The 57671-nt window shown below is 69.6% G+C and carries 38 protein-coding genes and 2 pseudogenes (2 of these 40 running past the window's edge); 18 read left to right on the plus strand and 22 right to left on the minus strand.

Annotated features, from left to right (window positions below):
* The 3 genes in view from ACIQRW_RS05340 to ACIQRW_RS05350 are tightly spaced (each overlapping or abutting the next) and all read left to right on the plus strand, a layout consistent with a single transcriptional unit that may run on beyond the window.
* Positions 1 to 114, plus strand: partial view of a DUF6895 family protein gene (locus ACIQRW_RS05340; protein ID WP_403754677.1) — the 3' end only. It extends 876 nt beyond the left edge of the window; only the last 114 of its 990 coding nucleotides appear in the window; the start codon falls outside the window, past its left edge; it ends in the stop codon at positions 112 to 114.
* A complete protein-coding gene (locus tag ACIQRW_RS05345) occupies positions 99 to 1544 on the plus strand; it encodes an MFS transporter (protein ID WP_403754679.1) in 1446 nt (481 codons plus the stop codon). The genes ACIQRW_RS05340 and ACIQRW_RS05345 overlap by 16 nt, the downstream gene beginning before the upstream one ends.
* Complete coding sequence (locus tag ACIQRW_RS05350) at positions 1541 to 3691, plus strand: prolyl oligopeptidase family protein (protein ID WP_403754681.1); 2151 nt, start codon at positions 1541 to 1543, stop codon at positions 3689 to 3691. Before ACIQRW_RS05345 ends, ACIQRW_RS05350 begins: the two co-directional genes overlap by 4 nt.
* A gap of 21 nt (positions 3692 to 3712) precedes the next feature.
* On the opposite strand, the gene ACIQRW_RS05355 is transcribed toward ACIQRW_RS05350, so the two are convergent.
* From ACIQRW_RS05355 to ngcE, 9 genes are all read right to left on the minus strand, one after another.
* A complete protein-coding gene (locus ACIQRW_RS05355) occupies positions 3713 to 5179 on the minus strand; it encodes an amino acid permease (protein ID WP_403755328.1) in 1467 nt (488 codons plus the stop codon).
* 189 nt (positions 5180 to 5368) lie between these two features.
* Positions 5369 to 7282: a 1-deoxy-D-xylulose-5-phosphate synthase gene (dxs, locus tag ACIQRW_RS05360; RefSeq protein ID WP_403754684.1), complete on the minus strand. Its 1914-nt coding sequence runs from the start codon at positions 7280 to 7282 to the stop codon at positions 5369 to 5371.
* 163 nt (positions 7283 to 7445) lie between these two features.
* Positions 7446 to 8759, minus strand: coding sequence for a sugar ABC transporter permease (locus tag ACIQRW_RS05365; protein WP_403754686.1), 1314 nt, complete (start codon positions 8757 to 8759; stop codon positions 7446 to 7448).
* On the minus strand, positions 8756 to 9544 hold the full coding sequence (locus tag ACIQRW_RS05370) for an ATP-binding cassette domain-containing protein (protein WP_215110527.1): 789 nt from the start codon (positions 9542 to 9544) through the stop codon (positions 8756 to 8758). Before ACIQRW_RS05370 ends, ACIQRW_RS05365 begins: the two co-directional genes overlap by 4 nt.
* A 282-nt stretch (positions 9545 to 9826) precedes the next feature.
* Positions 9827 to 10939: a sugar ABC transporter substrate-binding protein gene (locus ACIQRW_RS05375; protein WP_403754689.1), complete on the minus strand. Its 1113-nt coding sequence runs from the start codon at positions 10937 to 10939 to the stop codon at positions 9827 to 9829.
* 120 nt (positions 10940 to 11059) lie between these two features.
* Positions 11060 to 12259 (minus strand): ROK family protein, encoded by a 1200-nt coding sequence (locus ACIQRW_RS05380; protein WP_403754691.1) that lies wholly within the window; start codon positions 12257 to 12259, stop codon positions 11060 to 11062.
* Positions 12260 to 12472: 213 nt separating this feature from the next.
* Entirely contained in the window at positions 12473 to 13423 is a 951-nt protein-coding gene (locus ACIQRW_RS05385; RefSeq protein WP_403754694.1) for a carbohydrate ABC transporter permease, read from the minus strand.
* Positions 13423 to 14343: a carbohydrate ABC transporter permease gene (locus ACIQRW_RS05390; protein ID WP_403754697.1), complete on the minus strand. Its 921-nt coding sequence runs from the start codon at positions 14341 to 14343 to the stop codon at positions 13423 to 13425. Before ACIQRW_RS05390 ends, ACIQRW_RS05385 begins: the two co-directional genes overlap by 1 nt.
* Positions 14344 to 14392: 49 nt before the next feature.
* Positions 14393 to 15838: an N-acetylglucosamine/diacetylchitobiose ABC transporter substrate-binding protein gene (ngcE, locus tag ACIQRW_RS05395; RefSeq protein WP_403754700.1), complete on the minus strand. Its 1446-nt coding sequence runs from the start codon at positions 15836 to 15838 to the stop codon at positions 14393 to 14395.
* 504 nt (positions 15839 to 16342) lie between these two features.
* On the opposite strand from ngcE, the gene ACIQRW_RS05400 reads away from it, so the two are divergent.
* Positions 16343 to 20227, plus strand: coding sequence for a GH92 family glycosyl hydrolase (locus ACIQRW_RS05400; protein WP_403754703.1), 3885 nt, complete (start codon positions 16343 to 16345; stop codon positions 20225 to 20227).
* A gap of 143 nt (positions 20228 to 20370) precedes the next feature.
* Here the strand turns inward: ACIQRW_RS05400 and ACIQRW_RS05405 are convergent, their stop codons facing one another.
* Positions 20371 to 20988, minus strand: coding sequence for a histidine phosphatase family protein (locus tag ACIQRW_RS05405; RefSeq protein ID WP_403754706.1), 618 nt, complete (start codon positions 20986 to 20988; stop codon positions 20371 to 20373).
* A gap of 97 nt (positions 20989 to 21085) precedes the next feature.
* Between ACIQRW_RS05405 and ACIQRW_RS05410 the strand changes: the two genes are divergently transcribed.
* A complete protein-coding gene (locus tag ACIQRW_RS05410; protein WP_403754709.1) occupies positions 21086 to 21694 on the plus strand; it encodes an FxLYD domain-containing protein in 609 nt (202 codons plus the stop codon).
* 83 nt (positions 21695 to 21777) lie between these two features.
* Here the strand turns inward: ACIQRW_RS05410 and acnA are convergent, their stop codons facing one another.
* Complete coding sequence (gene acnA, locus ACIQRW_RS05415) at positions 21778 to 24495, minus strand: aconitate hydratase AcnA (RefSeq protein WP_403754712.1); 2718 nt, start codon at positions 24493 to 24495, stop codon at positions 21778 to 21780.
* A 305-nt stretch (positions 24496 to 24800) separates the two neighbouring features.
* Here acnA and ACIQRW_RS05420 point away from each other — a divergent pair, with 305 nt between their 5' ends.
* Positions 24801 to 25553 carry an alpha/beta fold hydrolase gene (locus ACIQRW_RS05420; RefSeq protein ID WP_403754715.1) on the plus strand — a complete coding sequence of 251 codons (753 nt, stop codon included), beginning with the start codon at positions 24801 to 24803 and terminating at the stop codon, positions 25551 to 25553.
* A 41-nt stretch (positions 25554 to 25594) separates the two neighbouring features.
* Here the strand turns inward: ACIQRW_RS05420 and ACIQRW_RS05425 are convergent, their stop codons facing one another.
* Entirely contained in the window at positions 25595 to 26497 is a 903-nt protein-coding gene (locus tag ACIQRW_RS05425) for an aminoglycoside phosphotransferase family protein (RefSeq protein ID WP_403754718.1), read from the minus strand.
* Between the two features lie 76 nt (positions 26498 to 26573).
* Positions 26574 to 27008, minus strand: a complete 435-nt coding sequence (locus tag ACIQRW_RS05430; protein ID WP_403754721.1) for a VOC family protein — start codon at positions 27006 to 27008, stop codon at positions 26574 to 26576.
* Between the two features lie 242 nt (positions 27009 to 27250).
* On the opposite strand from ACIQRW_RS05430, the gene ACIQRW_RS05435 reads away from it, so the two are divergent.
* Complete coding sequence (locus ACIQRW_RS05435; protein ID WP_403754724.1) at positions 27251 to 27703, plus strand: RidA family protein; 453 nt, start codon at positions 27251 to 27253, stop codon at positions 27701 to 27703.
* A gap of 216 nt (positions 27704 to 27919) precedes the next feature.
* On the plus strand, positions 27920 to 29449 hold the full coding sequence (locus tag ACIQRW_RS05440; RefSeq protein WP_403754727.1) for a helix-turn-helix domain-containing protein: 1530 nt from the start codon (positions 27920 to 27922) through the stop codon (positions 29447 to 29449).
* 143 nt (positions 29450 to 29592) lie between these two features.
* Here ACIQRW_RS05440 and ACIQRW_RS05445 read toward each other — a convergent pair whose 3' ends face one another.
* Complete coding sequence (locus ACIQRW_RS05445) at positions 29593 to 30021, minus strand: integrase (RefSeq protein ID WP_403754730.1); 429 nt, start codon at positions 30019 to 30021, stop codon at positions 29593 to 29595.
* Between the two features lie 207 nt (positions 30022 to 30228).
* Between ACIQRW_RS05445 and ACIQRW_RS05450 the strand changes: the two are divergent.
* From ACIQRW_RS05450 to ACIQRW_RS05460, 3 genes and pseudogenes are all read left to right on the plus strand, one after another.
* Positions 30229 to 31860, plus strand: a pseudogene (locus ACIQRW_RS05450) (DNA/RNA non-specific endonuclease); the annotation flags it as partial.
* A 72-nt stretch (positions 31861 to 31932) separates the two neighbouring features.
* The gene (locus tag ACIQRW_RS05455; protein ID WP_403754733.1) at positions 31933 to 32451 is read left to right on the plus strand and encodes a hypothetical protein; all 519 of its coding nucleotides are present in this window, start codon (positions 31933 to 31935) and stop codon (positions 32449 to 32451) included.
* Positions 32452 to 32547: 96 nt separating this feature from the next.
* Positions 32548 to 33270, plus strand: a complete 723-nt coding sequence (locus ACIQRW_RS05460) for a DUF4328 domain-containing protein (protein WP_403754735.1) — start codon at positions 32548 to 32550, stop codon at positions 33268 to 33270.
* Here the strand turns inward: ACIQRW_RS05460 and ACIQRW_RS05465 are convergent.
* From ACIQRW_RS05465 to ACIQRW_RS05475, 3 genes are all read right to left on the minus strand, one after another.
* Positions 33263 to 33655 (minus strand): hypothetical protein, encoded by a 393-nt coding sequence (locus tag ACIQRW_RS05465; protein WP_403754738.1) that lies wholly within the window; start codon positions 33653 to 33655, stop codon positions 33263 to 33265. The two genes, ACIQRW_RS05460 and ACIQRW_RS05465, sit on opposite strands and share 8 nt — an antisense overlap.
* Before the next feature lie 17 nt (positions 33656 to 33672).
* Entirely contained in the window at positions 33673 to 34173 is a 501-nt protein-coding gene (locus ACIQRW_RS05470; protein ID WP_403754741.1) for a transposase, read from the minus strand.
* 141 nt (positions 34174 to 34314) lie between these two features.
* Positions 34315 to 36738, minus strand: a complete 2424-nt coding sequence (locus ACIQRW_RS05475) for a FlgD immunoglobulin-like domain containing protein (protein ID WP_403754744.1) — start codon at positions 36736 to 36738, stop codon at positions 34315 to 34317.
* A gap of 914 nt (positions 36739 to 37652) precedes the next feature.
* Between ACIQRW_RS05475 and ACIQRW_RS05480 the strand changes: the two genes are divergently transcribed.
* From ACIQRW_RS05480 to ACIQRW_RS05490, 3 genes are all read left to right on the plus strand, one after another.
* Complete coding sequence (locus ACIQRW_RS05480; RefSeq protein ID WP_403754747.1) at positions 37653 to 37901, plus strand: phage holin family protein; 249 nt, start codon at positions 37653 to 37655, stop codon at positions 37899 to 37901.
* Positions 37877 to 38518, plus strand: coding sequence for a DUF3618 domain-containing protein (locus ACIQRW_RS05485; RefSeq protein ID WP_403754750.1), 642 nt, complete (start codon positions 37877 to 37879; stop codon positions 38516 to 38518). Before ACIQRW_RS05480 ends, ACIQRW_RS05485 begins: the two co-directional genes overlap by 25 nt.
* A 159-nt stretch (positions 38519 to 38677) precedes the next feature.
* Positions 38678 to 39742, plus strand: a complete 1065-nt coding sequence (locus ACIQRW_RS05490) for a YihY/virulence factor BrkB family protein (protein ID WP_403754753.1) — start codon at positions 38678 to 38680, stop codon at positions 39740 to 39742.
* 201 nt (positions 39743 to 39943) lie between these two features.
* Here ACIQRW_RS05490 and ACIQRW_RS05495 read toward each other — a convergent pair whose 3' ends face one another.
* Entirely contained in the window at positions 39944 to 40192 is a 249-nt protein-coding gene (locus tag ACIQRW_RS05495) for a glycosyltransferase family 2 protein (protein WP_403754756.1), read from the minus strand.
* A gap of 207 nt (positions 40193 to 40399) precedes the next feature.
* A pseudogene (locus tag ACIQRW_RS05500) lies at positions 40400 to 40713 on the minus strand (catalase); the annotation flags it as partial.
* A gap of 214 nt (positions 40714 to 40927) precedes the next feature.
* Here ACIQRW_RS05500 and ACIQRW_RS05505 point away from each other — a divergent pair.
* Positions 40928 to 42253 (plus strand): APC family permease, encoded by a 1326-nt coding sequence (locus ACIQRW_RS05505; protein ID WP_403754759.1) that lies wholly within the window; start codon positions 40928 to 40930, stop codon positions 42251 to 42253.
* A gap of 136 nt (positions 42254 to 42389) precedes the next feature.
* Here ACIQRW_RS05505 and ACIQRW_RS05510 read toward each other — a convergent pair whose 3' ends face one another.
* The 3 genes from ACIQRW_RS05510 to ACIQRW_RS05520 are packed head-to-tail and all read right to left on the minus strand — an operon-like array spanning position 42390 to position 45770.
* Positions 42390 to 43322: a hypothetical protein gene (locus ACIQRW_RS05510; protein WP_403754762.1), complete on the minus strand. Its 933-nt coding sequence runs from the start codon at positions 43320 to 43322 to the stop codon at positions 42390 to 42392.
* Positions 43323 to 43353: 31 nt separating this feature from the next.
* Positions 43354 to 44478 carry a DUF3696 domain-containing protein gene (locus tag ACIQRW_RS05515; RefSeq protein WP_403754765.1) on the minus strand — a complete coding sequence of 375 codons (1125 nt, stop codon included), beginning with the start codon at positions 44476 to 44478 and terminating at the stop codon, positions 43354 to 43356.
* 2 nt (positions 44479 to 44480) lie between these two features.
* Positions 44481 to 45770: a DUF262 domain-containing protein gene (locus tag ACIQRW_RS05520; protein ID WP_403754767.1), complete on the minus strand. Its 1290-nt coding sequence runs from the start codon at positions 45768 to 45770 to the stop codon at positions 44481 to 44483.
* A 305-nt stretch (positions 45771 to 46075) separates the two neighbouring features.
* On the opposite strand from ACIQRW_RS05520, the gene ACIQRW_RS05525 reads away from it, so the two are divergent.
* The 3 genes in view from ACIQRW_RS05525 to ACIQRW_RS05535 are tightly spaced (at most 45 nt apart) and all read left to right on the plus strand, a layout consistent with a single transcriptional unit that may run on beyond the window.
* Complete coding sequence (locus ACIQRW_RS05525; protein ID WP_403754770.1) at positions 46076 to 52516, plus strand: protein kinase; 6441 nt, start codon at positions 46076 to 46078, stop codon at positions 52514 to 52516.
* 45 nt (positions 52517 to 52561) lie between these two features.
* The gene (locus ACIQRW_RS05530) at positions 52562 to 55537 is read left to right on the plus strand and encodes a DEAD/DEAH box helicase (RefSeq protein ID WP_403754773.1); all 2976 of its coding nucleotides are present in this window, start codon (positions 52562 to 52564) and stop codon (positions 55535 to 55537) included.
* Positions 55537 to 57671: the 5' portion of an Eco57I restriction-modification methylase domain-containing protein gene (locus ACIQRW_RS05535; protein WP_403754776.1), read on the plus strand. The gene runs 1978 nt beyond the window's last position; only the first 2135 of its 4113 coding nucleotides appear in the window; the start codon lies at positions 55537 to 55539; the stop codon falls past the right edge of the window. The genes ACIQRW_RS05530 and ACIQRW_RS05535 overlap by 1 nt, the downstream gene beginning before the upstream one ends.

A 57671-nucleotide genomic window follows, 5' to 3' on the forward strand; every position in this document is an offset into this window, starting at 1 on the left:
CCCCGGTCGGCGCCGGCCGGGGAGTTCTTCCGGAAGGCGTACCACACGACCCTGGTGACCGCTCTCATGACCCTGGTCCTCTCCTCGGGGAGGCCGTCATGGCACCGCGACTGAACCTGATCAGCCCCGACTTCACCCGGCTCTGGATCGGACAGGCCGTCTCGTCCGTCGGGGACATGGTCTTCAGCACCACCCTGATGCTGTGGGTGGCCACCGTACTGGCGAAGGACGAGAGCTGGGCCCCGGCGGCGGTGAGCGGCGTCCTGGTGGCGGGCGGAACCGCCGTGCTCGTCGTGGGTCCGATCGCGGGCGTCTTCGTCGACCGCTGGGACAAACGCCGCACGATGCTCGGTACCGAAGTGCTGCGGGGCGGGCTGGTGGCCCTGCTGGCCGTCGTCTCCTTCCTGCCGGCCGACGCGCTGCCGGCCGGAGTGTGGCTCGCTCTCGTCTACGGCACCGTGCTGCTCCTGCACGCGGCCGCGCGGTTCTTCGCACCGGCCCGCTTCACGATCATCGCGGACCTGGTGACCGGTGATGCCGACCGCGCCAGGGCGGCCGGCATCACCCAGGCGACCAGTCAGACGGCACTGATCATCGGCCCGCCGCTCGCCGCGCCGCTGTTCTTCACGCTGGGCGTGCAATGGGCCATGCTCTTCAACGCGCTCTCCTACCTGGTGTCGTACGTCGCCATCAGTTCGGTCCGGGTGGCCCCGGCCGAGAAGGCTCCGGTCGACGGGAGCGGCAAGGGGAAGGCCGCCGGTCACCGGTCCGGCGTGCTGCGGGAGTTCGTGGCGGGCCTCCGATTCTTCGGGCGCAGCAGGTTCCTGGTCGCGCTGCTGGTCTTCGCCGTGATCGGCCAGCTCGGGGTCGGCGCGCTGAACACGCTCAACATCTTCTTCACGACCGAGAACCTGGGCATGTCGGCCAAGCTCTTCGGCTACGTCGGCATGGCCATCGGGGTGGGCGGCATCGTCGGCGCGCTGTGCGCCGGCCGGGTGGTGCAGTGGATCGGGGCGCGGCGGACGACGTGGGTCAGCCTGCTGGTGAGCGGCGCCCTGCTGGTCGCCTACTCCCGGCAGACCGGATTCGTCGGCGGCATCATCCTGCTCGTCCTGTTCACCATTCCCCTCACCGTGCTGAACACCGCGATGGCCCCGCTGCTGCTCTCGGCGGCGTCCGCCGAGTACCGCGGGCGGGTGGTCGCCGTGTTCCAGCCGATGACGCAGCTGGCGGCGATGGTCGCGGCGGCACTGTCCGGCTGGCTCGCCGGCACCCTGCTGCGGGACTTCGACGGCTCGGTGGCAGGCCTGCGGTTCGGCCCCATCGACACGATCATCGCCGTGGCCGGGCTGTGCATCCTGCTGTCCGGCCTCTACGCCCGCGGCGCCCTGCCCGACCCGGAGACCGCCGAGGACGGCGGGCCCGCCGGAGGACCGGCCGGGGACGAAGGTGCCGTCGAGCCCACCGGCCCGGCCGGGAAGACGGCCTCGCAGGCCGCCGCTGTCCGAAGCCCTGCCCCACCACGACGAGGGAGCACCGAGTGACCTCCGCCGCCCGACCGGCACCGCACGACTACCCCCGCACGGCCCGGCAGGACGTCGTGGACGAGGTGCACGGGGTGCCCGTCCCCGACCCGTACCGCTGGCTGGAGGACGCGAGGGCGGACGCGGTGATCCGCTGGGACGCCGAGCAGGAGGCCCTCTACACGGCGGCGCGGGCGACCTGGCCCGGCCGGGAGTGGTGGGAGGCGGAGGTCGCGGCGCTCACCGCCGTCGATCGCGCGACACCGCCCAGGGTCCGCGGCGGCAGGATCTTCTGGCTGCGGCAGGACGCGGGCCAGGAGCATCCCGTGCTCATGGTGGCGGAGCCCGGGACGGATACGGGGGCGGATACCGGGCGGGTGCTGCTGGACCCCCAGGTCCTCGACCCGTCCGGGCGCACCTCCCTCGACGCCTGGCAGCCGTCCCTGGAGGGCGATCTGCTGGCCTTTCAGGTCTCCCGGGACGGCACCGAGGACTCGCGGCTCCAGGTGATCGACGTGGCGACCGGGAAGGTCGTCGACGGGCCGGTGGACCGGGTGCGGAGGTCGTCGGTCGCCTGGCTGCCCGGCGCCGAGGCGTTCTACTACGTCCGGCGGCTGGACCCCCGGCTGAACCCCGGCGAGGAGCAGTACCACCGCCGGGTCTGGCTGCACCGGGTCGGGACCGCGCCCGGCACCGATGCCCTGGTCTTCGGCGAGGGCCGGGACAGGACCCAGTTCTACAGCGTCTCCGGGTCCGCCGACGGCCGCTGGCTCGGGATCAGGGCCACGCTCGGCACCGGCCGCCGCACCGACCTCTACCTGGCCGACCTGAGCGCGGGACCGCTGGAGAGGCCACTGCTGGTGCCGGTCCAGGAGAACATCCCGGCCGCCACCCATCTGCATGTGGCGCCCGGCACCGGTCCGCAGGACCCGGTGTGGCTGCGCACCGACCACGGCGCCGCTCGCGGCCACGTCGTCGCGTGCCCGCCGGACGCGCTCCACCGCGGCCCCGAGGCGTGGCGGGAGGTGGTCGCGGGACGTCCCGACGCGGTCCTCACCCACTTCACGGTGGTCTCGGGACCCGAGCTCGACCATCCGCTCGGCCTGGCCGCCTGGACCCGCCACACGGTGGCCGAAGTGACCGTGCACGATCTGACGGACGGCAGGCAGGTGGCCTCGGTACCCCTGCCGGGCAGCGGCACCGTCGGCGGTTTCGCGCCCGGGCCGGCCGGCAGCCACGAGGCCTGGTTCACCTACACCGACTTCGGGACGCCGACGCGCATCCTCCGCTTCGACGGGCGGACGTGCCGCGCGACGTGCTGGGAGCACGGCTCCCGGCACGCGCCCGGGGCCGAGGGGGCGGTCACCCGGCAGGTCGCCTTCCCGTCCCGGGACGGGACGACGGTACGGATGTTCGTGATCTCCCCCACCGGCCGCCCGGACGTGCCGCGCCCGACCCTGCTCACCGGATACGGCGGCTTCGGCCAGATCATGTCGCCCCGGTACCGGCCGCAGGTCCTCGCCTGGGTCAGGGCGGGCGGCGTCTTCGCCTGGGCGGGGCTGCGCGGCGGCGGCGAGGAGGGCGAGGAGTGGCACCTCGCCGGCAGCGGGACCAACAAGCAGAACACGTTCGACGACTTCGCCGCGGCCTCCGACCACCTGCTGGCGGCCGGCTGGGCCGCACCGGGCCGGGTCGCGGTGATGGGCTCCTCCAACGGCGGGCTGCTGGTCGGCGCGGCCCTGACCCAGGAGCCCGAGAAGTACGCCGCCGCGGTGTGCCGGGTCCCGCTCCTGGACATGGTCCGCTTCGAGTCGTCGGGGCTGGGGCCCAGCTGGGTGCCCGAGTACGGCAGTGTGCGCGACCCCGCACAGGCGCGGACGCTGCTGGGCTACTCCCCGTACCACCGCGTCACGCCCGGCGTCAGCTACCCGGCGGTGCTGCTGGCCGCCTCGGACGGTGACACCAGGACCGACCCGCTCCACGCGCGCAAGATGTGCGCCGCCCTGCAGCACGCCACGTCCGGGGCGGGGCCGGTCCTGCTGCGATTGGAACGCGGCGTCGGGCACGGCGCCCGCGCCGTCTCGCGCGTGGTGGCGCTGGAGGCCGAGTGCCTCGCGTTCCTGGCCGGGCAGGTGGGGCTGCGGGCGCCGGGCGGGGCCGCTCCGTGAGGCCCCGACCCGGCCCGGACGTCAGCGGCCCTCCTTGGCCATGCGGCTGTGGGAGCGCCCGTACACGAAGTAGATGATCACCCCGAGGACCATCCAGGCGCCGAAGCGGACCCAGGTCTCCACCGGCAGGTTGAGCATCAGCCAGACCGACGCGGCCACCGAGGCGATCGGGAGCACCGGCACCCACGGGGTACGGAACGCGCGGGGCAGGTTCGGCTGGGTGCGGCGCAGGACCAGGACGCCGAGGGCGACGATGACGAACGCGAAGAGCGTGCCGATGTTCACCAGGGTGGCCAGCTCCTCGATACTCGTGAACCCGGCGATGATCGCGATCAGCACGCCGAGCAGGATCGTCGGGCGGTAGGGCGTGCGGAAGCGCGGGTGCGTCTTGGAGAAGAAGCGCGGGAGCAGGCCGTCGCGGCTCATCGCGAAGAAGACCCGGGTCTGGCCGAGCAGCAGGATCATGCAGACCGTGGTGAGACCGACCGCCGCGCCGAAGCTGATCAGCCCGGCGTAGAAGGGGTGCCCGGTGGCCTTGAAGGCGTCGGCGAGCGGGGCGCTGACGGAGAGTTCGCGGTAGTTCTGCATGCCGGTGACCACGATCGAGACCGCCACGTAGAGCACCGTGCAGATGATGAGCGAGCCGAGGATGCCGCGCGGCATGTCGCGCTGGGGCAGCTTGGTCTCCTCGGCGGCGGTGGCCACCACGTCGAAGCCGATGAAGGCGAAGAAGACGATGGAGGCGGCGGTGAAGATGCCCATCACGCCGAAGTTCGTCGGTTCGTAGCCGAACAGCAGCTGCACGAGCGGCGCGTCCCAGCCCGAGCCGGCGGGCTGCTTCTCGGCCGGCGGGATGAAAGGCTTGTAGTTCTCGGCCTTGATGAAGAACAGGCCCGCGATGATCACCATGAGGACCACCGCGACCTTGATCGCCACCACGACCGAGGTGACCCGGGCGGACAGCTTCATGCCGACGACCAGGATGACGGTCAGGACCAGCACCAGGGCGAAGGCCAGGATGTCGAAGCCGAATCCTTCCGCCACGTCCGGTCCCGAGAGCGCCTCGGGCATCGTCCAGTCGACGTTGTCCATCAGCGAGCGGACGTAGCCGGACCAGCCGACCGCGACCACCGCGGTGCCCAGCGCGAACTCCAGTACCAGGTCCCAGCCGATGATCCAGGCCACCAGTTCGCCCAGCGCGGCGTACGCGAAGGTGTAGGCGGAGCCGGCCACGGGGACCGTGGAGGCGAACTCGGCGTAGCAGAGCGCGGCCAGCGCGCACACGACGCCCGCCACGGCGAACGCGATGGCGGTGGCGGGGCCCGCCGTCTCCTTGGCGACCTGTCCGGTGAGGACGAAGATGCCGGTGCCGATGATGACGCCGACGCCGAAGACCGTGAGGTCCAGGGCGGAGAGGGACTTCTTGAGCGCGTGTTCCGGCTCCTCGGTGTCCAGGATCGACTGTTCGACGGACTTGGTGCGGAACATGCCGTTTCCGCGGGGTGGTGTGACCTGCGCGCTCACCTGCGATACCTCCACGCATTCGTTGTGAACGCCATGATGGGGACCCTGTCGCACATGAACGCGCCATCTGGCCCGTTTCATGCGAAAGGGCCGGGAGAACCACCCGTACAGGGGCGGATCTCCCGGCCCATCGGCCGTACGGAGGCGAGCGCGTCAGTCGCGGGCGGGCTCCACGGCGCGGGTCTCGAAGCGGCCGTCGAGCTTGGCGACCAGGCCGGTGACCTGTCGGGCGATGTCCGGCGCGGTCAGTCCGATCTCGGCCATGACCTCGCCGCGCGAGGCGTGGTCGAGGAAGACCGGCGGGATGCCGAAGTCGCGCAGGGGTACGTCGACACCGGCGTCGCGCAGGGCCTGGGCGACGGCGGAGCCGACGCCTCCGGCGCGGCTGTTGTCCTCGACGGTGACGACGACGCGGTGGCGCTCCGCGAGCGGGGCGAGCGCCTCGTCGACGGGCTTGACCCAGCGGGGGTCGACGACGGTGCTGGAGATGCCCTGGGCGTCCAGCAGGTCGGCGATCTCCAGGCACATCGGGGCGAGCGCGCCGACCGAGACGATCAGGACGTCCGGGCGGGCGGCCTTCGGCTCGCGCAGGACATCCATGCCGCCGACCCTGCCGACCGCCTTGACGGCGGGGCCGACCGCGCCCTTGGAGAAGCGGACCACGGTGGGCGCGTCGTCGACGGCGACGGCCTCGCGCAGCTGGGCGCGGACCTGGTCGGCGTCGCGCGGGGCGGCGATCCGGAGCGTGGGCACGCACTGGAGGATCGACATGTCCCACATGCCGTTGTGCGAGGCGCCGTCCGTGCCGGTGATGCCGGCACGGTCCAGGACGAAGGTCACACCGCACTTGTGCAGGGCGACGTCCATCAGGACCTGGTCGAAGGCGCGGTTGAGGAAGGTGGCGTAGACCGCGAAGACCGGGTGGAGTCCGCCGGTGGCGAGGCCGGCCGCGGAGGCTGCGCCGTGCTGCTCGGCGATGCCGACGTCGTAGATCCGGTCCGGGAAGGCGGCCTCGAACTTGCCGAGGCCGACGGGCTGGAGCATGGCCGCGGTGATCGCGACGATGTCCTCGCGCTCCTCGCCGAGCTTGACCATCTCCTCGCCGAAGACGGAGGTCCAGTCGAGGCCGGAGGTGGAGATCGGCAGGCCGGTGTCCGGGTGGATCTTGCCCACGGCGTGGAAGCGGTCGGCCTCGTCCTGGAGGGCGGGGGTGTAGCCGCGGCCCTTCTCGGTGAGGCAGTGCACGATGACCGGGCCGCGGAAGCGTTTGGCGCGCTGGAGCGCGGATTCCAGGGCCTCGATGTCGTGGCCGTCGATCGGGCCGACGTACTTCAGGCCGAGGTCCTCGAACATGCCCTGCGGGGCGATGAAGTCCTTGAGGCCCTTCTTGGCGCCGTGCAGGGTCTCGTACAGCGGGCGGCCGACGACGGGCGTGCGCTCCAGGATGTCCTTGCCGCGGGCCAGGAACCGTTCGTAACCGTCGGTCGTACGGAGGGTGGCGAGGTGGTTGGCCAGGCCGCCGATGGTCGGGGCGTAGGAGCGCTCGTTGTCGTTGACGACGATGACGAGGGGGCGGTCCTTGGCGGCGGCGATGTTGTTCAGCGCCTCCCAGGCCATACCGCCGGTGAGGGCGCCGTCACCGATGACCGCGACGACGTGGTCGTCCTTGGCGAGGACCTCGTTGGCCTTGGCCAGGCCGTCGGCCCAGCCGAGGACCCCGGAGGCGTGGCTGTTCTCGATGACGTCGTGGTCGGACTCGGCGCGGGAGGGGTAGCCGGAGAGGCCGCCCTTGCTCTTGAGTCGGGAGAAGTCCTGGCGGCCGGTGAGCAGCTTGTGCACGTAGCTCTGGTGGCCGGTGTCCCAGAGCACCTTGTCCCGGGGCGACTCGAAGACCCGGTGCAGGGCGATGGTGAGCTCGACGACGCCCAGGTTGGGGCCGAGGTGTCCGCCGGTCTTGGACACCGCGTCCACGAGGAAGGTACGGATCTCCTCCGCGAGCTGGTCCAGCTCACCGAGGCTGAGCCGGTCCAGGTCGCGCGGTCCCTTGATGCGGGTCAGCAGATCCACCCGTGCCTCCTTGCGTTTGAGCTGATCGAGCGTGCCGATCCGATGAGTCTAATGTTCCGCTAGCGGCGGCGGGCATCGGGCGGCCCTGTTCGCATCCGGAATGCCGGAAACGCGCAGGTGCCCGGAGCCCCTGGGAGCACCGGGCACCTGCGCGGTTGTGCGGTCAGGCGCGGCCCGCGGTCTTCTGGGTCCTACGGGTGACGGAGTCGATGACGACCGTGGCGAGAAGCACGGCTCCCGTGACCATGTACTGGATCGGCGTGGCGATGCCCTCCAGCGACAGGCCGTACTGGATGGAGACGATCACCATGACGCCGAGCAGCGCGTTCCAGGTGCGTCCCCGGCCGCCGAAGAGGCTGGTGCCGCCGATGACGGCCGCCGCGATGACGTTCATCAGGAGGTCGCCGGTGCCGGAGCCCTGGTTGGCCGCCGCGATCTTGGAGGCCCAGAACAGGCCGCCGATCGCCGCGAAGGTCCCCGCGATGGAGAAGACGGAGACACGGATCGCGGTGACGTTGATGCCGGCGCGCCGGGAGGCCTCGACGCTGCCGCCGAGCGCGAAGATCTTCCGCCCGTAGGCCGTACGGCGGAGCAGGAAGTCCGTGCCGACCAGGACGATCAGGAAGAGGACCAGCGCGAGCGGCAGGCCGCGGTACTGGTTGAACATGTACGCGGCGGCGAAGCCGAACACGCCGATGACCGCGGTGCGCACGGCGATGTCGGCGAGCGGGCGGGCCGGGATACCGGCCGCCTCGCGGCGGCGGGTGTCCAGGAAGGCCGCGGCGAAGTAGCCGATGACCGCGATGGCGGCGAGCCCGTAGGCGGCGGCGACGTCGGTGAAGTAGTACGTGGTCAGCTTGCCGACCACCCCGTCGCCGTCCAGGTTGATCGTGCCGGAGTCGCCGAGCAGCTGGAGCATGAAGCCGAGCCAGAACAGCAGGCCCGCCAGGGTGACGGCGAAGGCGGGCGCCCCGACCCGGGCGAAGAAGAAGCCGTGGATCGCGCCCATCACCGCGCCGCTGACGATGGCGACGAGGATCGCCAGCCATTCGTTCATGCCCTGGGTGACGCTGAGCACCGCGACGAGGGCGCCGGAGACACCGGAGACCGAGCCGACCGAGAGGTCGATCTCGCCGAGCAGCAGGACGAAGATGATGCCCACGGCCATCATGCCGGTGGCGACCATCGTGGTGGCGATGTCGCTGATGTTCTTCGCGGAGAGGAACTCGGAGTTCATGCTCTGGAAGACGATGGCGATGATCGCGAGGCCGACGATCACCGGGATCGAGCCCAGGTCGCCACCGCTGATCTTGCGCTTGAACTCGGTGAGGTAGCCGCCGAAGCCCTGCTCGCGGATGAGCAGGCGGGGGTCGATCACCGTGGCGGCGCCCTCGGCCGCGTCCGGGTTGCCGACCGGCGGCGCGTCGGCCGGGGTGCCGGCCTTGTCCAGCGAGGTGGCGGACTTGTCGGTGGTCACTTGGAAACCTCCGCGTTGCGCGCCGCACGTCGGGTCACGGCGTTTTCCGTGGCGCCGGTGATGGCGGAGATGATCTCTTCCTGGGAGGTGGTCTTCACATCGAAGACACCGTTGTTCCGGCCCAGCCGGAGCACGGCGACCTTGTCGGCGACGGCCTTCACATCGGCCATGTTGTGGCTGATGAGGATGACCGCGTGGCCGCGCTCGCGCAGTCGCTCGACGAGGTCGAGGACCTGGGCGGTCTGCTCGACACCGAGGGCGGCGGTCGGCTCGTCGAGGATGACGAGCCGGGGCTCGCCGAGCATCGACCGGGCGATGGCCACGGTCTGGCGCTGGCCGCCGGAGAGCGAGGCGATCGGGATGCGGACGCTCGGGATGCGGATGGAGAGCGTGGACAGCAGCTCGCGGGAGCGGCGCTCCATCTCCACCTCGTCCAGGATGCCGAACCTGCGCAGCTCCCGGCCGAGGTAGAGGTTGCCGACGACATCGATGTTGTCGCACAGCGCGAGGTCTTGGTAGACGGTCGCGACGCCGAGGTTCTGGGCGTCGTGCGGCTTGGTGATCTGCACGGCCCTGCCCTCCCACTCGATGACGCCGTCATCGATGGGGTGCACTCCGGCGATCGTCTTGACCAGCGTTGATTTACCGGCGCCGTTGTCGCCCACCAGGGCGACCACCTCACCGGCGTGGACCTCAAGCTCTACATCGGTGAGTACCTGGACGGCACCGAAGCGCTTGGAGACCCCTCGCAACGCCAACACGGGCGTAGCGGACACATGAACCATCTCCTTCGCCGCCTGACCGGCGGGGATGCCGCGCCCGGGGGAAGGCGCGGCGGTGTCGAGCACAGAGGGAAATCGGGGGTGAAGCGTTCCGTCCGACGCCCCGCCCGGTAGCGGGACGGTTGGTGTGCGGGGCGCCGGACAGGCTTCGTGGCTCGCGCGTGCGGGCCGTGGTGCGGCGGGCGCGTGCGCGGGCGGTGGGACCGCCGGCGCCCTCGCGAAATCGCGGCGGGCGTCGCGGCGGGCGGGACCCGGCGGCTCGGGGGCGGGCCGGGTCCCGGGAGGCTACTTGAGACCGATCGTGTCGCAGGCGGCCTTGTACTTGGCCGAGCAGATCTCGTCCAGCGTCCAGATGCCGTCCTTGATGACGGTGTCCTTGATGTTGTCCTTGGTCAGCGAGACGACCGGGACGAGGACCGTCGGGATGCCCTTCGCGGTGGCACTGTCGACCTTCGAGGTGGCGATGGAGTCCAGCTTCTCGCCCTTGGCGAGGGCGACGGCCATCTCCGCGGCGACGATGCCCTCGGCGGGGTAGGACTTGTAGACGCTCATGAACTGCTCACCGGAGACGATGCGCTGCACGCCCGCCAGTTCGGCGTCCTGGCCGGTGACCGGCGGGAGCGGCGACAGACCGGCGCCCTTGAGGGCGGTGATGATGCCGCCCGCCATGCCGTCGTTGGCGGAGTAGACGCCGTCGATCTTGTCCTTGCCGAGTGCGGTGATCGCCGCTTCCATGTTGGCGTTGGCGTTCTCCGGCTTCCACTCCTTGGTGTCGTACTCCTTGCCGTACTTCACCTTGCCGTCGAGGACCGACTTGGCGCCCTTCTTGAAGAGGGCGGCGTTCGGGTCGGTGATCGCGCCGTTCATCATCACGATCGTGCCGCCGTCGGCCTTGTCGCCCAGGGCCTCCAGCAGGGCGGTGCCCTGTGCGCGGCCGACCTCTTCGTTGTCGAAGGAGGTGTAGGCGTCGATGGGGCCCTCGGCGAGGCGGTCGAAGGCGACGACCGGAATGCCCTCGTCCTTGGCCTTCTTGACGCTGTTCGCGATCGCCTTGGCGTCCACCGCGCCCAGGATGAGCGCGTCGACCTTGTTGGTGATCATGGTGTCGACCTGCTGCGACTGCGTGTTCGCATCCTGCTTGGCGTTGGCGTAGACGACCTCCGCCTTGCCGCCGGTGAGCTCGCTGATCTTCTTCTCGATGATCGGCCGGTCGAACTTCTCGTAACGGGCCGTCTGGTTCTCGGGGAGGAGCAGACCTATCTTCAGGTCGTCGCCCTTCTTCTCCGAGCCCTGTTCGGCCTTGTCGCCGGACTCCTTGGCACTCCCGCAAGCGGCCAGCGAGACCGCCATCGTGGTGGCGGCAACGGCAACGGCGGCACGACGCATACGCGTGTTCATTCTCGAACCTCCCTGACGAGGCCGCGACGTTGCGGCCGAGGTGGCTGGAAGTCAACTCGGCCCCAGCGCCAGCGTCAAGGAGTAAATCCTTAACGAGATGACAACGGTGCCATTCGTTATCTAAGTGAAGGCAGGAGTCGCCGCGGGGAGGGTGCTCTCCAAAAGGGTTGAATCCCCCATCTCGCTGAGCACCAGGGCGAGTGCGCCCAGTACCTCGGCGCGCCCGCCGAGCGCGCCGGGCAGCACCGAGAGCTGCCGGGCGGCGCTGGGGATCGCGTAACGCGACACGGAGTCCCGTATGGGCCCCAGGACCAGCTCCCCGGCCTCCGCCAGCGAGCCGCCGAGCACGACACGGCTCGGGTTGAGCAGGTTGCACAGGTTGGCCACGCCGCTGCCTATGTGGCGGCCCACGTCACCGATCACCCGGCGGCAGCCCGGGTCGCCCTCCCGGGCCAGCTGGACCACCCGTTCCATGGTGAGCCCGGGGCCGTGGCTGGGCTGGAGCAGCGGCAGGACGTACCGGGCGGCCGTGAAGGTCTCCAGGCAGCCGCGGTTGCCGCAGCGGCACACCGGGCCCGACTCGTCGAGCGTGATGTGCCCGATCTCGCCGGCCGTGCCGCCGGGCCCCCGGTAGATGGTCCCGTCGATCACCAGACCGGCCCCGACGCCGCTGGCCACCTTGATGTACGCGAGGTCCCTGACGCCCCGCCCGCTCCCCCAGACCAGCTCGCCCAGCGCCCCGAGATTGGCGTCGTTGTCGACGTACACGGGCACGCCGAGGCGGCCGGAGAGCTCCTCGCTGGGGTTGATGCCCGTCCAGCCCGGCAGGATCGAGGTGGAGCCCAGGGTGCCGGACTCGACGTCGATGGGGCCCGGTACGCCGAGACCGATGCCGATCACCTTGTCCGGGCCGATCCCCGTGGCCTCGATCAGCCGCTTGACCAGCACTTCCGCCCGGTCGAAGCCCTCGGCGGACGAGGCGTCGACGTCCAGCGGCTCGGACTCCTCGGCGAGCACCTGGTGGGCGAGGTTGCCGACGGCGACGCGCAGATGCGTATGGCCGAAGTCGACGCCGATGACGATGCCCGCGTCGCCGCTGAGCGAGACGCTGCGGGCCCGCCGGCCGCCCGCCGAGGTGGGAGTGACCTCGACCGTTCCGCCGTCCTTCAGCTCCCGGACGATATTGGAGACGGTGGCCGCGGAGAGCCCGGTGCTCCGGGCGATCTCCGCCTGGGTGAGCGATCCTGCCATCCGTACGGCGCGTACGACCCGCTCCAGATTGGCCCTGTGCAGCGATGTCTGCGACCCGGGAGTCTCCATCGACTCATCCACTCCTGCCCTTGGCGGGCGGTCCTGAAGACCGCCCCGGCCGGGGCCGCAGCGATGAGACCCCGGCTTCCTCCAACATGTGAACTCTAAGCTGACCGTTCGGGGGTGCCTCCCGTCAAGACCTGAGCACGCGCACACCCACAACGGCCCGGTGCCCCGGCGGAGGGATTCCGCCGGGGCACCGGGCCGTACGCGCGTCGCGGGCTACTTCAGGGCGCCCGCCGTCAGGCCGGAGACGACCTGGCGCTGGAAGATGATGTACGCCGCCAGCACGGGCAGCATCGCGATCACCAGACCGGCGAAGAGGCCGGAGTAGTCGCCCTTGTAGCCCTGGCTGGAGGCCAGCTCCACCAGGCCCTGGGCCAGTACCCGCTTGTCCGGGTCGGTGTTCAGCACCGTCGGCAGCATGTACTGGTTCCACTGCCCCAGGAAGTTGAAGATGCCGACGCTGATCAGGCCCGGCTTGGCCATCGGCAGCATGACCTGGAAGAACGTGCGGGTGTGCGAGGCCCCGTCGATGATCGACGCCTCCGCCACCGACGTCGGCAGCGTACGGAAGAACGAGGTCAGGAAGAACACGGTGAACGGCAGCGAGTACGCGATGTACACCAGGATCAGGCCGTGGATCGTGTTCAGCAGCCCCATGTTGTCCATGACGTAGAACAACGGGACCAGCGCCAGCATGACCGGGAAGCTCATGCCGCCGACGAACAAGAAGTAAATGAACCGGTTGCCCGGGAACTCGAAGCGGGCGAGCACATAGGCGGCCATGGACCCGAGGACCAGGGTGCCGGTGAGCGACCCGCCGACCACCAGGATCGTGTTCAGGAAGTACTCGCTCATGTGGGCCTGGCTCCAGGCCCGGCCCCAGCTGTCGAAGTTCAGCGAACTGGGCAGCGACCACGGGGTGTTGAAGATGTCCGCGTCGGTCTTGAACGAGGACATCACCGCCCAGAACAGCGGCAGGACGACCATGATCGCCCACAGGATCAGCATCCCGTGCGAGAAGACGTTGAGGACCTGGCCCTCGCTCTTCTTCGCGGGGGCCGACAGGCCCTTGCCCACCGGCCCGGTGCGCTGGGCCGGAACCTTCGCCGCTCCGGCGTCGGAGGGGGACCCGGAGGGCCCGGCGGGAGGGGTGTCAGTGGTCTTCATCAGAACTCCAGCCGCTCGCGCCGGCCCACCCGCATGACGATGGCGGCGAACGCCAGCGTCACGATGAGCAGGGCGACACCGATCGTGGTCGCGTAGCCCGCCTGTCCGTCACGGAACGCCGACTGGTACACGTACAGCGGCAGGACGGTGGTCGAGTAGTCGGGCCCGCCGGGACCGACACTCATGATGTGGACGATCGCGAAGCCCTCGGCTCCGAGCGCCAGGATGCCCATGTAGACCCAGCCGGACTGGACCGTGTCCCACAGCAGGGGCAGCGTGATCCGGAAGAAGGTCGTGAAGCGGCTCGCCCCGTCCAGCAGGGCGGCTTCGTAGAAGTCCTTGGGGATGGAGGCCATGCCCGCGGAGAACAGCACCACGAAGAAGCCGGTCGTGCACCAGACGAGGACCGCCATCACGACCCACAGGGCCAGCTGCGGATCGCCCAGCCAGGTCGGCACGTCGTCGAAGCCGACGGCCTTGAGCGTGCCGTTGATCATGCCCTGGGCCGGGTCGAAGGCGAACTGGAACAGGATGGCCACGATCGCGATCGAGAGCACCTGGGGGAAGAAGTACGCGATCTTGTAGAAGCCCGAGCCCCGTACGCCGGTGATGGCGGCGCCCTTACGACGCCGCCCACCCACGTTGAGCATGAAGGCGAAGAAGAGCGCGAGCCCCAGCGTCACCAGCGGCAGCAGAATGGCCAGCATCACGCTGTGCTGCAGCGATTTCCAGAAGATGTCGTCGTCGAGCATCTTGGTGTAGTTGTCGAACCCGACCATCTTGAAGTCGGGACTCAGCCCCGTCCAGTCCGTGAACGAGTAGTAGATGGACTGGATGAAGGGCCAGATGACGAAGATGACGTACAACGCCATCGGGACCACCAAGAACCCGATTATGAACCGGTATTTACCGTGTTGCATCGTTACCGACTCCGACCTTCCCGTGCTGCCCGCCGCTGGTGACGCGTGGTCACTGGTGCTTGAAGTGCTTGATGGACTGGTCCTTGGCGGTCGCGTCGGCGAAGGCCTGGATCTTCTTGATGGTCTCGGCCGGCTTGGCGCGGCCGGCCATCATCTCGCCGAGCGCGGCGACGCCGATCTGCTCCTTCTGGAGCTTCACGTACCAGTCCTGCAAGCGCGGGTTGACCACGTTGGTGCCGGCCTTCTCCAGCGCCGCGACACCCGACTTCAGGCCGTCGGACAGCTCGATGCCGTCCGTGCCGCCGTTGAAGGCGGAGAGCGACTTGGTGCTGGTGGTGAAGGACTTGGAGGAGGCCTCGCTGAGCATGATGCGCAGCTGCTCCATGCCGCCCTCGGGGTTCTTCGCCTTGCTCGGGACGATGAACGGCTCGCCGCCGGACGCCCAGAGGGTGCCGAAGGGCAGCTTGTCCGAGGAGTCGAGGCTGGAGGGAGCGCCCACGGACAGCTTGAAGTCCTTGGGGATGATCGCCGCTTCCTCGTTCTCGACCCAGGAGCCGTTCGGGATGAACAGCGCCTTGCCGCGGGCCCACGCGCCCTGGGAGCCACGGTGGTCCAGGCCCGGGGTGCCCTCAAGGATGTAGTCCTTGGCCACGAGCTCGTAGTAGGCCTCGAAGGCCGCCTTGACCGCCGGGTGCTCCCAGGCCTTCGGCTCCAGGTTGTCGATCGCGTCGAGGACCTCGACGCCGCCGATCTTGCCGATGAAGGGGTACAGCGAGAAGGGGATGTAGTAGGGGTGCTTGCCGGGGTAGGTCCAGCCGGCGATGCCCTCCTTCTTCGCCTTCTTGCAGAGCGCGAGCATCTCGTCCCAGGTCTCCGGGTACGCGGAGTCGAGCTTCTCCAGCGCGGTCTGCGAGTACCAGACGCCGTAGACCGTGTACGCGTAGTACATGATCCAGACCGGGTCGCCGTCGAACTGGCCCATCTCCACGATGCCCGGCCGCAGGGTGTCGCGGACCTTCTTGGCGGGGTCGTCGATGGAGGGGGCGTCGAGCAGCGGGGTCAGGTCGGTGAGCTGCTTCTTGCCGACCAGCACGCCCATGTCCATCTGCTGGGCACCGGAGTTGTCGATCAGGTCCGGCGGGGTACCACCGTTGAACCGCGGCTGAAGAACCGACTGGATCTTCTGCGTCGCGGAGAACTTGACCTTCGCCTCGGGATAGGTCTTCTCGTAGACGGCCTTGGCGTCCTCGGCGTACTTGGTGCCGAAGCCACCGTCGAAGATGACGATCTCCAGCGGTGCGCTGCCGTTGACGGCCAGCGGGTTCTTCTCGGTCTTTTCGCCCTTTTCGACCTTGTCGTCGCTGCTGCTGTCGCCGCTCGCGCAGGCGGACAGGAAGCTCATCGTCGGAACAGCGATCAGGCCGAGTGCGGCAGAACGCTTGATCAGATCGCGACGGCCAAGGCCCTCATTGTTGTGGGCGGAGGTGGATCCCATGCTCAAGTCCTCGCCTTCTCCAGGACTCAGGCGGTGTACCGGTCACCCGTCGAAATTCGCCTCAGGCGAAGGGCCCCGCCACCGCGGTCAGTTGCGCTTGGGTCATGCGGATATGCAGATGCACCGGACAGGCCGGTGCAGTGGGGATGCCGGAAGACCGTACAGCGAGGACACCACTGGCGTCCTCGCAACCGTCCCTGTTTCCCCCGCGCGCACGTCCGCGTGAAGCGGCCGTGCAGATGCCGACAGGTATAGTCCACTTGTCGCCAACTGAGCAAGATCGAACACAGGGTTGGGCGGCAGTCTTTCCCGAGTTGAGACCTCACGGACACCTCGGCACCCCGCGCCCTCTTCCCGCGGCGGCTATTTCCGCATTCCGGCCGATTCGCCGAGGGACCTCTCGGCAACACCCTTGACACGTCCCGCCACTTGGATCCCTACTGGACCTTGCATCCCGCTATGACAACGTTGTCCATGCATTTTCCCGGGGAGGAACGGCTCGGCATGCAGCCACCACGCGGCATCGATCACGGATCAGACAAGGCCCCTCACGCGGCCCCCCGCCCGGCTCACCGCCGGAGACGGACCCCCACAGCAGCCGCCCTGGCGGCTTCCCTCGCCCTGGTGGTGATCGCCCCCGCGGTCGCCACCGCCCAGCCCTCCTCGCCCGACCGGAAGCCGTCCGGCGACCGCACCTTCAGCACCTCGTTCGAGGCGGACGAGAAGCAGCCGGACTGGCGCAGCACCGTCGAGGAGGGCCCCGACGGCGAGAAGCGCTCCTCCGGCGTCGACGGGGGCTTCTCCTCCGGCATACCGGGCAATGTCACCGACCGGGTGACGGAGCTTCGCGCGAGCGCCGAGAACACCGCCGGCGGGGAGGTCAAGGAGAACCTCGTCGACGTCGAGCCGGGCTCCAAGTGGCTGACGTTCAAGCCCACCGGCTGGGTCGAGTTCGATCTGGACGAACCCGTCAAGGTCGTGACGTACGCCCTCACCTCGGCCAACGACCACGCCGAGCGCGACCCGAAGGACTGGACGCTCAAGGGCTCGGCGGACGGCAAGGAGTGGACCGACCTCGACACCCGCACCGGCGAGACCTTCGCCAAGCGGCACGAGACGAAGACGTACGACTTCTCGGGCGACACCGCCTACCGGCACTTCCGCCTGGAGATCACGAAGAACAACGGCGCGGCGGACGCCCTCCAGCTCGCCGACGTTCAGTTCTCGAACGGTGACACCTCCGCGCCGGTGCCCGACGACATGCGCAGCCAGGTCGATCGCGGCCCCTCCGGATCCCCCACCGCGAAGTCCGGCGCGGGATTCACCGGAAAGAAGGCACTGCGTTACGCGGGCACCCACACGCCCGAAGGACGCGCCTACTCGTACAACAAGATCTTCGACGTGAACACGGCCGTCACCAAGGACACCGAGCTGTCCTACCTGGTCTACCCGCAGATGGGCGAGACCGACCTGAACTATCCCGCCACGCACGTCGCGGTGGACCTGGCCTTCACCGACGGCACATACCTGAGCGAGCTGAAGGCCACCGACAGCCACGGCGGGCTGCTCACCCCGCAGGGCCAGGCGGACGCCAAGCGTCTCTACGTCAACCAGTGGAACAAGGTCGCCGCCCGCCTCGGCACGGTCGCCGCGGGCAAGACGGTCGACCGGATCCTGGTGGCGTACGACTCCCCCAAGGGGAAGGCGAAGTTCCAGGGCTGGATCGACGACATCACGATCGCCCCGAAGGCCCCCGAGAAGCGCAAGGCGCATCTGTCGGACTACGCGCTGACCACCCGCGGCACCAACTCCAGCGGCGGCTTCTCGCGCGGCAACAACATTCCGGCCACGGCCGTCCCGCACGGCTTCAACTTCTGGACGCCGGTCACCAACGCGGGCACCACCAGCTGGCTGTACGACTACCACCGGGGCAACAACGCGGACAACCTCCCGACGCTCCAGGCCTTCGCCGCCAGCCATGAGCCGAGCCCCTGGATGGGCGACCGGCAGACCTTCCAGCTGATGCCGTCGGCCGCGAGCGGCACCCCGGAGGCGTCCCGGACGGCCCGAGCGCTGCCGTTCCGGCACGAGAACGAGACGGCGAAGCCGCACTACTACGGCGTCACGTTCGAGAACGGCCTCAAGGCCGAGATGACGCCGACCGACCACGCGGCCCGGATGCGGTTCACCTACCCGGGCAAGGACGCGAGCCTGGTCTTCGACAACGTCACGAACGACGGCGGCATCACCCTTGACCCGAAGACCGGTTCCTTCTCCGGCTACTCGGACGTCAAGAGCGGACTGTCCACCGGGGCGACCCGGATGTTCGTGTACGGCGTCTTCGACGCGCCGGTCACCGACAGCGGCAAGCTGAAGGGCGGCGGGGGCGACGACGTCACCGGGTTCTTCCGCTTCGACGCGGGCAAGGACCGCACGGTCAACCTGCGACTGGCCACCTCGCTGATCGGCGTCGACCAGGCGAAGCAGAACCTGGCCATGGAGATCCCGGAGTCCACCTCCTTCGACCGGGTGCAGCGCAAGGCGCAGGGCGCCTGGGACGACATCCTGCGGACGGTCGAGGTCGAGGGCGCCAACGCGGACCAGCTGACCACCCTCTACTCCAGCCTGTACCGGCTCTACCTCTACCCGAACTCCGGCCACGAGAAGGTGAAGGGGAAGACCCAGTACGCCAGTCCCTTCTCCAAGGCGGTCGGTGAGAACACCCCGACGCGGACCGGCGCGAAGATCGTCGACGGCGAGGTGTACGTCAACAACGGATTCTGGGACACCTACCGCACGACGTGGCCCGCCTACTCCTTCTTCTCCCCGAAGAAGGCCGGCAAGCTGGTGGACGGCTTCGTCCAGCACTACAAGGACGGCGGCTGGACCTCGCGCTGGTCCTCCCCCGGCTACGCGGACCTGATGACCGGCACCAGCTCCGACGTGGCGTTCGCCGACGCGTACGTCAAGGGCGTGAAGTTCGACGCCGAGGCGGCGTACGACGCGGCGCTCAAGAACGCCACCGTGGCCCCGCCGTCCTCGGGTGTCGGCCGCAAGGGCCTTGCGACCTCGGTCTTCACCGGCTACGCGGACACCGAGACCCACGAGGGCCTGTCCTGGTCGCTGGAGGGTTACGTCAACGACTACGGCATCGCCCGCATGGGCCAGGAGCTGTACAAGAAGACGAAGAAGGCGCGGTACAAGGAAGAGTCCGAGTACTTCATGAACCGGGCGCAGAAGTACGTCAAGCTCTTCGACGACAAGGCCGGGTTCTTCCAGGGCAAGAAGCCGAACGGCGACTGGCGTCTGCCCTCCGGCAGTTACGACCCCCGCGTCTGGGGCTACGACTACACCGAGACCAACGGCTGGGGCTACGCCTTCACCGCCCCGCAGGACAGCCGGGGCCTGGCCAACCTGTACGGCGGCCGCGACGGTCTCGGCAAGAAGCTGGACACGTACTTCTCCACGCCGGAGACGGCGGGCCCGGAGTTCGTCGGCAGCTACGGCGGCGTCATCCACGAGATGACCGAGGCGCGTGACGTGCGGATGGGCCAGTACGGGCACAGCAACCAGGTCGCCCACCACGCCACGTACATGTACAACGCCGCCTCGCAGCCGTACAAGACGCAGGAGAAGGTCCGCGAGGTGCTGGGCCGGCTGTACGTCGGCAGCGAGATCGGGCAGGGCATCCACGGCGACGAGGACAACGGCGAGCAGTCGGCCTGGTTCCTCTTCTCCTCGCTCGGCTTCTACCCGCTGGTGATGGGCAGCGGGGAGTACGCGATCGGCTCGCCGCTCTTCAAGAAGGTCACCGTCCGCATGGACAACGGCCGCAAGCTGACCGTGAAGGCCCCGAAGAACAGCGACAAGAACATCTACGTGCAGGGCGTGAAGGTCAACGGCAAGAAGTGGACCTCCACGGCGCTCCCGCACGACGTCCTGGCCAAGGGCGGCACGCTGGAGTTCGACATGGGCCCGAAGCCGTCGGCGTGGGGCACGGGCAAGGACGCGGCCCCGGTCTCCGTCCAGAAGGACGACAAGGTACCGACGCCCAAGGGCGACGCGCTGAAGGGCGACGGCGCGCTCTTCGACGACACCTCCGCCACCTCGGCGACGGTGGAGTCGGTGGAGCTGCCGGTGTCCTCGGCGACGAAGGGCATCCAGTACACGCTGACCTCGGCGGCGGCCGACAAGGCCCCGACGGGCTGGACGCTCCAGGGGTCGGCGGACGGCGAGAAGTGGACGGACCTCGACCGCCGCTCCGGCCAGTCGTTCGCCTGGGACAAGCAGACCCGGGTGTTCTCGGTGGCGAAGCCCGGCTCGTACACGAAGTACCGGCTGGTGCTGACGGGTTCGGCGACGCTCGCGGAGGTGGAGCTGCTCTCCTGACCTGTACGCGACGGGCGTCGGCGGCCGGTACCCCCAAGGGCGGGGTGCCGGCCGTCGGCGTCTCGGCGGTGGTCCTGACGGGGCAGGTCCTGGCCCGGCAGTCCTGGCCCGGCAGTCCTGGAGGCTCTCGGGCGGGGCGAGGTTCAGTGCGGCTGGAGACTTTCGGGCAGGGCCAGGTTGAGCGCGGCGACGACCGGCCGGCCGTGTTCGGTGCCGAGCCGGGAGAGGGCGCCGGTGGCGAGCTGGAAGAGCCGCCCCTCGGCCGGGGTCAGGCCGAGGTAGCGGGCGGTGAGGACGCGCAGGAAGTGCGAGTGCGCGACGAGCGCGATGTCCGCGCTCCCGATTCCGTCGGCGGCGGACCGGACGCCCGCGAGGACCTGGTCGGCCCGCTGCCCGATCTGGGCCGGGCTCTCACCGGGGTGCTCCTCGGAGCCGGGGTCCACGCCGTCGGTCCACAGGTTCCAGAAGGGCCGGGTGCGGCGGATCGCCGGGGTGGTGATGCCCTCGTAGCCGCCGTAGTCCCACTCCCGCAGCTCGGGGGTGACCCGGGGATCGGGGAGTCCGGCCAGCTCGGCGGTGCGGCGGGCCCGGATCATCGGGCTGACGAGGGTGAGCCCGATGTTCCGGTCGGCCAGCAGCGGGACGAGCGCGCGGGCCTGGCGCTCCCCGGCGTCGGTGAGCGGGAGGTCGGTGTAGCTCGTGTGCTGTCCGGAACGGGACCACTCGGTCTCGCCGTGCCGGATGAGGATCAGCTCGCCCATGGGGTCCGTTCGCTTTCTGTACAGGTGGTGCCGGTGGTGCGGGTGGGGCCCCGTACCGTAAGTCCCTCACCTGATCCATTTCCCGTGGGGGGACCGCATGTCCGACTACTTCCCGCCTCCGCCGCCCGAACAGCCGCAGCCGGAGCACCGGGCTCCGGTGGGTGCGGCGCCGCCTTCGCCGTGGGCGGCCCCCGCGGCGCCGCCGGGCAAGCAGCGTACGGGGCTGATCGTGACGCTCGCCGTGGGCGGCGGGCTGGTCGTGGCGGGGGCGATGGTGGCGCTCGTCTACTCGTTGATGGACTCGGTCGCGGACTCCGTCGCACTGCCGCCCGCGCGGTCGGACGCGCCCTACTCCGAACCGTACGACGAGAAGCCGTACGAGGAGGAGCCGTACGAGGAGCCGGTGGAGCCCGTCGCGCCCGGGCCGGCCGCCGAGGGGGACGTCACGATCACGAAGTGCACGCGCGACTCCCTGATCGGCTGGCCGCACGCAGACCTGAAGATCGTGAACAGGTCCGGAAGTCCGGCGGCGTACATCGTGTCCATCACCTTCGTGAACGCGGACGGCGCTGTGGTGTCCGACGGCATCGCGACCACCGAGGAGGTCGCTCCCGGCGCGTCGGTCAAAGTAAGGGCCCAGGGGTCCGGCGAGGTGGCCGCGGGCACGAAGTGCCGGATCGGCGAAGTCGATCGGCATGCGCTGTGACGGTCCGGTAGCCCGACGGTACGCGAAAGGGCCGCACCCCGGGGGAACCCGGGGCGCGGCCCTCACTGCTCGGTCCGGCCCGCCTACTTGCGGATCAGGCTGCGGAGCACGTACTGCAGGATGCCGCCGTTGCGGTAGTAGTCCGCCTCGCCGGGGGTGTCGATGCGCACGACCCCGTCGAACTCCACGCCGGTGTCGGTGGTGACCTTGACCGTGCGCGGGGTGGTGCCGTTGTTCAGCTCGGTGACGCCGGTGAAGGAGAAGGTCTCCTCGCCGGTGAGGCCGAGGGTCTCGGCGGTCTGGCCCTCGGGGAACTGGAGCGGGAGGACGCCCATGCCGATGAGGTTCGAGCGGTGGATGCGCTCGTAGGACTCGGCGATGACGGCCTTGACGCCGAGGAGCGCGGTGCCCTTGGCGGCCCAGTCGCGGGACGAACCGGAGCCGTACTCCTTGCCCGCGAGGATCGCCAGCGGGGTGCCGGCGGCCTGGTAGTTCTGCGAGGCGTCGTAGATGAACGACACCGGGCCGTCACCCTGGGTGAAGTCGCGGGTGTAGCCGCCCTCGGTGCCCGGCGCGATCTGGTTGCGCAGGCGGATGTTGGCGAACGTGCCGCGGATCATGACCTCGTGGTTACCACGGCGCGAGCCGTAGGAGTTGAAGTCACGGCGCTCGATGCCGTGCTCCGTGAGGTACTTGCCGGCCGGGGTGTCGGCCTTGATGGCGCCGGCCGGGGAGATGTGGTCGGTGGTGACCGAGTCGCCGAGCTTGGCGAGCACCCGGGCGCCGGTGATGTCCTCGACCGGGGTCGTCTCCATCGTCATGCCCTCGAAGTACGGGGGCTTGCGCACGTAGGTGGACTGCGGGTCCCACTCGAAGGTGTTGCCGGTGGGGATCTCCAGCGCCTGCCACTGGGCGTCGCCCGCGAAGACGTCGGCGTAGGACTTGTTGAACATGTCCTCGCCGATGGAGTTCGCCACGACGTCGTTGACCTCGGCCTCGGAGGGCCAGATGTCGGTCAGGTAGACCGGCTTGCCGTCCTGGTCGACGCCGAGGGCGTCCTTGGTGATGTCGACCTTCATCGAACCGGCGATGGCGTACGCGACGACCAGCGGCGGGGACGCCAGGTAGTTCATCTTGACGTCGGGGTTGATCCGGCCCTCGAAGTTACGGTTGCCGGAGAGCACCGAGGTGACGGCGAGGTCGTTCTCGTTGACCGCCTTGGAGACCTCCTCCGGCAGCGGGCCGGAGTTGCCGATGCAGGTGGTGCAGCCGTAGCCGACGAGGTTGAAGCCGACCTTGTCGAGGTACGGGGTCAGACCCGCCTTGTCGAAGTAGTCGGTGACGACCTTCGAGCCCGGGGCGAGGGTGGTCTTGACCCACGGCTTGCGGGTCAGGCCCTTCTCGACCGCCTTCTTCGCCACGAGCGCGGCGGCGACCATGACGTAGGGGTTCGAGGTGTTGGTGCAGGAGGTGATCGCGGCGACGGTGACGGCGCCGTGGTCGATCTCGTACGTCGAGCCGTCGGGGGCCGTGACGGTGACCGGCTTGGACGGAGCGCCGTTCGGGGTGTTGGACGGGGCGTCGGAGGCCGGGAAGGACTCCTTGCTCGCCTCCATCTCGTCCGCGACGTAGTTGCGCACGTCCTGGGCGAACTGCTCCTTGGCGTTCGCGAGGACGATGCGGTCCTGCGGGCGCTTCGGCCCGGCGATGGAGGGGACGACCGTGGAGAGGTCGAGCTCCAGCTTCTCGGAGAAGTCCGGCTCGGCGGCCGGGTCCAGCCAGAGGCCCTGCTCCTTGGCGTACGCCTCGACGAGGGCGACCTGCTGCTCGTCGCGGCCGGTCAGGCGGAGGTACTTCAGCGTCTCGTCGTCGATCGGGAAGATCGCGGCGGTGGAGCCGAACTCCGGCGACATGTTGCCGATGGTGGCGCGGTTGGCGAGCGAGGTGGCGGCGACGCCCTCACCGTAGAACTCGACGAACTTGCCGACGACGCCGTGCTTGCGGAGCATCTCGGTGATGGTCAGCACGAGGTCGGTGGCGGTGGTGCCGGCCGGGAGCTCGCCGGTCAGCTTGAAGCCGACGACGCGCGGGATGAGCATGGAGACCGGCTGGCCGAGCATCGCGGCCTCGGCCTCGATGCCGCCGACGCCCCAGCCCAGCACGCCGAGGCCGTTGACCATGGTGGTGTGCGAGTCGGTGCCGACGAGGGTGTCGGGGTACGCCTGGCCGTTGCGGACCATGACGGTGCGGGCCAGGTGCTCGATGTTCACCTGGTGGACGATGCCGGTGCCCGGGGGGACGACCTTGAACTCGTCGAAGGCGGTCTGGCCCCAGCGCAGGAACTGGTAGCGCTCCTTGTTGCGGCCGTACTCCAGCTCGACGTTCTGGCCGAAGGCTTCCTTGGTGCCGAACTTGTCGGCGATGACGGAGTGGTCGATGACCAGCTCGGCCGGGGCCAGCGGGTTGATCTTCGCCGGGTCCCCGCCGAGCTCCTTGACGGCCTCACGCATGGTGGCGAGGTCCACGACACACGGCACGCCGGTGAAGTCCTGCATGATCACGCGGGCCGGCGTGAACTGGATCTCCTGGCTGGGCTGGGCCTGGGAGTCCCAGCCGCCGATGGCCCGGATGTGGTCGGCGGTGATGTTCGCGCCGTCCTCGGTACGGAGCAGGTTCTCCAGCAGGACCTTCAGGCTGTACGGGAGGCGCGCGGAGCCCTCTACCTTGTCCAGCTTGAAGATCTCGTACGACTCGTCGCCCACGCGCAGCGTGCTGCGGGCGTCGAAGCTGTTCGCCGACACGACAGTCTCCTTCTTCAATGTGCGCGTATCTCCGCGCCGCGCCTCATTGGCAGTCGGCGCCGCGTTTTGCCGTCTACTGCCCCGACCATCCGCTAAGATAAGGATTAGTTAGGTAACCCTTACCGGGCGGCGGCCGCGGTGCGCCTCGGCAGATATCTCGATGTCGAGATAACTCTAGTACATAGCCGCCGCTCGGTCATGCCCAGGTGCCCCACCGCACCGCCGGACGCGCCGGTACGCCGCGGTAGCGAGCGGGATCCCGCCGGGTAGAGTCCGGGTGAGGACGACATCACCTGGGGGGGCTGATGACGACAGCGGACGCGTCACCCATGGCCGCGGATGCGCTGCCCATGGTCTTCGTGCACGGCACACGCTTCAGCGCGGGCCAGTGGAGTAGCCAGCTCGCCGCGCTCCGGGGGGAATTCCCGGTGGCCGCCGTCGACCTGCCGGGCCACGGAGCGCGCGCGGAGCAGCCCTGGAGCCTGAGCGCCGCGACCGGGATCATCGCCTCCGCGGTGGACTCGCTCGGCCGCGGCCCGGCCCTGGTCGTGGGGCACTCACTCGGCGGATACGCCGCGCTGGAGTTCGCGCGACGCCACCCGGAGCGACTGCGCGGACTGGTCCTCACCGGTGCCAGCGCCTCCACCCGCGGTGCGTGGGCAACGCCGTACCGGTGGGTCGCCGGACTGGTGCCCCGTATACCGGCGGACCGCCTGACCCGGTGGAACGACTGGTTGCTGCTGCGGCACTATCCGCCGGAGGTGGTGGAGGCGACCATCCGCTCCGGCTACGCCTTCCACACCCTGCCCGCCGCCTGGGGTGAGGTACTGGGGCGCTTCGACGCGGGTGCGATGCGGCATGTGGCGGCACCGGCACTGATCCTCAACGGCGAGAAGGACAGCGTCTTCCGGTCCGGCGAGGCGGACTTCGCCCGCGCGCACCGGGACGCCCGTGTCGAACTGATCCCGCGGGCAGGGCACCTCGCGAACTTCGACGCGCCGGACGCCTTCACCGATGCCGTACGCCGCTTCGCGCGGCAGCTCACCGCGACCGGCTGAGCGCCGGGCCCACACCACGCCCGTACGGCGGGACGGGGCGTTCAGACCACGCTCGTACGCAGAACGCGGTCGAGTGCCGTCCGGCCCGCGGGCCCCCAGGTCGGCTTGCCGCCTGGAAGCCCCTGGTCCCCGTTCCGGCCCATGAGCATGAGGACCAGGCTCTTCATGGCGGCCAGCCCGCGGGCGCGCCGGATCATCGCCTCGTCCGCGCGCCCGTACGCGTCGAAGAACCGCGAGGCGGCACCCTCCGGGAGGATGACCCATGCGGCCGCGAGGTCCCACGCCGGGTCACCGGCGAACAGGTCACCGAAGTCGATCACGCCCGAGAGCGTCCCGTCCGACACGACGACGTTCGCGGGGTGGAGATCGCCGTGCACCCATACCGGCGGCCCCTCCCACTCCGGGGCCGCGACGGCATCGTCCCAGACGGCCCGGACCTCGTCGGCGATGCCGTCGGGGACGACGGCGTGGAAGAAGTGGTCGAATCCCTCCGTGTGCACCCGGGGATGACCGCCGCGGTCCGAACCGGCCGGCGCGTCGACGGGCGCCTCCATGTGAAGGGCCCGGAGGAAGTCCGCCAGAGCGCCGGCCGCATGGTCGCCGCGGCTGATCGAGGTGCGGTCCAGCGGCTCACCGGGGACCCACGTCATGATCGTCCAGGGCTTCGGGAAGCGTACGGACGGTTCGCCGGCCCGCACGGGGTTCGGGACGGGGAGCGGCAGGCGAGGAGCCAGGGCCGGCAGCCACCGGCGCTCCTTGAGCTGAAGTTCCGGGGCGCGTTCGGTACGCGGCATACGGACGGCCAGCTCGTCCCCGAGGCGCCACTGCTGGTTGTCCCATCCGCCCTCGACCTCGCGGACGGCCAGTCGCGCGAGGTCCGGATGCTGCTCCTGGAGCAGGCCGCGGACCAGGTCCGCCGTGATCTCGATCTCGAAGTCGGTCATGCGGAGCCACGGTAGTGCGGTGGACCCGCCGGACGGGCCCCGGGACCCGCCCCGCGGGGGGCGGGTCCCGGGGGTGTCAGTCGAGACAGAACTCGTTGCCCTCGATGTCCTGCATGTTGAGGCAGGACTCGTTCTCCTCGTCGGCGAGCAGCAGTTGTCCGCGCACCGCGCCGAGCGGGATCAGCCGCGCGCACTCGGCCTCCAGCGCGGCGAGGCGCTCCTCACCCACGAGCCCGGTGCCGACGCGCACGTCGAGATGGACCCGGTTCTTGGCGACCTTGCCTTCGGGAACGCGCTGGAAGTACAGCCGCGGGCCCGCACCCGAGGGGTCCTGGCAGGCGAAGCCCGCGTCCCGCTTCTCGGGCGGCAAAGAGAGGTCGTACTCGCCCCACGTGGCGAACCCCTCCGGCGGCGGCGGAACGACGTACCCCAACACCTCGCACCAGAAATACGCGACGCGCGAGGGTGACGCGCAGTCGAAGGTGATCTGTACCTGCCTGATCGGAGCCATCGGGCCACCCTAATTGCACATCCGTTCGTCGGCCTCCGAATTTCGCCGCCGCGGGAGTCGCGGTACGAATCGCCCGCCGGCGGACCGCCGAGCCGCTGACGCCCTCCGCGACGTGTTCCGCCCAAGTGGGCGGCGCGGGGCCTGCGTTCGGCTCGGAAGGATAATGAGGAAGCGGGACGCGGAGCCCGCTGAAAGGATGGTGTGCTCCAGGGCCGACCCCAGCACCAGGAGACGCACCCACCGTGACCCGCACCAGCGCCGTTTCACTGATCCGTTCCCGTTCCCTCTCCGACGTGGCCGAGTACGCCTATGCGGCCACCGCGCCCGCCGAGGCCCGGCTGATCTTCCTCGCCGGTTCGTGCCCGCTCGACGAGCACGGCGACACCGTGGCCGTGGGCGACTACGCGGGCCAGGCGGCGAAGGCCGTGGAGAACCTGCGGACGGCGCTCGCCGACGCGGGCGCCTCGGTCGAGGACGTCATCAACACCCGGGTCCTCGTGGCGTCGGCCCGGCAGGAGGATCTCGTGGCCGCGTGGGCAGTGGTCCGGGACGCCTTCGGCGACCACGACGTGCCCAGCACCCTGATGGGCGTCACCGTGCTCGGCTACGCGGACCAGCTCGTCGAGATCGAGGCCGTGGCCGCCGTCCTCGACGCCCCGACGCCCGGCGACCAGGTCGGCCCCCCGTCGGCGTAATGGCGGCGTGAACCTCCGCGCCCCCGCACGCCGAGGCGGGGGGCGGGGGCGCGGACGGGGTTGCCACGCAGCTCGTACGGCCGCGCCGGCCGCGCCCTTCGCTCCGGCGCGGGCCACGATGGGCAGAGGCCGCCTACGCGGAGCCGGTACACACCCGTCACTCGAACGGCACACCCCCACAGCAACCTCATCTCATATCTGAGATAACCTGCCGTCATGTCAGACGACTACCTCGTACGCATCGGCAAGCTCATCCGTGACGCCCGTCAGCACCGGGGCTGGACACAGACGCAGCTGGCCGAGGCGCTCGCCACCAGCCAGAGCGCCGTCAACCGCATCGAGCGCGGCAACCAGAACATCAGCCTTGAGATGATCGCCCGCATCGGTGAAGCCCTCGACAGCGAGATCGTGTCGCTCGGTTACGCCGGACCCATGCACCTGCGGGTCGTCGGCGGCCGCCGGCTCTCCGGGGCCATCGACGTCAAGACCAGCAAGAACGCCTGCGTCGCGCTGCTGTGCGCCTCGCTCCTCAACAAGGGGCGGACGGTCCTGCGCCGGGTGGCCCGGATCGAGGAGGTGTTCCGGCTCCTGGAGGTGCTGAACTCCATCGGGGTGCGCACCCGCTGGGTCAACGACGGCGTGGACCTGGAGATCGTGCCGCCCGCGCAGCTGGACCTGGAGGCGATCGACGCCGACGCCGCGCGCCGCACCCGCTCGATCATCATGTTCCTGGGTCCGCTGCTGCACCGGACGGAGCAGTTCACCCTGCCGTACGCGGGCGGCTGCGACCTCGGCACCCGCACGATCGAGCCGCACATGATCGCGCTGCGCCGGTTCGGCCTGGAGATCGCCGCCACGGAGGGCCTGTACCACGCGCAGGTCGACCGGACCGTCTCCCCGGACCGGCCCATCGTGCTGACCGAGCGCGGCGACACCGTGACCGAGAACGCCCTGCTGGCGGCGGCCCGCCACGACGGCACGACCGTCATCCGCAACGCCTCCTCCAACTACATGGTCCAGGACCTGTGCTTCTTCCTGGAGGCGCTGGGCGTACGGGTCGACGGCGTCGGCACGACGACGCTCACCGTGCACGGGGTCCCGCAGATCGACGTGGACGTGGACTACTCCCCCTCCGAGGACCCGGTCGAGGCGATGAGCCTGCTGGCCGCCGCGGTGGTGACCGAGTCCGAACTCACCATCCGCCGGGTGCCGATCGAGTTCCTGGAGATCGAACTCGCGGTCCTGGAGGAGATGGGCGTCGACTGCGACCGCACCCCGGAGTACGCCGCCGACAACGCGCGCACCCGCCTGGTGGACCTGACCGTGCGGCCCTCCAAGCTGGAGGCCCCGATCGACAAGATCCACCCGATGCCGTTCCCCGGTCTCAACATCGACAACGTCCCGTTCTTCGCGGCGATCGCCGCCGCCGCGCACGGCCAGACCCTGATCCACGACTGGGTCTACGACAACCGCGCGATCTACCTCACCGACCTCAACCGCCTCGGCGGCCGCCTCCAACTCCTCGACCCCCACCGGGTCCTGGTCGAGGGCCCGACCCGCTGGCGCGCCGCCGAGATGATGTGCCCGCCCGCCCTGCGGCCCGCCGTGGTGGTGCTGCTGGCGATGATGGCGGCGGAAGGCACCTCCGTACTCCGCAACGTCTATGTGATCAACCGCGGTTACGAGGAGCTGGCCGAGCGGCTCAACTCGGTGGGCGCGCAGATCGAGATCTTCCGGGACATCTGACACGACGATACCGCCGCAACCCATCTGACCTGCCATTTAGCGGGTCAGGGAGGGGGGCGGCGGCACGTCTGGGACTTCTCTGGGACTTTGGGCCTGCGGGGGGCTACGAGCCACACTCCACGGGCCCAGCGGGCCGGTCGCGGCTACGCGAAGATCGCGTCGATGGCGGCGCTACCTCGTGCGCGGGGCAGGAAGTGGGAGTACTTCCGCAGCGTGAACCCGGGGTCGGAGTGCCCCAGCCAGCGTGCCAGGGAGACGACCGATTCGCCAGCCTCCAGTTCCTCGGAGGCGAAGAAGTGGCGCAGGGCGTGGAAGCCGTGTTCCCGGGACGGTTCCCACACTCGGGCACCGTCTGCGCTGCCCTCGTCCAGCGCGGCGATCACACCTGCCGTGGCCAGAGCGGGCTTCCACACGTAGGAGTTGAAGTAGTTCCGGTTGATGGCCTTCCGCTCGCGTCCCGTCACCAGGAGGCGGTAGGTCCTGGGCCGTCGGTGTTTGGCCTCCACCGGCGTCTCGGCCGGAGTCGGGTCGTCCCAGGGCAGCGTGACCGGGATCGGCGCGAACTGCTCCATGTGCCGCTGAGAGTCCGAGCGCTTCCCCTTGGCGGAGCCCGAGACCTGCTCCGATCACGAGGAGTATCCGGTAGCGGTCCGGCAGGGCCTCCCGTACCGCCAGGACCCGTTCGGGCGGCCACGCCTCAACCCTGCCAGGGGCCGCGGGCGGAGGCCCGACCGTGCTGGACCGGCATGGATTGCGTCCCAGGCGACGGTCCTCGACCGCAGTCGGTCAAGACGGGCACGGGTGCGGGCACCGACACCTATGTCCACGACGACAACGCCAACGTCATCAGCCAGTCGGTCAAGGGCGTTTCCACGACGTTCGACTACGACCGCAACCGGCTGCTGACCGCCACCGTAGGAGGCTCGACCGCGAGCTACACCTACGACCCGTTCGGCCGTCAGGAGTCGGTCACCGCCGGCGGAAAGATCGTCGAGCGCAGCGTCTACGACGGCTTCGACCACATCGTCGAGTCCCAGAAGGCGGACGACACTGGCGCGCTGAAGTCGACAAAGTTCACGTTCGACCCGCTGGACCGCACCGCGTCGAAGACGGCGGACGGCAAGACGACCGACTTCAACTACCTCGGCATGTCCAGCGAGGTGCTGGGTGAGGAAGTCGCCGGCGAGCTCACCAAGTCCTACCAGTACAGCCCGTGGGGCGAGCGTCTCTCCCAGGTCAGCCATAACGCCGACGGAACCAGCGAGGACGGCTTCTACGGCTACAACTCGCACACCGACGTCGAGACGCTGACCGACAAGGAAGGCGACACCAAGGCGACCTACGGCTACACCGCCTACGGCTCCGACGACAAGGACGAGTTCACCGGCATCGACAAGCCGGAGGCGGCTGATCCGTCCAAGGAGGCCTACAACCCCTACCGTTTCAACGCCAAGCGCTGGGACGCGCAGACCGGCACCTACGACATGGGGTTCAGGGACTACAGCCCGGGACTCAACCGGTTCACCAGCCGGGACATGTACAACGGGGCCCTCTCGGACATGGGACTCGGGTCGGACCCCTTCACTGGGAACCGCTACGCCTTCACCGGTGGCAACCCCGTCAGCAATGTCGAACTGGACGGCCACATCTTCGGGTGTTCCGTCTGTGACGACGTCATCGACAAAGTCGGAGACCTCGTATCGGACGCCACCAAGAAGACGAAGGGCGGATGGCTGTCCATCGCCGACACGTTCCTCACCGGCATCGGCTGGTACGACGAGACGGCGCCCAACGGGTACGAGACGGAGCCCGGTGCCACGCCGGACTACGGCAAGGGTCTGCTCGTCAAACCGGACGACCAGAAGGAATGGACCGGCGGCGTCACCCGGTTCCCCTTCCAGGACCAGGGCTGCAAGGACAGTCGTCAGAGCATGATCTACTACATGCCGCTCGACGACGCGGGACGCGCTCAGGGGGCGATCGGCTGTCTGAACTGGCACGACACCAACAACGTGGACAAGGGGACCGGCGAGGTCTACGGGGACGGCGGGATCTTCGGCAGTGGAACGGTCTGGCCGACCGACGACCCCTTGTACATCCCCAAGGCGATGCAGAAGGGTGGTCCGCTCTATCGGAAGGGCCTGGAGCGAGGTCACCTGATCGCCAGCCGTTTCGGCGGCTCCGGTACGGACATCAGGAACCTGGCGCCGATCCACGGTGAAGTGAACCGGGGTGCGATGGCGAGGGTGGAGGACGCGGTGGCCGAGCAGATCAACAGCGGCAACACCGTCTTCTACCAGGTCATGGTGCACTACCCCAGTGCCACCGATCCGATGCCGGACCGGTTCGACATAACCTGGAACAGTTCGAGCGGCGCCAGCGGTTCGGTGCCGGTCTACAACACCCCATAGAGTGAGACCGGGGGGCGTGTCGTATATCTGACACGCCCCCCGGTCCAAGCCTTCGATCGGAATGTGAAGAGAATGTGGATCGAGCGAATCGCTGAGGTCACGCACTGGGAGCCGCTTCGGCTCGATATTCCCTGGAACAGCGTCGAGGAAGATCTTGGTACACCACTGCCCGAAGACTACAAGAAGCTTGCCGAGATGTTCGGCAAGGGCGAATTCTCGGAGTTCTTGCGCGTTTTCACCGTCGATGCCACGAACCAGTTCGACCTGGTCAGGATCTGGAAGAAGTTTCTCGACGGCGGCCCGGAGAGCGGCCCCGATCCCGCCTTCAAGCCCTACCGGATGTACCGGCCAGGTCAGCGCGGCCTCATTCCCTGGGCGTTCGGTGAGATGAAATGCAGCTACTTCTGGCTGGCGTCCGCGGATGAGGATCCGGCGAGCTGGCCCATCGTCACACAGGGAGATCCTTATCCCTGGCACGAAGTGAGCATGTCCACTTCCGAGTTCGTCTGCCGAGTGCTGACCGATCCCGATTTCGAGCCGTTCTCGATCGCGAGGCTGTTTCCGGAGCCCGACTTCTATCCCATGGACTGAGTGGCACACCGCCCCGCGCCCGACCTGAGTCCCCCGTGACGGCCCCGGGCGCGCATTGGGTGTGACGCCTGGAACGCCTGCGTCGCTGGTCGGAGTATGAACACGAACGCGACGCAGACCGCCGCGCCTTCACCCGCGTACCTCGCGGTGCTGCGCTCACCGGTCGGCCTGGGGCTGGCCACCTCCCTGCTGCTCGGTGCTGTGATCGCCACGGATGTGCTGTCCCTGGCCTCGGGCGCCCATCTGTACGACCTGCTGCGAGGAATGCCGTACGACCGGGCGGCTCTGTGGACGGTGCCCGGCGTCGAGGGCCGGCAGCGCGCCTACGACCTCTTCGGCCTGCTCCGGAGCGTCTTCTACCTCGCCACCGGAATCGTCTACGTGTGCTGGCTGTACCGCTTGCGCGACAACGCCGAAGTCTTCGCCCCCGGCACACACCGCCATGGCCGCAGCTGGACCGGCTGGGGCTGGATCGTCCCGGTCGTCAACCTGTGGTTCCCACGACGGATCACCCTCGACATCTGGGAAGCGAGCCGTCCCGCGGGACCGCACGCGCCCGACCGGCCGGGCCATGGCCTGATCAACCTGTGGTGGAGTTTCTGGCTCGCGCAGGGCTTCATCTCATTGGCAGGCGGCGCGGTCTACGACACGGCTGAATCGATCGGCCCGACGACTGTGGCTCTCGGCCTTCTCATGGCCTCTGACCTTCTCGACATCGTCTGTGCCGTTCTCGCTGTCCGGCTGGTCCGCGCGCTGACGCGCATGCAACACGTCAGGGTGCGGGAAGGGGCGACCGTCCGAGAAGAGCCGCTCAGTTGATCTCGGTCGGTGGTGGGCCAGCAGTCCGTCGGACACGCCGTGCCCGCCGAGGCCAGGCCGCACTGCTCCCGCCGCCGCCGAGTCCGATGGGTGGGGTTCGCCACAGTAGGGCCTTGAGGTCGCGGCGCCGGACCTGCCCGTCGTCGAGGAAGTACTGCTGGATCCACATCTGCCGCAGGGTTTTCACCTGGTCGAGCAACCGAAGGGTCGGCGGGGCATCCGGTCCGTTCAGGGCCCCCAGCAGGCTCAGCCCGTCGGCCCCGATCAGCTCTGTCTGCTTCGCTTTCCACTTGGGCAGGCGGGTGTCTTCGAACCGGATCGCATACCGGTCGAACCACTCAAAGGGGACCCAGTCGGCCAGCCACTCCGGCTCGCTGGCGGCCACGCTGTGCAACGCGGACCTCAGGGTCTCGCCAAGCCGCACCACCCGTTGATCTGCCGGGCGGCGGACAGCACGATCGTGGAGTCCGTGCGCGCACGGCCGCCGGCCCTGAGCAGGCCGCGCCCAGCGGCAGCCTCAAGGACCCGGTCCAAGAGCTCAGCACCAGCGTCTCCGGCGATCAGCCGGTTCCGAAACTCTGTGAGCACCGAGTGGTCGAACCCCGGATCGGCCAGCTCCAGTCCCATCAGATACTTCCAGTCCAGCCGCCCGCGCACTGCGTCCGCGGCCTGCCGGTCGGAGAGCCCCTCGGCTAACTGCGGGACCGACACCAGCGCCAGCCTGTCCGGCGACCAGGCAGGCTTCCCCCTGCTCGGATACAGCCCGGCGAAGTCCGCGTCCGAGAACAACTCACCCAGTTCGTCCCGGATCCGCATCGCGAGGCTGCCTTTCGGGAAAGCGGCACGCGCCACCCGGGCCGTCTCCTCAGGAACCCCGCCGATCTTCCTCGCGTGCAACGACACCGACACCCTCCCCAGACACAGCGTCGGCCTTCACGACCACAACGGGTCATGAAGGCCGACGTCACGTTCAGCTCCGGGATTCGCCAACAGTGTCATGGCATCACCGGGGGCACGATGTGCGCCGAACAGTGACCCGATCCGTCAGAGAGTGTTCTCCCTACGCGCGGCGAGCGGGTCACGGTCGTACACCGTTCCGTAACTGCCACTCGAAGCGAGGCTTCTGGACGCCTTGGGCGCCGACGCGGTGCCCGTGCCCTTCACCGTGATCGCACCGCTGAGCTTCAGCTCAGCACCCTGCCCGTCCTGCGGAGCCGCGGTCAGCTCCCAGGTGTAGGGCCCGTTGTGTGTGAAGGCCCCGCCCGAGTCCCTGCCGTCCCACGCCGTGGTGAGCGCCGCACCGTTCTGGACGGCGTCGAGCATGCGGACGACATCGCCGCCCGCGTCCTTGATCACGACCTGTGCGCCCGGTGTCCCCGGCTTGGACAACTGCCAGGAGCCGTCCCAGCGGGCGTCGGTGGCCGATTGCAGGTCGAGGGACGTCTCGGTCTCGGACTCGATCTCGGCAAGCGATGAAGTGGGCACGCCGGAGCCGACCGCACGCATGGCACCGGGCTTGCCCCGCTCCGGGACGTAGGCCACGCCGCCGCCGAAGCGGTCGACAGCGTAGTAACCCTGGGCCAGGTAACCGGTGATATCGGCCAGAGGGCGGGACGTCACGCTGTTGACCGTGTGGAAGTCGACGAGTTGGAGCTCGCCGGCGGTCTCGTCGTGCCGGACGACGTAGCCGTCGCCGAGTTCGCCGCCCATGGGGACATCGATCATGCGCTGGGTGGTGCGGTCCCAGACGCCGGAGCCGGCGGGGTCGCCGGAGCCCTCGCACGCCCAGTAGACCCAACGGCCCACAGCCTGGAGGTCCGTGGGCGTGCACTCCTTGCCGAGCGAGAAGGAATCGGTTGTACCCGACTTCAGGTCGGTGGCCTTGACGGTGCCCTTGGTGTCACCGGGCGTCCAGAACGTCGAGCCCCAGACTGCGGCCGCCGACGCCGTACGCGTCAGCAGCACCTTGTCGTCACCGGACTTCTCCCGGTCGATGACGTACTGCTGGTACTGCCCGAACCCCGACACGTACCCGTACCCGAAGACCACGTACCGGCCGGAGGCGTCGACCACCCGTCCGCTGCCGGGCGCGGCGATGGTCACCGCGTCGTCGGGGTTCGAGCGGACCACGATTCCGTTGCCCTTGGGATAGGCGAAGGTGCCGTCTCCCAGTGCGTATGCCCCACTGCCCGCGGAGCCGCCCGTGCCGTCCGTGCTCAGCGCTGGCTCGACCACCAGGCTGCGGGTACCGGCCGACGGAGTGTCACCTAGCTCGATGTGCCGCTTGTACAGCGACGGCAGGTAGTTGGTGTCCGTCTCCTGCACCGCCAGGTCTCCGGCCGCCAGGGCCACCTCCCCGTACGTACCTGGCTTGGGCGCCACGGCCCGCACGGAGTTCACGTCCAGGCTGCCATCAGTCCGCAGACTCACCTTGCGCACGGCCCAGTCGCCCGCCGAGCTGCCGCCGGCGACCAGGACGCCACCGTCCGGCGTCGGGTTCAGCCCGTACTTTCCGCCGAGGCGGGCGTGCGGCAGCAGGGTCCTCGCCTCGCCGCCGCCCATCGGTGCGGCCAGTAGCGGCTCGCCGCGGTCCTTCGGCGCATCGCCGTTGCGGTAGGACTCGGTCTGTCGCAGCGAGACGACCCAGGACCCCACCAGCGCGACGTACGACCGCTGCTCGTATGTCGACGCCACGTCGACGGTGGTCTCCGGACCGTTCAGGGCGTCCTTGCGCAGCAGGTGCACCTTCTGATCGCCATACGCCGGATCGAACCACCCGGCGTGCGTCCCGGAGAACACCACCTGTGTGTGGTCGCTGCCCCACGAACCCTTGAGTACACCAGTGATCTTCCCCGTCGCGAGGTCGACCAGTCCGATCTGGCCCGCCGAGTCGCCGGATACGAAGATCGCCAGTAGACCGTCGCCCGCGCCGAGCACCTTGGACGAGGCGACGCGGACGCCGTTCTCGCCGGTCACCGGGGTGTCCGTGAGCTGTCCGTCGCGCAGACGCAGCAAGTGCAGCGAGTCGACGTCACCGCCGGCCGTCCAGGTGGCCGTCACAACGCTGTCGCCGTACGTGCCGTGGTACGTCTGCCCCTCGGGGAGCGTAAAACGGGCCGCCGTGCCGGCCTTCATGTCCTTCAGCTCCACCGACCTGTCCGCTGTGGTGTAGACGCCGACCACGTCGGAGGCGTGACCGCCGACACGCTCGGCGGAGGTGTCGGCCGGGTCCTTGCCGAGGGTCTGCGGGTCACCGGTGGCGGGGCTCCAGCGATACGCCGTGACGGCGTCGCTTCCGTCGACCTCCATGCGGTTCAGGTCGGCCGCCGTGCCCGCCGACTCCAGGTTGTAGGAGCGCGGAAGGTAACGATCCGGTGCGTTGATCGTCAGGGTCTGTGGTGCCATCGTTTCGGCGTGGGCGCCGGTGAGGAGGAAGGGCAGCGCTCCGCCGGTGGCCGCAAGGGCCACGGTCGTGGCGAGCGTGCCTCGAACGAGCAATCGTGTTCGGTTAGTTCTGTGGCGTGAGGCCACGTGACACCTCCAGCTGGTCTCCAACAGGCGCGGCAAGCTAACACAGGAGATGCACCAAGTTCGAACACATTTACGAATCATGCGCAAGGGGACAAAACCTCTGCGTCAATCACTTCCGGATCATCTCGCTCCGAATCGTCGTCGCCTCGGCACCGCCTCGTCGCCATGGTCATCGGCAAGCAACCGCGGTGACGTTCGCAGCTCCTGACGCTCGTGCCCCATCCGTGCTCAGCCGAGCGGCCGACAGCGGGATCAACCCCTGACTCCACACCCGAGCCGCCACCCTCAACCTCCGCCGACTGATCAATCGGACTCACGCACACCCAAGGCACCTGGCACCTCGCTACCGCCAGCGCATGACCGGGGAGGGGGGCCTCACGGCCGGACCCCCCGAGATCTTCATCAGCCTTCTAGGGCGACATGCGACGCCGACTTCGCCAAGGCAGAACAGGGCCAAGCACCACTCGACCTGCCGCCGTTGCCGTTGCCCCAGTACGTCGTGGTCCGTATCGGCTGCTCGCCAGAGGTGCCCACTGAGATCGCCGCCGATCTGCGGCAGATCGGCGTCCCGGCGGGGCTGATCGGTTATGAGTACCAACCGCTGGCCGAGGCGGGAGTCCTCGGCGGGATGGACGAGAGCGGGCTGGTCGGCTTCGGGACCAGCGGGCACCAGGCCGCCTCCCGCCTGGAGGACAGGGGGCCGGACGGTCTCCTCCATGACCTGCAGGACTTCGCACGCCGTCGCCCCGGGGTGTTGGAAACCGCCCGACGTCGGCCCCGTCGCCCCGCACTCCGTCCTACTCCTACGGGGGAGAGATCGCCCCGGGGCCCGAGCGGGCAAGGCGGCCGGGATGCTCGCCGGCTCCGGGTACGCCGGACATCTGATGCTGCTCATGGGCAGCCTGGCGGCCGTCTTCGGCCTCGCGCAGGTGGTCGACCTGGCCTGGGCCGCGCTGATCGTTACCGGGTTCTGGGCGATCCTGGCTGCCGTTCTCTTCGTGGTCGGCCGCAAACGCCTCAAGACGGTCAGCGCCAAGCCCGAACGCACTGTGGAAACGCTGAAGGAGGACGCGCAATGGGCACGCAACCCGACGAGCTGAAGTCCGACGTGGAAGACACCAGGGCCCACCTCGCCCACAACGTCGACCGTCTCGCGGACAAGGTCTCCCCGGGAAAAGTCGCGCAGCGCAAGGCGGACGCCATTCAGCGGCGGATCACCCGTGTGAAGGAGCGTGTGATGGGTGCGGCAAGCGACACCACGGCCTCGGGTACGCAAGGCGTCGCGGACACCGCCGAACAGGCGGGGGACGCGGTCAAGCACACCGCCGACCAGGTGGGCCGATCCGTACGCCGGGCCCCCGACCGGATCACGCGCCAGACGCAGGGCAGCCCCGTCGCCGCGGGCATCATCGCCTTCGACGCCGGCATGCTCGCGGCCGCGTTGATCCCCACCACAGACGCCGAGGAACGCGTCGGCGCCCAGCTCCGCGAACACTCCGACGAACTTCTCGAACCCGTGAAGCAGACCGCCCAGGACGTCGCCCAGGACGTCAAGGAGGAAATGCGCGGACCTGCCACGGAAGCCGTGGACGCGGTGAAGAGCACCGCACAGGACGCGGCTGAGACCACCAAGCGGAAGGCACAGGACGCCGGGCAGGAGGCGGGGACGGGGCTGCGCGAAGTCGGCCGGGAAGCCGCCCGCGAAGCCGGCAACTGACCCGGTCGCTCCGAAGGACCGGTCCGAGGACACGAAGCGCTCGGCGTCGGCGTGGTCCCGTCGGTTTCGGGGCCTCGCCCGGCGGGCGTCCCCTCCGGGCGGCGGCATGACGCGGCCGTGAAGTCGCCGGCCGTCCATCGCTGAGGTTGTGTGATTCCTATGACGAATGAACGGCACGGTCAAGAGAACCTGGGCCCGGAGAGGAACCGGTCGGGTGCCGGCGCGCACACGCGAGCGGACCCCTCCCCGCCCGAATCGCCGACCAAGTTCGGCAGGGGATCGTGGGGCGCGGTGATGAAGCGCACGCTGGGCGAGTTCAAGCGGGACGAGCTGACCGACCGGGCCGCGGCTCTGACGTACTACGGCATCCTGGCCCTGTTCCCGGCCCTGCTGGTCCTGGTCTCCCTGCTCGGTATCGCGGGCAAGGAGACCACGCAGACCGTCCTGGACAACATGCAGAAGCTCGCGCCGGGAGCGGCACGCGATGTCCTCACCAACGCGGTGACCCAGCTGCAGTCCAGCGGCGGGGCCGGCTGGGTGATGGCCATCGTGGGTCTGCTGGCCGCGCTGTGGTCCGCGTCCGGTTACGTGGCCGCGTTCATCCGGACCTCGAACGCCGTGTACGACGTACCCGAGGGCCGGCCGGCCTGGAAGGTGCTCCCGGTCCGCGTCGGCCTGACGCTGGTGCTGATGGTGCTGGCCTGTGTGAGCGCGCTGATCGTCGTGCTCTCCGGCGGGATCGCCCGCCAGCTCGGCACCGCTCTGGGTGTCGGTGACACGGCCATGACCGTGTGGTCGATCGCCAAATGGCCCGTCCTGGTGGTGCTGGTGACCATCATGCTGGCGCTCCTGTACTGGGCGGCGCCGAACGCCAAGGGCCGGGGCTTCAAGTTCGTGTCGCTGGGCAGCCTGCTGGCGCTGCTGATCTGGATGGTGGCCTCGGCCGCCTTCGCCTTCTACGTCGCCAACTTCGGTTCCTACAACAAGACGTACGGCGCTCTGGCGGGCGTGATCATCTTCCTGGTCTGGCTGTGGATCACGAACCTGGCGATTCTGCTCGGCCTGGAATTCGACGCGGAAATGGCCCGTGAGCGGGCCGTCCTCGACGGCCACCCACAGACGGAGGAGCCGTACGTCGCCCCCCGCGACACCCGCAAATGGACCGACGAGGACCGCAGGGCCATGGGTGACACCGGCCCCGCCGACCCACGCTCGGACGAGTAGGGACAACGGCGTCCGAGAGCTGCCCGGCCTCGCACGCCTCCGAGCGCCGCGATTTCCGGCACGACACGGTCATCCACACGTGCGTTCCGGATCACCGAGCTCCTTCGGGGCATCACTCGGGGGCGGGTCCGGAGGCCCAGCGTCCGGTGCGACGGTTCCGGTGGGCGAGTCCGCGGTCCGCGAACGCTTGGAGCCAGTCGGTCATCGGCCACCAGCCCCAACGGCGATGGAAGATCTCGGCGTTGCGCAGGATGTCGTACAGGTGTGCGACGGGCGGGCTGGAGACCGGGTGATGCTGATGGAAGGCCGGTGCGCCGCCGACCCAGGTGAGCGGGACGCCGCGGAACGGGCCCGTTGGCCGTAGTCGGTGTCCTCGCCGCCATATCCTTCGTACTCCTCGCAGAACCCGCCGATGGCGTGCCAGGTGTCGGCTGTCGCAGCGAAGGACAACGACCAGAACAGCGCATACTCCGTGTTCCGTGGATCTCGCCGCCGCTGGGAGTCGGCCGGCCGGAATGGGGCTCGGCGAGCGTGTGGAGATCGGCCAATCGGTATCCGGCCGGGTCCGGAGGCGGCAGATAGGCGACAGTGCCGCAGAACAGGGAGCGATGGGGCGTGAGCTCAAGGGCCGCCTGCCGGTAGCGTTCCAGCAGCTGTCACCCCGTGGGCGGCCGCCCCGCGGGCGTGCACGACGCGCTCGGGGATGCGCTCGTGGTCGAAGTGGGTGATCTTCTCGCGCAGGTGGTGGTCCTGCAGCAGCACCGGGCCCCGCGGTCCGGCCTTGAGCGAACGGTCGGTGTCGTGCAGCCGGGCGCCCCGCGCTGTGGTCAGGTACGGGCCGCTCTGCGCCATCCGGGCCTGTTCAGCGCCGGTGGGCCGGCCGGTGGGGCTGACGGGCTCCGGACCGTGCTGGTCGGTCTTGGGCGGCAGCGGCTGGACCGGCTCGGTCGGCCCTCCTCGCCGCGCAGCATGTCCGCGATCCTTTCCGCGGCGGCCTTGATCGGGTTCTGCTCGCTCACCTTGCACTCCTTGAATTCGCTGTGTTCTTGGGCAAAACGAACAGGAAGTCGTCGGGCAGGTGCGTCGGAGCCCAATCGAGCCTCGGCAGCGACCTACGCGTCCACTTTCGCAGGCATCGGAGGGAGTCGCCGTCTGCTGGGCAGCAGGTCGGGTAGGCGGTACCACGTGAAACTCTTTCCCACGACGCCTCCGGCCTCGGACTCTCAGGCACCGCTCAAGAAGGCTCTGACCACCCCGCTGCTCTACTTCTTCATCCTGGGAGACGTCCTCGGAGCAGGCGTGTACGTCCTGGTGGGCCAGGTGGCCGCCGAGTCCGGCGGTGCGGTGTGGGCTCCCCTGCTCGCGGCCCTCTGCTTGGCTCTGCTGACGGCCGCCTCCTACGCGGAGCTGGTCACCAAGTATCCGCGCGCCGGTGGCGCTTCGCATTACGCCACTTTGGCTTATGGGCCGTTCTTCGGGTTCCTCGCCGGCTTCTGCATGCTGGCGGCCGGAGTGGTGTCGGTGGCCGCTCTGGCCCGAGGGTTCGGCGGCGACTACCTGTCCGAGTTCGTCTCCCTCCCCATCGTGCTGGTGACGATCGTCTTCCTCACCGCGTTGGCGCTGCTGAACGCCCGGGGCATCAGCGAGTCGACCCGGGCCAACGTCGTCGCCACGGTCATCGAGGTCGGCGGACTGCTCCTGGTGATCGGGCTCGGCGCCTGGATCGTGCTGCGCGGCGACGGAGACATGGGAAGGCTCACGGACCTGGGCACCGCGCGCCAGGGCCCGGCGGCAGCACTGCTCAGCGGCGCGGTGCTCGCCTACTACTCCTTCGTCGGCTTCGAAACGTCCGTCAACGTAGCCGAAGAGACGCGTGACCCCCGCCGCTCGTACCCCCGGGCGCTCTTCGGCGCCCTGGTCACCGCAGGGGCGGTGTACGCCCTGGTGGGTGTAGCCGCTGCGGTGGCCGTGCCGACCGCAAAGCTGACGGAATCCAGCGGACCGCTCCTCGAAGTCGTCCGGGCGGCCGGAGGAGTCCCCGCCGAGTTGTTCAGCGCCATCGCCCTGGTGGCCGTCGCGAACGGAGCACTGCTGACAGGCATCATGTCCTCCCGCCTGGCCTACGGCATGGCGCGGGACGGCCTTCTTCCCCGCTTCCTCACCAAAGTCCTGCCCGGTCGGCGCACTCCTTGGGCCGCCATCGCCGCGACCGCCGCGCTGTCCCTGCTCCTCGCCCTGACCGGCGACGTGACCACCCTCGCCTCCACCCTGGTCCTTCTGCTCCTGGTGGTCTTCTTCCTCGTCAACACTTCACTCCTCGTACTGCGCCGCGACACGGCTTCTCAGAACCACTTCCGGGCGCCGACCATCGTTCCGGTCCTCGGAGCCGCGTCCTGCGTCATGCTCGCCACCCAGATCGACCGTGATGTGTGGCTGAGGGGCCTCCTCGTCCTGGCCGTCGGCGCCTGCCTGGGCGCCATCGCCGCAGTTCGGTCGGCACGGGCCTCCTGACACCAGCCCTTCCTCTGGGACTTTTCTGGGACTTCCAACCCCATCAACCGGCACAAGTGTGAAACAACCAAAAGACGATTTGCACAGGTCAGCAAATAAGGCCCCTCATCGTGGCAGGGCTTGTCCGGGAGTGCACTCAGAGGTCTGGGCGGATCTTGCCCCCGACGTGCGCGATGCGGAGCTTGCTGTCTTCCCCGACCGGGCGGAAGTGGATTCGGCCGGCGCCCGGGGTGAAGCGGGCGTGGAGGTGAAACGTCTCCCACTGCCCGTCGAGATCTTCGAACCGGCATACTCGCTTGCGCGTCTCGCCCTCCGGCGTCACCTTGGTCCGCCATTCCGGCTCATGCGCCGTGGCAGGGTCCCATGCGGCGGCCGCGGCATCCAGCCGCTCCAGGCAACGTCGCACGGGCACGACCCAGCGCGCATCGAGGTTGCTGAACTGAGCCTCAGTACGGGGCAGGAACTGGAGGCTCGGGTAGAGGTCGGACCTGCGTTCCCAGATCTGGCGGCCGGTCACTGCCCGGGCCAGGCTCGACTCCCGGATCCAGCCGAGGTGTTCCTCTACGTGCGGCAGGGCCGAGATATGCCGCACGTCGACCGTCTCGTGCTCGAACTCCAAGGTGTCGTCGTCGAGTTCGACGAGTTCGCTGCGTTCGATACTGACTTCCGACGTCTGCCACTCACGGGAGACCGGAAGACTGACCGCGACACCATCCATGAAGTGCGCGGCGCCCAGTGCCTGGACTACCTCTCCCTCGTGGCGGTAGTCGAGATGGCCATCCGCGTCCGGTTCCGGAAAGACGCTGCGGACCGGGGACCTGTTCCGCAGGCCGAGGAGGCGCTGCCAGCGGACATGGTTCTTCGGACTGGCCCCGATCCACTTACCGACCGGATAGCCCTCGGCGATCTCCAGTGACTTGAGCGCGACCTCGCTGACCAGAGAAGTCTCGCCCGGGTCCTCCTTGGCGACGGCCCGCACGGCGTCGACGAGGTCGGCCATGGCCGCGTCGGCTCGGTCCGGGTCACAGCCAACGCCGCAGGACTTCTCGTTCAGGAACAACAGAGGCACGCTTCCCCCCTCAACTGTCGGTTACTCTTCGTCAGTCCAGCAACTGATCCAGTGAGTTCTCCCACTCGTCGAAGAACCCTTCTGGCCACTGGGCCAGCATGCCGTCCTCGTCGACCCGGGGGCTGATGACCTCGGCACCCGTGCCGTTGCCCCGGAAGAAGTGGATGAGGGCCTCGTCCGGCTTCAGGTCTCCCCGTTTGACGGCAAGGCGGACTCCGTTGAGGACGTGGTCGCTGTGGGTCTCGACAACCATTTGCGCTCCGGTGGCAGCGGCCGCCGAGATCAGTGCCGCCATCCTGCTCTGCCCCTTGGGGTGGAGATGGGCCTCGGGATTCTCCAGCAGGATGAGGCTCTCGGGAGTGGCGGTGAGACAGGCGACCACGATGGGCAGGGCGTAGGTCAGGCCGAAGCCGACGTTGGTGGGGCGGCGACGCCTGGTGGCGTTGATACCGGCGGTGCCACCGAAGCCGTAGGAGAGACGGACGAAGTCGGTGCCCTCGATCGAGGAAGCCTGGAGGTTCACGCCGGGGCAGAGTTCCTGCATCCAGGCGACCGTCTGGTCGAGGAGCTGAGGGGAGACCGCGCCCGGATGGCGCAGAGGCCCCTCGGGGACCTCTCTCTCGGTGAAGTGACGCAGGTAGTTGACCGTGTGTTCGCCCCGGACGCCGAGGAACCCCCGGTCGATGGCTTCCTGCCGTGATCGCGGGTAAGTGACGGCCGGCGTGATGCGATCGGCGTGCAGGTACTGGAATGGCGTGTCGAGCGACTGGGGAAGCTCCGGCGACATCCGTACCTCCATCACGTCTTCGTCGGGCTGCTCCGCGTCGTACAACGCGGCGACGCGGACCGCGTCGCCCCCTTCGACAACGAGACCCACCACAGGCGCCTGGGTGGCCAGCAGGTCGTCGGCTGGGCCGAAGTCGTCGTGCAGGACGTCGCGTGCGGTTCCCAACTCCACCAGCTCGCCGTTGAGCAACAGCCCTCCTCGGGGGGTCGTCGCCCGGTCGGGCCCGAACGACTGGCGAAGCAGGGCGAGGGACTGGACGACACTGCTCTTGCCGGAGGAGTTCAGTCCGGTGAGCAAGGTGAGGGGGCCCATGGGGAGTTCGAGGCGGCGGAACGCCTTGAAGTTGACCAGGGTGAGCCGGGTGATCATTGTCAGGCGTCTCCGTGTTCGAGGAGGTCTTCGAAGAGTTCCTGTACGGCTTCGAACCGCTTCCGCACCTTCTTGGGGTCTCCGGTGGCCACGGAGATGGACCGTTCGAACTCGGTGTCCTCCATGAGGTCCGCGAAGGAGCGCAGCACGTCCAACTGCCTCAGCACCTCATGCTGGGACGGGGTGAGTCCGGCCAGATTCACCGCGACGGTCTCGAACAGGGCCTTATTGATGGGGGACTTGCGCTGCTGCCCCGGCCTGTACTTACGAAAGGCGTGAACGCCGAAGATCGCCTGGGCCGCGTCCATGGCGTGGGTGAACTCGTTCCGCAGCTGCGCCTCTTCCGCGGGTGCGAAGCGATTGATGCGGTGCATGGCCTGACCCAGGAACCCGTCGAAGTCGCCGTTCTGGTACCCGTCCGGAGGTGTGAGACGGAACGCCAGAAAGCGAAGCACCATCTCCCGGTCGGCCATCCGGTCCCCGACCACGCTGTAACCGGTGGCGCTGCGAAACTCCTCGGACTCGGCGAGTTCCGCGAGGAAGGTCCTGGAACGGCCCGGGATGAGCGCGTGCCGAATCTCCTGCCGCGTAAGCGGTTCGCCGCCGGTGTTGATACGGGCGAAAACGTTGAACATGACCGGCTCGGGAGTGCCGCGCCTGATGACGTGGACGACGACCTCGGTCTCGCGCAGCCGGATCTGAAGCTTGCCGGAGAGGTCGTGGAAGCCCGCCCCCGCAAAATTGCGCAGGTACTCCAGCCCCTTCAGCGTCAACGGTGGGGCGTTCACCGTCTCCGCGTCGAAGAAGCGAGCGATGGAGGTGAGACGTTGGATGCCGTCCACGATGGCCCAGCTGCCGTCCTTCTGTTCGGCGGCGTAGAAGGACGGGATGGGAATGCGCAGAAGCAGCGACTCGATCAGTCGGCTCTGCTTCTCGTCCGTCCAGATACCGGCCCGGCGCTGGAAGTCGGGCGCGAGGTCGATCATCTCGTTGCGGAGCCGGGAGATCAGCAGGTCGACCGTGGTCGTGCGGGTCTCGATGTCGATGTGCTCGGGGTCGAAAGGCGAAGTGATCTCGTCGACACCGCCCTCGGTGGCCTCCCGCTCGACGTCGGTGGGCCGGCCATCGGAGGCGGTCTCCCGACCGAAGAGCTCGTCCAGGGTGGAAGGCTCCCCCGGCACCTCCTGGTAACGCTCGAAGACCGACCGCTGGTCCCGCGTGCGCCTGTGGCTGCTGTCGTCCAGCGCGGCCATGTCGTCCGTCGCCCTCGCCCTCGTGTCGTGCCGGGTCAATCTGTCCGTCCGTCCTGGCTCCTCACCCTACCGGCCGCGCTCCGGCGGCGACGGCTGGACGGCCGGTGCGGAAAAGGCGGGACGGGGACGGTGCCCCAGTACTCGGCTCGCCACCCCCGGGGCAGCGGACGAGCGGCCGGTGAGGAGCTCCGGTGGCGGGCGGCAGGCCTGACTTCGGGGCGCCACCCCGGAGCGCGTTGACGATGTCAACACGATCGTGTCATGCTGACAATCAGGTCAAGGTATACGCTCCCCGGGGATATGTCTGCCTCGTGCGCGACAGGTGAAGAAAAGGGGGAGGCGCGGTGAGCCTGGAGACGGTCGACGCACGGTTCCGGATCACGGGAATCGTCGGGCGCGGGAACATGGGCGAGGTGCACAGGGCCGAGGATCTCCGGGCGGCGCCCGGCTCCCCGCACCGGGAGGTCGCGGTCAAGACGGTGCTGCGCGGCCGGACCGGGATCGCCGTCAACACCTCGCAATCCACCAGGGAGTTCGACCGCTTCCGCCGCGAAGTGCGGATCATGCGCATGCTCTCGCAGGGCCACCCGAACCTCACCCTGCTCATCGACGGGGGCATCGACGGCACCCCGGGCGGCAACGGTCTGCCGTATCTGGCCATGGAGCTGCTGGACGGTCATCCCCTCGCGGACCTCATCGACGAGGAACCCCAGCTCCCCGTCTCCTGGGTCGCCGCCATCGGCGCGCAGATCGCCGCCGGGCTCACCGCCGCGCACACGGCCGGGGTCGTCCACCGTGATCTGAAACCCGCCAATGTCATGCTGACCCGTGACGGCACCGTCAAGATCCTCGACTTCGGCATGGGCACGATCGTCGACGATCCCGATCAGACGCGGCTGACCAGCACGGGTGTCAGCGTCGGCACGGCTCGTTACATGGCGCCCGAGCAGTTCCGGGCCGAGCGCGTCTCCGGCCTCGCCGATCTGTACGCACTGGGCTGCATCCTGTACGAACTGCTGGTCGGGCAGCCGCCGTTTTCCGCCAGGACCCCGTACGAACTCTCCGAACAGCACCAGCACGCCCAGCCGCCCCTCCTGACGCTGGTACGTCCGGACCTTCCCGCCGAACTGGTCCGCCTGGTGGACCGTCTGCTGGAGAAGAAGGCCGAGCTTCGGCCCGAGAACGCGGCCCTGCTCCGTGACGTACTGGTACCGCTCGCGCTGGCGCCGGACGACACGGCGGCCCTGCTGGCGCCGCACTGGGCGGTGATGAACCCGGTGGCGCGGCTGCGGACGCTGCTCCCGGAGCGCGCCCCGGCCGTGCCCGTGCCCGTGCCTCGCAGGGAACCGCGGCTGCCCGAGACCATGGACGTCTTCGGTATCCATGCCGACCTGATCAGCGAGTACGAGGACTTCACCAAGAGTGCGACGGTCTTCCGGGACGCCCGGATCGAGGGCTTCGTCAAGGACGACCTGGCGGCGAAGTCGCAGTGGCCCGACCCCTGGCTCTCGCTGAACCCCTTCTTCGCCGACGGGGGCAAGGTCACCGACCTCGTCCAGGAAGGCCTGCTGCACCCGAAGTGTGCGGAGATCTTCCAGGCGGGCAAGAAGGAGAGTTCGCGCCGCCCGGACGGGCGGCCGCTGACCTTCCATCTCCACCAGCGGCAGGCGATCGAGGCCGCGGGGGCGGGCGACTCCTATGTGCTGACCACCGGCACGGGTTCCGGCAAGTCCCTGGCGTACATCGTCCCGATCGTCAACCACGTCCTGAAGGAACGTCAGGCGGCCAGCCTGCGCGCGGGAGGGAACGGCACGGGAGGGAACAGCACGGGAGGGCGCACCGAGGGGGGCCGGGTCCGTGCGATCGTCGTCTACCCGATGAACGCCCTGGCCAACTCGCAGCTGATGGAGCTGGAGAAGTACCTGCGCCACGGTTTCGGCGCGGGGCAGGAGCCGGTCACCTTCGCCCGATACACGGGCCAGGAGTCCGAGGAGCGGCGCAAGGAGCTGCGCAAGAACCCGCCGGACATCCTGCTGACGAACTACGTGATGCTGGAGCTCATGCTGACCCGGCCGGACGACCGGTCGAGCCTGATCCGTAAGGCCGAGGGCTTGCAGTTCCTCGTCTTCGACGAGCTGCACACCTATCGGGGCAGGCAGGGCGCGGACGTGGCGTTGCTGATCCGCCGGGTCCGTGAGGCCTGTGGCGCCTCGGACTCCCTTCAGTGCGTCGGCACTTCGGCGACCATGTCCACCGAGGGTTCCTGGGAGGAGCAGAAGCGTGAGGTGGCCGCAGTCGCCGGCCGGCTGTTCGGTACGAAGGTGCTGCCGAAGCGCGTCATCGGCGAGACCCTCGTCCGGGCGACCGACGAAGCGCCGGTGACCGTGCCCGCCGAGCGCCTGCGCGTTCCGGCGGCACCCCGTTCCTACGAGGCGCTCACGAAGGACCCGCTGGCGCGTTGGGTGGAGTCACGGTTCGGCCTGGAGCGCGAGGAGGAAACGGGGCGGCTGCGCCGCTGTCCCCCGGGCACCGTCGAGGACGCGGCGGCCGAGCTGGCTTCGGATTCCGGGGTGGCCGAGGAGGAGGCGCGTGAGGCGATCCGCACCACCTTGGAGGCGGGTTCGCAGGCGAAGCACCCGGTGACGGAGAGGCCGTTGTTCGCCTTCCGGCTGCACCAGTTCCTCTCCAAGGGCGACACCGTCTACACGACGCTGGAGGATCCGCTCAGCCGGCCCCTCACTCGCACCTATCAGCTGGAGCAGCCGAACAGCGACGGCAAGCCGCTGTTCCCGCTGGCGTTCTGCCGTGAGTGCGGCCAGGAGTATCTGACGGTCTGGCGCACCGAGGAGAACGGTTCGTTCCGTTACGAGCCCCGCCGGGACACGTCCGCCTCGGGCGGCCGGGCCGGCGAGGGCTATCTGTATCTCGGTGTGCCGGGCGAGGACTACGAGTGGCCGGCGGATCCGCAGACGGCCGTGGACGACCGGCGGCTGCCGGAGTCCTGGCTGGAGTCGGACGCTCAGGGCCTGACCGTCGTCAAGAAGTCCTACCGTCCCCGGGTCCCCAAGCATGTCGTCGTGGACGGCTTCGGGAACGAGTCGGGCGAGGGGCTGGCGGCGGCGTTCGTCCCCGCGCCGTTCCTGTTCTGCGTGCACTGCCAGGTCAGTTACGAGCAGACCCGCGGACGGGACTTCGCCAAGCTGGCCACGCTGGACCAGGAGGGCCGGTCCTCGGCGACCTCCCTGATCTCCGCGTCGATCGTGAAGTCCCTGCGGGCGGTGCCCGAGGACAGTCTGGGCAAGGAGGCCCGCAAGCTCCTCACCTTCGTCGACAACCGCCAGGACGCCTCGCTCCAGGCGGGCCACTTCAACGACTTCGCTCAGGTGACCCAGTTGCGCGGCGCCCTCTACCAGGCCGCGCTGCGGGCCGGTGAGGACGGTCTGCACCACGACGACCTCGCCGAGGCGGTGACCGAGGTCATGGGTCTTTCGACGCGCGAGTACACAGGGGGTGCTTCGCTGGCTCCCTCCATGGAGCGGCGCGCGACGAAGGCCTTCCGCGATGTCGTCGGGTACCGGCTCTACCGGGACCTGGAGCGCGGCTGGCGCATCACCATGCCGAACCTGGAGCAGACGGGTCTCCTGCGGATCGACTACGAGGACCTGAGCTGGATCGCCGCCGCACCGGACCGCTGGGAAGCCACGCATGCCGTGCTGCGCGACGCGGACCCGGCGCTGCGCGAGGAGATCGCCCGGACCCTGCTCGACTTCATGCGGCGTGCGCTCGCCATCGACGTGCAGTACTTCCGCGACGACTTCGACACGCTTCAGCGTGCCAGCGAGGAACGGCTGACCGGGCCGTGGGTGCTGAGCGAGAGCGACCGGCCGGACGTGGGGACCGCCTACCCGTACGGTTCGAAGCCCGGCATGGAACGCTCCGCGCTGTTCGTGTCGGCCCGTGGCAAGTTCGGGAAGTACCTGCGGCGGAACATGCCCGAACTGCGCGATCTTCCGCAGGACGACGTCCAGACCGTCATCGAGGACCTGCTGAAGGTGCTGCTCGCGGCGGAACTCGTACGCGAGGTGGACGCGACCCCCGAACGCTCCGGCCCCGCCTTCCGTCGCCGGGCGGCCCAGAAGCGCACCGGCTACCGGGTGTCCGCGGCCGCCCTGGTCTGGCGGGCCGGTAGCGGCGAGCGGGGCGCGATCGACCCGCTGGCCCGCACGTACAACAGCGGTGAGGGCCCGCGCGTCAACCCGTTCTTCCGCGACCTGTACCGGACGGCGTCGGCCGAGCTGGCCGGCCTGTTCGCCCGGGAGCACACCGCGCAGGTCACTCCGGAGGACCGGCTGGAGCGCGAGGGCCAGTTCCGTACGGCCGAGCTGCCCCTGCTGTACTGCTCGCCGACGATGGAGCTGGGTGTCGACATCTCGTCGCTCAACGCCGTGATGATGCGCAATGTGCCGCCGACCCCGGCGAACTACGCGCAGCGTTCGGGCCGGGCGGGCCGCTCCGGTCAGCCGGCGCTGGTGACCACGTACTGCGCCACGGGCAACAGCCACGACCAGTACTACTTCCGCCGGTCCCAGGACATGGTGGCCGGGCAGGTGGCGCCGCCGCGCCTCGACCTCGCCAACGAGGACCTGGTCCGCTCCCACCTTCAGGCAATCTGGCTGGCGGAGACGGGGATGAAGCTGGGCATCGCGGTCCCGGACGTCGTCGATGTGGCCTACGACCCGGACGGCAGCGACCGCCCCGATCCGCAGATGCCGCTGCCGCTCCTCCCCCACATCCGGGATCTCTCCGAGGACGAGGGGGCCCGGCGGCGCGCGGTCTCCGTCGCCCACGCGGTCCTCGATCCGCTGAGGCACCTGTTCGCCGACACCACCTGGTGGTACGACGAGTGGATCGAGGACCGGATCGAGCGGGCCCCCGAGCGGTTCGACAAACGCTTCAACCGGTGGCGGGCCCTGTTCCGCGCGGCCGTCGTCGACCAGTACGAGCAGAACAAGCGGGTCGTCGACCACACGCTGTCGCAGGGGCAGCAGGTCCAGGCCCGTACCCGGCGCCGCGAGGCGGAGACCCAGACGAACCTGCTGCTGAACCGCTCGTCCGACAGCAAGTCGGTGATGAGCGACTTCAACCCGTACCGCTATCTGGCGTCCGAGGGGTTCCTGCCCGGCTACAGCTTCCCCCGGCTGCCCCTGGCCGCGTACATCCCGCGTTCCGGGAACCGCCGCAACGCCGACGGCGACTACCTGCAGCGTCCCCGGTTCCTCGCGATCCGGGAGTTCGGCCCCGGCGCGCTCATCTACCACGAGGGCGCCCGCTACCAGGTCACCCGCGTGCAACTGCCGCCGGACGCCTCGGGTGATCTGGCGACGGCGGAGGCGCGGCGCTGCGACGGCTGCGGGTATCACTACAGCGTCAAGGCCGGCGTGGACCGGTGCACGATGTGCTTCGAGGAGCTGCGGAACAAGCGCACCGGTCTGCTCCATCTGCACACCGTGTACACCACCCCGCGCGAGCGGATCTCCTCCGACGAGGAGGAGCGCCGCCGGGCCGGTTTCCGTCTGGAGACCTCCTACGCGTTCCAGGACCACGGGGCCCGCAAGGGCCGCCTCACCTCGCAGGTCACCGACGCCGACGGGCTGCCCGTCCTCGCCGTGGACTACGGCGATTCGGCGACCGTGCGCATCACCAACCTCGGCCGGGTCCGTGACAAGGAGGGCGAGCCGGACGGCTACTGGCTCGACCTCGGCGACGGCCGCTGGCTCAACGACCGGGCCGCGGCGGACGCCATCGAGGGCACCGGTATGCCGTCGTCCTCCACGGGCATGCCGGTGGTCGACGACGACGGCAACGAGAAGCGCCGTAAGAAGCGGGTCCTGCCGTACGTGGAGGATCGCCGCAACATCCTCGTGGTCACGCTCGACGAGCCGGAGCCCGAGCCGGTGGCGCTGTCGTTCCTGTACGCGCTGGAGCGGGGGATCGAGGCGGCGTTCGAGCTGGAGGACTCCGAGCTGACCGCCGAGCTGCTGCCCCCGGACGACGGCCCCCGGCGTCGCATCCTGTTCACGGAGGCCGCCGAGGGGGGCGCCGGTGTGCTGCGGCGCATCCAGCAGGACAAGCGTGCGCTCGCCAAGGCCGCCCGGACCGCCCTGGAGATCTGCCACTTCGACGCGGAGACGGGAAAGGACGAGGGCGAGCTGGTGGGCGGCGAGGGGTGTGCCCGCGGCTGCTACGCGTGCCTGCTGACGTACGCCAACCAGACGCACCACCGCAGGCTGAGCCGGCACCTCGCGCGCCCGTTGCTGCGGCGGCTGGCCGGCGCCCTCACGGAGCGGGAGGATCGCGGCGAGTCCCGCAGCGAACAGTTCCGCAGGCTGGCCCCTGCCGCCCGCCACCGAACCGGTGACGGTGACGGTGACGCGGCGGCCGAGAGGCCGCCTGTGCCCTCTCCCACCCCGCTGGAGGCGGATCTCGGGGCCCTCGTCACGAGCGGCGACCTGCTCGGCTGGCTCCGGGCGAAGGGCTACCGGCTGCCGGACGAGGTCAGGAGCCTCGTCCCGGAGGCGGGCGCCTGCCCCGATCTCGTCTTCCGGCTGGACGGCGCCAACCTCGCCGTGTTCGTCGACGGCCCCGGCCGGCCGGCCGACGCGACGCGGGACATCGAGGCGGGCTACCGCCTGGAGGACGCCGGCTGGGACGTCGTGCGCTTCCCGACGGACGCTGACTGGGACGCCATCACCGAGCACAACGCCGCCTACTTCCACCTGCGTTGACCGCCCCGCCTCCGCCCTCCTCCATCCACAGGAACTGAGACAATCATGAGCCTCACGTACACAGCCGGCTCCCTGGTGGCCGCCCGTGGCCGGGAATGGGTGGTGCTGCCCGAGAGCGCCGCCGACATGCTGGTGCTGCGCCCCCTGGGCGGGAGCGAGGACGACATCGCGGCCGTCTTCCCGGCCTTCGAGGAGGTGCGTCCGGCGGAGTTCGCGGCGCCGAGCCCGTCCGATGTCGGCGACCAGAGGTCCGCCGGTCTGCTGCGGACGGCGCTGCGCATCGGGTTCCGTTCCGGCGCGGGCCCGTTCCGCTCGCTGGCCTCGATCGCCGTGGAGCCCCGGGCCTACCAGCTGGTCCCGTTGCTGATGGCGCTGCGGCAGCGGACCGTACGGCTGCTGATCTCGGACGACGTCGGCATCGGCAAGACGATCGAGGCCGGGCTGATCGCCAAGGAGTTGCTCGCGCAGGGCGAGGCGACCCGGCTGACGGTGCTGTGCTCCCCCTCGCTGGCCGAGCAGTGGCAGTCCGAACTGCGGGAGAAGTTCGGCATCGAGGCCGAACTGGTCCTGGCCTCCACGGTGTCCCGCCTGGAGCGCGGTCTGGATCTCGGCCAGTCCCTGTTCGACAAGCACCCGTACACGATCATCTCGACGGACTTCATCAAGTCGACCCGGCACCGCGAGGACTTCGTACGCCACTGTCCCGACCTGGTGATCGTCGACGAGGCCCACTCCTGTGTGACCGCCGACGACGCCGGGCAGGGGGCGGCGTCCGGTACGAACCAGCTCCGTCACGAACTGCTGCGCAAGGTCTCCGCGGACCCGGACCGGCATCTGCTGCTGCTGACCGCCACTCCGCACTCGGGCAAGGAGTCGGCGTTCCGCAACCTGCTCGGCCTGGTGCGGCCCGAACTCGCCTCTCTGGACCTGGAGTCCCCGGCCGGCCGGGCGAGGCTCGCCGAGCATTTCGTGGCCCGTAAGCGCGCCGACGTCCGCGAGTACCTCACGAAGGAGGACGGTCTCGCCGACGACTCCCTGGTCCAGCGGACGGCCTTCCCGTCCGACCGCTGGACGAAGGACGAACCGTACAAACTCAACCCCGAATACCGGGCGTTGCTCGACGACGCCATCGCCTACGCCCGGGACCGTGTCGCCGCCGCGGGCGAGCAGGGCAGGCGTGAGGCCCGGATCGCCTGGTGGTCGGTGATCGCGCTGCTGCGCTCGATGGTGTCCTCGCCCGCCGCCGCCGCGCAGACCCTGAAGACCCGCTCCGAGTCCGCGACCGCCCGCACCGCGCAGGAGGCGGACGCGCTGGGCTCCCCGGTGGCCGCCGACTCCGCCGACAACGACCGGCTCGAAGGCATGGACGTGGCGCCGGGGGCCGCCGAGTCGGAGGAGGCGGGCGCCCGGCTGCTCGAACTGTCCGAGCGGGCCGCCGAGCTCGTCGGCCCGGCCGGCGACGCGAAGCTGAAGGCGCTCACCCGCCACCTGAAGGGCCTCATCGCCGACGGCTACAGCCCGATCGTCTTCTGCCGCTACATCCCCACCGCCGAGTACCTCGCCACGCAGTTGGAGGGCAAGCTCGGCCGGCGGACGAAGATCGCCGCGGTGACCGGGACGCTCTCCCCGCAGCAGCGCCTGGAGCGCATCGAGCAGCTCGCCGCCGAATCGGCCGGGGATGCCGGGGCCGGCGGGGCGGCCCCCGATCCGGCCGCCCGCCGGGTCCTGATCGCCACCGACTGCCTGTCCGAGGGAGTCAACCTCCAGCACCACTTCGACGCCGTCGTCCACTACGACCTGGCGTGGAACCCCACCCGGCACGACCAGCGCGAGGGCCGTGTCGACCGCTACGGGCAGAAGCGCGACCAGGTCCGTGTCATCACGATGTTCGGCGAGGACAACGGCATCGACGGCAAGGTCCTGGAGGTGCTGTTCATGAAGCACCGGCAGATCATGAAGGACCTCGGCATCTCCGTGTCGGTCCCCGACGAGACCGCCTCGGGTGTCACCGACGCGGTGGTGGAGTGGCTGCTGCTGCACGGGCGGCAGGGCAGTCAGGAGAGCCTGTTCGACCTGGAAGGGCACCAGGAGTCGCTGGACCGTATCGAGCGCGAGTGGAACTCCGCCGCCGAGCGGGAGAAGACGTCCCGTTCCAAGTACGCCCAGCGCGCGATCCACCCCGAGGAGGTGGCGCGCGAGGTCGCCGCCGTACGGGCCGCGCTCGGCGGCGCGGAGGAGGTCCGCGACTTCGCCGTGGAGGCGCTGCGCGACCTGGACGCGCTGGTACGGGACCCGGCGGACGGCACCGGCGACTTCACCGCCCAGGCCGGCGGCGCCCCGGCCGGGCTGCGGGACGCGCTCGCCGCGACGCTCGGCGGGCGGCTCGTCGAGGAGGACCGGCAGATCCCCTTCCGCACCACACCGGCGATCGGCCGCGGCGAGGCGGCCCTGGTCCGCACCGACCCGGCGATCGGCGCCATCGCCTCGTACGTCCTGGACTCGGCGCTCGACGCGAACACCCCCGGCCCCCGGCCGGCCCGCCGCTGCGGTGTGGTCACCACGGACGCGGTCACCGTCCGCACCACGCTCCTGCTGGTCCGCTACCGCTTCCACCTGACGCTCCCGTCCCGTACCGGCGAACGGCAGCTCGTCGCCGAGGACGCCCGCCTCCTCGCCTACGAGGGAATGCCGTCGCGCGCCCGCTGGCTCGACGACGACGCGACCGCCGCCCTGCTCGCGGCCCGCGCCACCGGCAACACCCACGAGCAGCTGGTCCGCAACCAGATCGCCCGGGACCTGGGCGCGCTGCCGGACCTGGCCGGGCACCTCACCGAGTACGGCACCCGTCTGGCCGCCGAGCTCGACGCCTCGCACCGCCGGGTCCGCAAGGCGAACGAGGAGATCGTCCGCGGTCTCAAGGTCGTCCCGCAGGAGCCCGCCGACGTCCTCGGCGTCTACGTCTACCTGCCGCAGCAGCCCGCCGCCGCGTCCGCTTCTACCGTGTCCGGAGCCGAAGCCTGATGTCCGCCGCCACCCGCACCGCCCTGGCCTTCACCTCGATCAGCACGGTCGGCGGTCTGCTCCCCGCCGACATGCTGCTGCGCGTCGCCGAGGCACGGAACCTGCCGGGCACCCGGCCCGCCGACTACGGCCTGCCCGCCTCCGTACCCGTGCGCGACGAGGCCGAGCGCGCCTGGGAATACCTCAAGCCGCTCTGGCGCGAGCTGCGCGCCGCGCTGCCGTCGGACCCGAAGACCGGCGTGCCCGCCGCCGACCCGACGGGCCGGGCCGGCACCGACTGGCTCGCGCAGCTCTTCCGCAAGCTGGACTTCGGCGCGCTGACGGAGATCGGGGGGGCGGGCGTCCCCGCCGACTCCGACCCGGACAAGCGGTTCCGGATCTCGCACCGCCACGGCCCCGCGCTCGTCCACCAGGTGGCCTGGAACCAGGAGCTCGACAAGCGCCCGGCCCCCGGCCTAGTGCCGCCGCAGTCCCTGGTCCAGGACTGCCTCAACCGCACCGAGGCCCACCTGTGGGCGATCGTCACCAACGGCCGCCATCTGCGGCTGCTCCGCGACTCCTCGTCGTTCTCCACGGCGGCTTACGTCGAGTTCGACCTGGAAGCGTTGTTCGACGGTGAGCTGTTCAGCGAGTTCGTCCTGCTGTACAGCCTGCTGCACGCCTCCCGGTTCACGGTGGCGGAGGGCACGGCGGCTTCGGGGTGCTGGCTGGAGAAGTGGCGTGCCGAGGCCGTCACCTCCGGCACCCGCGCCCTGGACCAGTTGCGCCTGGGCGTGCAGAACGCCCTGACCGTCCTCGGCACCGGCTTCCTGCGCCACCCGGACAACGTCGCGCTGCGGGAGGAGACCGACCCCAAGGCGCTGCGGGACGCGCTACTCCGTCTCGTCTACCGGCTGCTGTTCGTCTTCGTCGCCGAGGACCGCGGAGCCCTGCTCGACGGGGAGCCCGACGACCCGCGACGCAAGGCGTACGAGCGGTACTTCTCCTCCGCCCGGCTGCGCGAGCGCGCCCGCCGCCGCCAGGGCACGGCCCACGGCGACCAGTACGAGGCGCTGCGCATCGTCCTCGACGCGCTGGGCGCCGAGGGCGGCCGTCCCGAGCTGGCGCTGCCCGGCTTGGGCGGCCTGTTCTCCCGTACCGACGCGGACAAGCCGCTGGACGGCCTGAAGCTGTCCAACGAGTCGCTGCTCGCCGCCGTCCGCCACCTCGCCCAGGTCCGCGACCCCGGCGCCCGCCGGTGGCGGCCGGTCGACTACCGCCACCTCGACGCCGAGGAACTGGGCTCGGTGTACGAGTCCCTGTTGGAGCTGGAGCCGAAGCACTCCGCCGCCGACCGCTCCTTCGAGCTGGTGGAGGTGGCGGGCAACACCCGCAAGACGACGGGCAGTTACTACACCCCGTCCTCACTCATCGAGTGCCTGCTGGACACCACCCTCACCCCGGTCATAGACGACGCCGTCAAGCGGGGCGAGCAGCGGGCCACGACGGCCGGCCGGACCAACCCGGCCGACGACATCGTCGCCGAGCTGCTGTCCCTGACGGTGTGCGACCCGGCCTGCGGCTCCGGCCACTTCCTCGTCGCCTCGGCCCGCCGCATCGCCAAGCGGGTCGCCTCGGTCCGCGAGCACAACCCCGAGCCGACGGCCGGCGCGATGCGCCACGCCCTGCGCGAGGTCGTCTCCCGGTGCATCTACGGCGTCGACCTCAACCCGATGGCCGTGGAACTGGCCAAGGTGTCGCTGTGGCTGGAGGCCATGGAACCGGGCCGCGCGCTCGGGTTCCTCGACGCCCACGTGAAGCGCGGCAACGGCCTGATCGGCACAACACCGAAGCTGCTCGGGGAGGGCGTTCCCGACGACGCGTTCAAGCCGATCGAGGGCGACGACCGGAAGTACGCCTCGGCGCTGGTCAAGCGCAACAAGGCCCAGCGGGGCGGCCAGGACGAGCTTCTGTTCGACACGGAGACCCTGCCGAGCAACGAGCGGTACGCGGTGGAGCTGGCCCGCATCACGCTGGCCGCCTCCGACCGCCTGGAGGACGTGCGGGCGCAGGAGTCCGCGTACCGGGCGTACACGGAGTCGACGGCGTACGTCCACGACCTCCACGCCGCCGACGCGTGGTGCGCGGCGTTCGT

It is taken from the genome of Streptomyces sp. NPDC091287 (genome assembly GCF_044768525.1).
Lineage (GTDB): Bacteria > Actinomycetota > Actinomycetes > Streptomycetales > Streptomycetaceae > Streptomyces.

Bases quoted from the DNA above. Each gene is read 5' to 3' on its own strand.
- ACIQRW_RS05405 (WP_403754706.1), bottom strand. From the start codon at position 20,988: ATGGGCGAGCTGATCCTCATCCGGCACGGCGAGACCGAGTGGTCCCGT.
- ACIQRW_RS05375 (WP_403754689.1), bottom strand. From the start codon at position 10,939: ATGAACACGCGTATGCGTCGTGCCGCCGTTGCCGTTGCCGCCACCACG.
- ACIQRW_RS05425 (WP_403754718.1), bottom strand. From the start codon at position 26,497: ATGACCGACTTCGAGATCGAGATCACGGCGGACCTGGTCCGCGGCCTG.
- ACIQRW_RS05380 (WP_403754691.1), bottom strand. From the start codon at position 12,259: ATGGAGACTCCCGGGTCGCAGACATCGCTGCACAGGGCCAATCTGGAG.
- ACIQRW_RS05400 (WP_403754703.1), top strand. From the start codon at position 16,343: ATGCAGCCACCACGCGGCATCGATCACGGATCAGACAAGGCCCCTCAC.
- ACIQRW_RS05430 (WP_403754721.1), bottom strand. From the start codon at position 27,008: ATGGCTCCGATCAGGCAGGTACAGATCACCTTCGACTGCGCGTCACCC.
- ACIQRW_RS05530 (WP_403754773.1), top strand. From the start codon at position 52,562: ATGAGCCTCACGTACACAGCCGGCTCCCTGGTGGCCGCCCGTGGCCGG.
- ACIQRW_RS05445 (WP_403754730.1), bottom strand. From the start codon at position 30,021: ATGGAGCAGTTCGCGCCGATCCCGGTCACGCTGCCCTGGGACGACCCG.
- ACIQRW_RS05420 (WP_403754715.1), top strand. From the start codon at position 24,801: ATGACGACAGCGGACGCGTCACCCATGGCCGCGGATGCGCTGCCCATG.
- ACIQRW_RS05455 (WP_403754733.1), top strand. From the start codon at position 31,933: ATGTGGATCGAGCGAATCGCTGAGGTCACGCACTGGGAGCCGCTTCGG.
- ACIQRW_RS05490 (WP_403754753.1), top strand. From the start codon at position 38,678: ATGACGAATGAACGGCACGGTCAAGAGAACCTGGGCCCGGAGAGGAAC.
- ACIQRW_RS05390 (WP_403754697.1), bottom strand. From the start codon at position 14,343: ATGCAACACGGTAAATACCGGTTCATAATCGGGTTCTTGGTGGTCCCG.
- ngcE (WP_403754700.1), bottom strand. From the start codon at position 15,838: ATGGGATCCACCTCCGCCCACAACAATGAGGGCCTTGGCCGTCGCGAT.
- ACIQRW_RS05355 (WP_403755328.1), bottom strand. From the start codon at position 5,179: ATGTTCCGCACCAAGTCCGTCGAACAGTCGATCCTGGACACCGAGGAG.
- ACIQRW_RS05345 (WP_403754679.1), top strand. From the start codon at position 99: ATGGCACCGCGACTGAACCTGATCAGCCCCGACTTCACCCGGCTCTGG.
- ACIQRW_RS05480 (WP_403754747.1), top strand. From the start codon at position 37,653: ATGCTCGCCGGCTCCGGGTACGCCGGACATCTGATGCTGCTCATGGGC.
- ACIQRW_RS05440 (WP_403754727.1), top strand. From the start codon at position 27,920: ATGTCAGACGACTACCTCGTACGCATCGGCAAGCTCATCCGTGACGCC.
- ACIQRW_RS05385 (WP_403754694.1), bottom strand. From the start codon at position 13,423: ATGAAGACCACTGACACCCCTCCCGCCGGGCCCTCCGGGTCCCCCTCC.
- ACIQRW_RS05485 (WP_403754750.1), top strand. From the start codon at position 37,877: ATGGGCACGCAACCCGACGAGCTGAAGTCCGACGTGGAAGACACCAGG.
- ACIQRW_RS05410 (WP_403754709.1), top strand. From the start codon at position 21,086: ATGTCCGACTACTTCCCGCCTCCGCCGCCCGAACAGCCGCAGCCGGAG.
- ACIQRW_RS05515 (WP_403754765.1), bottom strand. From the start codon at position 44,478: ATGATCACCCGGCTCACCCTGGTCAACTTCAAGGCGTTCCGCCGCCTC.
- ACIQRW_RS05370 (WP_215110527.1), bottom strand. From the start codon at position 9,544: ATGGTTCATGTGTCCGCTACGCCCGTGTTGGCGTTGCGAGGGGTCTCC.
- ACIQRW_RS05460 (WP_403754735.1), top strand. From the start codon at position 32,548: ATGAACACGAACGCGACGCAGACCGCCGCGCCTTCACCCGCGTACCTC.